Source organism: Streptomyces diastatochromogenes, assembly GCF_002242805.1.
Classification (GTDB): domain Bacteria; phylum Actinomycetota; class Actinomycetes; order Streptomycetales; family Streptomycetaceae; genus Streptomyces; species Streptomyces diastatochromogenes.
The window spans coordinates 54,020-105,580 of record NZ_MCGQ01000044.1; the positions used below are offsets into that span (position 1 = coordinate 54,020).

The following is a 51,561-nucleotide window of genomic DNA, read 5'->3' on the forward strand; positions in this document are numbered from 1 at the left end:
CGAGCCGCCGGTCCGGAACTCGCCGTCCGGGTAGCACATGGGCGCGCTGCCGTCGCAGCAGCCGCCGGACTGGTGGAACATCAGCGGACCGTGCTCGGCCCGCAGCCTGCGCACCAGTTCGGCAGCCTGCGGGGTGAGTTCGACGCGGGGGACTTCCACTTCCATGGTCACCGTCCTGGAGAGCCGGGCCGTCGGACGTGCCCCAGTCTCATGCTTCGTCAAGGGCGCGTCCAGCAGGCGTACTTCGACGGGACCGTGGTCAGGCGAGGCCGAGGACGTCGTCGGTCCGGCCCCACCCGGGGGTCGGCGGCTGCGGCCACCTCGGGAGAGGGGGCAGGGTCTCGGCCGGCCGGTCGGACATCAGGTCCGTGGCCGGAGTTCGCCCGCTGAGCCAGCCGAGCAGGAGGTGTCCGGGCCCGGCGATCGAGGGGCCCTCGGGAGCCGGGGTCCAGTGGCGGCCCAGGTCGACCGCCTCGACGCGGGAGACGGGATGTCCCTGGGCCCGCAAGGTGGTGAGGGTCTCGTCGAGCGCCCAGGACACGTACGACGCCGGCCAGTCGGCGGTGCCGTATCCCAGGCCGAGGTCGACATGGTGGTGCTCCAGCTCCCGCAGGCACCGCAGGAGGGTGTACCAGGCGGGGTGCCGCCAGCCCGCGAGTGCCGCCACCAGGACGTCCCACCGTGCCGCCGGCATCTCCCGGGCCTCCGCCACGACCAGGTCCAGGGCCCGCCGGGTCCGGTCGGCCAGCGCGTCGACGGGCAGGGCGGCGGTCCGCTCGGCCGTCTCGGCCAGGGCGGCCGCATCCTGTCGGGGCCCCGGCGCGGAGCCCGTACGCGCCAGCCGCAGCAGCCACACGTAGGCATCCGCGCTGCCCGCGATGTGGGCGAGCACCTGGCCCCGGGTCCACGGGGCGAGCGCGCCGGGCGCACGGCACTCGGCCTCGGTCAGGCCGGACAGCGTGGCCGCGAGCCGTGCGGCCGACCGCTCGACCTCGCCCCTCAGGCGGTCGACGTCGGGCGTGGGCATCGAGGGGGAGTCGGTCATGGGGGAGGGACCATCCTGGAGAGAAGTGAGCTGACAGGTGGGCAGGCGCATGGGAGAGGATGCCCCAATGCGCTACCACTCGCCCTTCCGCCAGCCCGAACCACGCCCCGTGGCCGAGGGCGAACATCCGCTCTGGGACGAGGCCCTGGCAGCGGTCAACCGGGATCTGGCGGCGACCCTGCCGGAACAGCAGCCCCTGTGCCTGTTCGCGGTGCCCTGGGAGGAGGGCGAACCGGAGCAGGTCTACGTCGCCCTCGCCAACGGCGAGTGGCACGGGAACCCCTTGTCCGCCGCCGACGACCTTGAGGCCGTTGCCGAAGCCGCCCAGGAGACGGTCACGGAGCGGCTGTGGCGGGCGTGGCCGCTGTGCTCCGAGCACGACCTGGGGATGCACGTGCGCCAGGTGTCCGGGCGCCCGTCGTGGTGGTGCGCCGGTTCCGCGGCTCCCGGCGATCCGGCACACATCCGTGCGGCCGTAGGCGAGTTGGACACCCTCGGGCGCCCGCACCGGCCGAACCGGAAGCGCCGCAAGCAGCGCCCGCAGGGTTGACCGGGGGGCGGCCACGGGCACGGCACGGCGGCCGTGCCATGATCCCCGGATGCGCGAGACCGACGAACTGGCCCGGGTGGACGATCCGGCCTGGCCGGAGCTTCAGGAGCTGATCACGGCCGGTGCCGTGCCGGTCCGCGTGCTGCCCGCCGATCCCGAGGAGGGCCGCCGGTGCCTGCTGCAGATGCAGGTCACCGCGCGCTCCACGCTCGGCGCGCTGGCGCTGAACTGCGGCGGACTCGTCCTGGACGACGGATGGGTGCGGGTGTACGGCGGCGGCTCGGCAGCGGCCGGCGGACTGCCGAGCCTGGGCCGGGTCAACCGCTTCCCGGAGGAGTTCGATCCCGCCTGGCACCCAGCGTCCGGTCTGGTCGTCGGGCACGACGTGCTCGGCGGGGTGTTCGCGCTCAACGGCCACGACCCGGCCGGAGCGGGCCGCCCCGGCGACCCCGGGCAGATGACGTACTTCGCCCCCGACACCCTGGAGTGGGAGGCCCTGGACATGGGCCACTCCACCTGGGTGTGGTGGCTGCTGTCCGGCCGTCTGGAGACGTTCTACGACGGCCTGCGCTGGCCGGGCTGGCGCGAGGAGGCCGCGGAGCCGGACCTCGCGCAGGGCATCACCGTCTACCCGTTCCTGTGGTCCAAGGAGGCGCACGACGACCTCGCGGCCACGAGCCGGCGGCCCGTGGCGATGAGCGAAGTCCTGGGCGTGGCAGCGGACTTCGCCCGGCAGATGGGCCCGGCGGATCCGGGTTTCCTCGGCGAGGTGTGAGGCACCGCCGTCCGGCGGCTCAGCCCGCCCTGCGAAGGCCCCGCATCGACTCCGCGTACACGCCCGAAGCCACCGACAGCCCCACCGGCAGGGCGAGATCGATGCCGCCGAGGGCGGCGGCCACCGGCCCGGTGTACACGGTGTCGACGCACGCGGCGACGCCCGCCGCGAGGGCCAGCGCGCCGGACCGGTTGACCCCGCCCGTGTACCAGAAGGGGCTGCCCGGGGTCTCAACGTCCTCGACTCCGTCGAGAAGTCTCAGGCGGAGAGCCCGGACCCGGTACGGCACCGGGTCGAACACATCGAGACGGTGCCCGACGACACCGTACGGCGGTTCGCGCGGCTCGGCGTGGCCGCGTCCATGCAGCCCACCCACTGCTGCGAGTACACCCGGGCCGACCACACCGACAACTGGTCGCGCCGGCTCGGCGAGGAACGTGCCGCGCGCGTTCCGCTGCGGTGATCTGTGGGCGGCCGGCGCCCGGGTCGTCCTCGGCTCCGACTGACCCATCGCGCCGTACCCGCCGCTCCAGGTCATGGCCGGCGCCCGGCACCGCCGCCCCGCCGACCTCTCCCTGCCCCCGCACGGGCCCGAACAGGCCCTCACCGGAGCGCAGGCGCTGCGTTGTAGCCGACGGCCGGGCACCGCTGGGGTCAGCGCAGGGGAGTGCGCGCCGCGTACCCGGCGGGGCCCGCCGTGGCCGCCGCCTTCACCACGTCGACGTCACGCGCCCGGACATAGGCGAGCCGGTGCCCGAGCTGGATCTCGTAGTACGCCTCCTCGCCCTGCACCACCGGAGACGGGGAGTCGTCGGAGGAAGGTTTCTCCAGGTAGGAACCGAGGACGCGGGACTGCGTCACGTACCGCTGGCCCGCACGGAGGGTGTACGGGAGCGGCGACGGCTCGGGCTGCTCGTCCACACCCTCCGGGTAGGCGTCCTCCTCCGGCAGGGCGCGGCCGAACACCTCGATCTCCCTCAGGCCCTCCTTCGGGGTCACCGTCCGGCCGCGCGCGCCGACGGCTGTCGGGTGGGCCTGAGGGTTCTTGAACCATGCCTTGTGGCCCTGGTACCAGATCGCCGTCCAATCGCCGCTGCGTTCGGCGACCGCGAAGGTCTGGCCGGCGGAGACCCGCGACCCCAGGTCGTTGACGTCCTCCGTGGAGTCCTTGCCGTCGGGGTGCCGGCCCGGGTCCTGGATCAGCGGGGCGTCCTCGGCCGGGTCGGTGTGCAGACGGACCGCGCTGGAGCCGTGCGGCGCACACTTCACCCCGCTCTTGGTGCAGCCGGTGAACCGCGGCGTGTGGGTGGAGTAGTCCGGCAGGATCATCACGACGTCGCTGTCCGGCCCGGCGGTCGCCTTCAGCGGCGCGCCGAGCAGGTCGAAGTAGTGCCGCCAGTCCCAGAAGGGCCCCGGGTCGTCGTGCATGTCCGGAATGGTGTCCTCGGTCGGGGCCGGCACGTTGTCATGGCCGAAGATGTGCTGCCGGTCGAGCGGAACCCCGTACTTCCTCGCCAGGTACTTCACCAGGCGGGCCGAGGACCGGTACATCGTCTCCGTGTACCAGGCGTCGGGCTGCCGCAGGAATCCCTCGTGCTCGATCCCGATCGAGCGGGCGTTCACGAACTGGCTGCCGGAGTGCCAGGCCGCGTCCCTGATCCTGACGTGCTGGGTGATGTGGCCGTCCCGGGAGCGGATGGAGTAGTGCCAGGAGGCCTCCTCCGGATCCTGGATCGTCTGCAGCATCGACGCCAGCGGCGCCTCGGTGTCGTGGATGACGATGTAGTCGATCCGCTGGTCCTTGGGCCGGTCGGCCAGCTGGTGGTTGCCGTACTCGTCGTCGTCGATCTGGACGTACGGCGCGCTGAGCCAGGAGCAGGACAGGTCCGGCGGGCAGTCGACCTCTTTCGGCCGCGGTGTGCCCTTGGTGACGGGGCGGCGCGGGTGGACATGGGGGTTCGCGTCGAGGGTGACGCGCTGCCCCGCGTCGGTGGTGCGGTGCGCACCCCGGCGGATCACGTCGAAGACGTCGTTGGCATAGGTGTCCGCCGAGGCACGGTCGGCGGTGCCCGGGAAGCGGGCCACGGTCTCCCACCAGTCCCCCGGGTTGGGGCTGAGCGGCTTGTCGAGCTGTCGTTGGGTCGCCGCGAGGAGGGCGGCGCCGCCGCGCACGTTGGCGGCGTCGTCCGTCCGCAGCTGCTCGGCCGGCAGCCCGGTCAGGCGTGCGGCCTGTTGCAGGTCCGCCGGCGGGTTCGCCGGACGCGCGGCGGGCGGTCCCGCCGACCCCGCGCGCGGCTGGCCCTGCGGGTGCTGCGGCGTCTGCGGCGGCTGGGGTCTGGGCGCGTCCACCAGGTGCATCGGCCCGTAGCCGCCGACGACGCTGGGGGCGCCGTGATGGGAGTCCCACCGCGACTGCAGGTACGACACGCCCATCAGGACGCTGCGGGGGACCTGGTACTCGTTCGCCGCGGCGGTGTAGTCGTCCTGCAGAAGCTGGTCGGACGGTGTGCCGTCCGAGCGGTCGATCAGCAACGGCACCAGAAGCGCCGCCGAAGCGGTCACACAGATGATCCGCCGGTGCCCGCGTACGGCACTGGAGACGCGGGGGGCGACGCGCTTTTTCATGGAGGTGCCTCCGAGGGGTTTCAGCGTGGCGGCCAGGACAGATGCGACCAGGGCGCAGTGGATCGCCCTTCAGGGCAAAGGGGGTTGCCCTTCGCGTCACCCCTCGTACGTTTCCGTGCCTCGCGCGCCGCTGCGCGCCGAGCGTCACTGGCGTGGACCAGCCGTCGGGCACAGGCCACCCGGTCGGCGGCACCCCGCCCGCCGCGGCGGCGCGTCAGTTCTCGACCGGCTCCACGTGCCAGTCGGGGTGCCCCGGCATGGGCGGGGTGTGCGCCCCGTACAGCCAAGGCGTCAGAAAGGGCGTCAGATCCTCGCCGGCGACATGGGACGCGAGCCGGACGAAGTCCGCGGTGCCGGCGGCCCGGCCCCGGTAGGTCGTCACCCAGGAGCGTTCGATCCGGTCGAAGGTGTCCTCGCCCACCTTCTCCCGCAGCGCGTAGAGCACCAGCGCCGAGCCGTCGTAGCGCATCTGCCGGAACAGGGTGGGCTCGGTGGGCTCGGCGGGCGCGCCGTCGTCGTGCCGCCACTGGTCGTGCTGTTCGTAGGCGGCGCGCATCATGTCCTCCAGGTCGATGCCGCCGTGGGTGTCGGAGTGGAGCAGCTCGTAGAAGCGGGCGTGTCCCTCGCTCAGCCACAGGTCGGACCACCGCCGGATCGCGACGCTGTCACCGGTCCACTGGTGGGCGAGTTCGTGCACGAGGTTGCGCTCGGCGCCGACCTGATCCCCCAGCAGATCGGCGCTCGGTACGACGGACAGCGACTGCGTCTCCAGGGCCACCGGAAGGTCGGTGTCCCCGACCAGCACGCCGTAGCGGCGGAAGGGATAGGGGCCGAGCCGCTGTTCGAGCCAGGCCAGGTGCTCCGGGGTGAGCGAGCGGTACTTCTCGGTGCCGGCGACCAGGCCGTCGGGGACCACGTCCCGGACGGGCAGCCCGCGCGGGCCCGTGCCGTTCACGACGGAGAACCTCCCGATGGCCAGCTGGACCAGTTGGGCCGCGAGCGGATGCTCGGAGTCGTAGGTCCACCGGATCCGTCCGTCGGGTTGCCGGACGTGCCCGACGAGCCGGCCGTTGGCCACCGCGGTCAGCCCCGGCGGTGTGGTGACGCGGAAGGTGAACGGCGCCCGCACGCTGGGGTGGTCGTCGGCCGGGAAGACCATCCTGGCTCCGTCGGGCTGGAGCGACAGCAGGGTGCCGTCGGCCGTGGGGACCCAGCCGTAGTCCTGAATCGCGTCGTCGCGGTGCCGACGCTGCGTCGGATCGGCGGTGTAGGCGACCCGGACGGTGAACGTGCCCCCGCGGGCGATCGGCTTCGCCGGGGTGACGACCAGTTCGTCGCCGTCGCGCACGGCCTTCGCCGGTGTGCCGTCGACGGTGACCGTGTGCAGCGTGTTGCCCGCGAAGTCGAGGTCGAAGCGGGACAGGGCCTGCGTGGCGGTGGCGCTGACGGTGGTGGTCGCGCCGAAGGGCGTGCGGGGTGCGCGCCAGTCGAAGTCGAGGGTGTAGCGGCGCACCGAGTAGCCGCCGTTGCCGTCGAGCGGCACGAGCGGGTCGCCGAGCCCCGGGGCACCGGGGGAGGGGGCCTCGCCAGGCGAACCGTGGGCGCCGGGGGAGGCGCCGGGGGCGGGGTGCCCGGCGCGGTCCGGCACGCGGTGCTCCCCGACGGTGAGGACGACGGTGAGGACGGCGGCGCCTGTGAGGCCCACGGCACCACCGGCCAGGGCGAGGGCCGTACGGCGGGTACGGATGCCACGTCGGGTGCCGGCAGGCGTGTTGTCCATGGCGGCACTATGTCAGTAAGAGATCATTAATGCGATATGTCCACCAATTCCGACATAAGTACCTGTCGGTTGATATAAAGATCACGTCAAGGTGTGGCCCCCCTCTGAGCGGACCGTGCGGCCGTGCCCGTTGTCCGAGATCGGGCCTTCGAAGGAGAGGCATGCGGCCGTTCAGAATCGCGGCATCGCGACAGGTGCCGGTTCCCATGCCGCGCCGCCCCGCCCACCCGGAGGGCACCCAGGCGCGCTGGTACGGACCCTTGTCGGTCTGTGTGGATCTGGCCGGCGCGGCGCTGCCCGTCGCGGCCGCGATCGTGGAGGTCCGTGAGCCCCACCCGCTGCGGCTGGCGGCCGTCGCCGCCGTGCTGTGGCCGGTGATCAGAGTGGCCGGCAGGCGCTACACGCTCGCCGCCTGGGGCGACGGGGGCGGCCTGCGGGCCGTCCTCAGGGACTGGCTGGTGCTGGTCGGCGCTCTGGCGACGCTGCGCGTGATGTGCGGACTGGGCAGCGTGCCGGCCGACGCGTTCACGGCACTGATCCCCGCGCTCGTCCTCACGGCGACCTGCCAGAAGGTGATTCACCGTCATCTGCGGGCCGCCCGCCGCAGAGGCCGCGCACTGCGCCACGTCCTGATGGTGGGTGAGGGCCCGACGGTCGACGCGGTGGTCGAGCAGCTCGCCCAGCGCACCGACCACGAATACGTGATCGTCGGATCCTGCCCGGTCGGGGAGGACGAGCCGCTCTCCGGCGTACCCGTGGACCTGCGGCTGCCCTGCGAGGCGCCCGAACCCCCCGAGCAGGACGCCCAGGCGGTGCTCGGGGCGGCCGACAGACTCTCGGCCGACATGGTCTTCGTGGTGCCGGGCCCGCACATGGCGGGCGAGCGGCTGCGCCGGCTGTCCTGGGCGCTGCACGACCGGGGGTGCCCGCTCGTCGTGCTGCCCGGCATCGTCGACGTCACCCGCCGACGGGTCCGGCTCACCTCGGCGGCCGGACTCACCCTGCTGCACATCGTGCCGCCACTGCGCCGCGGCACGCCGACGCTGCTGAAGTCCGTCGTGGACCGCGCGGGCGCGCTGCTGCTGATCGTCGGGCTCGCGCCGCTGCTGCTCGCGCTGGCCCTGGCCGTCCGGCTCGGCTCACCCGGCCCGGCCCTCTACCGCCAGATGCGGGTGGGCCGGAACAACACGCCGTTCCCCATGTGGAAGTTCCGCACGATGGTGGTCGACGCGGACCGGCTCAAGAGCGAGCTGGAGGCGGCGAACGAGAACGACGGCCATATGTTCAAGATGCGCCGCGACCCCCGGATCACGCCCCTGGGACGCCTCCTGCGCCGATACTCCCTGGACGAGCTGCCCCAGCTGTTCAACGTCCTCCTCGGCCACATGTCCCTGGTCGGCCCGCGTCCCCCGGTGCCCGAGGAGGTCGTCAAGTACAACCCGGTCGAGATGCGCCGGCTCAGCGTCAAGCCGGGCCTGACCGGGCTGTGGCAGGTGAGCGGACGGTCGGACCTGTCCTGGCACGAGACGGTCGCCCTCGACCTGCGCTACGTCGACAACTGGTCCCTGGCTGTGGACATGAACGTGCTCGCCCGCACCGTGCGAGCGGTGCTGAACGGCCAGGGCGCCTACTGATCCGCCTGATCCGCCATCCGGGCAGGCCTGCCGCCAACACGCCTGAATCACGGGCGACGTGGCTCCCGGGGCGGGAAGGATCACGACCATGGACGCCTGAGTCCTCGGGAAGGGACACTCTCATGGCGCAGACCGTCGTCGCGCGATCCCTGCGCGGCTTCACCGGTGCCGGATACGACAAGGGGCGCCCCCTGCTCGTCCAGGCCGCCTGGTTCGCCGCCCTGCACCTGCTCTTCGTCAAGTGGTGGTTCCCGGCCCGCTGGCGGCCGGTGCTGCTGCGCGCCTTCGGCGCCCGGGTCGGAGAGCGGGTGCTGATCCGGCACGGCGTGCGGGTGCACTGGCCGTGGAAGCTGGAGATCGGTGACGACGTGTGGATCGGCGAGGGTGCCTGGATCCTCAACCTGGAGCCCGTCACGATCGGCAGCGACTGCTGTGTCTCCCAGGGCGCGCTGCTGTGCACGGGCAGCCATCGCCGCCGTTCCGTCACCTTCGAGTTCGACAACGGTCCGATCCGGCTGGAGCCGGGCAGCTGGGTCGCGGCCCGTGCCGTCGTCCTGCGCGGTGTCACCGTCGGCCGGGGCGGAGTGGTGGGCGCGGGCGCCGTGGCCCACCGGGACCTCGCGGCCGGCGCGGTCCTGACGGCGAAGGGGGTCTCCGCATGAGACTGCTCCACGTGGTCACGCTCGTCAGTGACGACGGTGCCTTCGGTGGTCCGCCGAGCGTGGCCCTCGCCCAGGCGGAGGAGCTGGTCGCACGCGGACACGACGTCACGCTGATGTCGCTGTGGCGGGGCAGCGGCCGGGCACCGGACCGTATCGGCTCCGTCCGGCTGCGCTCCCGGCCCGCCCGTACGCTGCTGCCGGGGCAGGGCTTCATCGGCCTGCTCGATCCCCGTCTGGTACGAGACCTGTGGCGGGCCATGGGCGGCGCCGATGTGGTGCATGTGCACGCGGGGCGCGATCTGGTCTCCCTCGCCGCGCTCGCCGTCGCCGCCCTGCGCCGCGTCCCGTGTGTGGCGCAGACCCACGGCATGGTCGAGCCGCGCACCGCGCTCCCCGTCCGGCTGTTCGACCTGCTGTACCTGCCGCTGCTGCGCCGGACGCGCACCTGCTTCGTCCTGACCGAGCAGGAGCGCCGGCTGGTGGCGCGGGTGCTCGGGCCGGACGGCCCGCCGCTGCGGATCCTGCCCAACGGCATCCGGCCGGGCCCGCCCGAACCGGGTCCGCGGCGGCCTCGCGACCCCCATGTGCTGTTCCTGGCCCGGCTGCATCCGCGCAAGCGTCCGGAAGCCTTCGTGGAGATGGCCGCGCTGGTCCACCAGGAGCTGCCCGAGGCCCGGTTCACGCTGTACGGCCCGGACGACGGATCGCTGCCCGCCGTACGCCGGCTCATCGCCGACGGGCTGACCGACGTGGTCCACTACGGCGGGGCGCTCGATCCCGCCGACGCGCGCGAGGCCTACCGGACGGCAGCCGTCCATGTGCTGGCCAGCGTGAACGAGCCGTTCGGCATGACCGTCATCGAGGCGATGGCCGCCGGCACCCCCGTCGTCCTCACCGACACCTGCGGCATCGCCGACGAACTGGCACGCCGGGGCGCCGCCGTCGTCACCGACGGCACCCCCCAGGCCATGGCGGACGCGGTCCGCCGCCTGCTCGCCGACCCGGACCTCTGCGCCGAGCTGGCCGAAGCCGGCCGGCGCGTGGTCGAGGACGTGTACTCGATCCGCGCCGTGGTGGACCGGTTGGAGGAGAACTACCGGAGAAGCGGCGGAAGTTCGGATCAGGCCGACTCTGCTCGGCGGGGCGCGGAGCCGGCCGCTTCGCGATCGGCCGGCTGATCGCTGCTACGGACCGTGCTGCGGCGGCAGTTCGGGTCATGCCAACCTCGCTCGGCGGGCTGCGGATCCGGCTGCTTCGGTTGCGGTCGGCTGATCGTCGGCATGGGCCGTGCTGCGGCGGCGGCGGTTCGGGTCAGGCCGAGCCTGCTCGGCAGGGTGGGGAGCCGGCCGTTTCGAACTCGGCTGGCTCGTCTCTTCGGACGGCGCTGCGGCGGCGGTTCAGGTCAGGCTGAGCCTGCTCGGCAGGGGGCTGGCCGTTTCGAACTCGGCTGGCTCGTCTCTTCGGACGGTGCTGCGGCGGCGGTTCAGGTCAGGCTGACTCTGCTCGGCGGGCTGCGAAGTCGGCCGTTCCGGGTTCGGCTGGCTGATCGTCGGCACGGGCCGTGCTGCGGCGGCGGTTCGGGTAAGGCCGAGCCTGCTCGGCAGGTGGGGTGCCGGCCGCTCCGGGTTCGGCTGGCTGATCGCCGTTACGGACGGTGCTGCGGCGGCAGTTCTGAACGCGCTCGGCAACTGGCGGAGCCGGCCGTTTTCGGTTCGGTCGGCTGATCGCCACCACGGACCGCGTTGCGGCGGTAGTTCGGATCGGGCCGACCTCGCTCGGCAGGTGCGGAGCGGGCCGCTGCAGGGTCGGCCCGCTGATCGCCGCCACGGACCGCCCCGCGGATGGTCAGCGGGGCGGTCCGTGGCATTCGGCACGTGTGCTCGCACGGCCGGCTCAGTGGGCCGAGGTGGTGCTCACCCTTCGGAGGATGTCCTCGAAGCGGGAGGCGCAGCCCTGCAGGGCGAACTCGCGCTCGGCCAGTGCCCGGCTCTCCTTGCCCAGCCGTTCGGCGCGGGCTGGGTCGGCCAGGACCTGCTGGACCCAGGAGGCCGCACCGTCCAGTGCGGACTCCTCCGGCGGGAGGACCGCCGACCCCGCCTGGTGGAGCAGTTGCGCGGCGAGGTTGTCGGCGGGCATGAGGCCGAGCACCGGCCGCCCGGCACACAGATAGGACAGGGTCTTGGACGGGACCGAGAACTGCCCCGCGTCCGGCCCCAGGAGGACGACGAGGACGTCGCCCGTGCCCAGCACCTCGGGCAGCCGTTCGTAGGGCTGGAAGGGCAGCAGGGTCAGCTCGACACCGCGGGCCGCGGCCGCTTCCCTGAGGACGGGTACGGCTGGGCCGTCGTTGACGACGACGAGCCGTACCGGAGCACCCCGGTCCCGCAGCCGTTCGGCCAGCTGTACCAGCAGCACCGGGTTGTGCTTCAGCCCCAGCGTGCCGGAGTACAGCACCGTCCGCACGTCGTTCAGACCGTGCTCCGCGGACCAGGCGTTGGTGCGTGCCACCGGGACGATCTCGTCCAGCGGCGCCCAGTTGGGGATGACGGTGACCTTGCCGGCGGTGCCCCACCGTTCGTGGACCCGCACGAAGGAGTCGGCGATCACCACGATGGCCGAGGCCCGGCGCGCCGACCACTTCTCGCCCGCCCCGAAGACCTTGGCGGCGAGGCCCATCGACTTCGCGACCTGCGCGGCGGCGAAGCTCCGCAACGCGACCGCGGTCACGTCCTGATGCCACAGCACCCACGGGATGCGCAGCCTCTTCAGGACGGCCGCGGTCACGACCAGCACCGGGATCGGCAGGTTGGACAGCAGCACCACGTCGGGCTTCTCGCGCCGTACCTGCCGGGCCAGTTCGAGGCCCAGCCGGGTCTCCTGGTGGAGCCGGTGGAAGTAGGCCTCCTTCCTCAGCTTCGTGCCGTCCCCGATGGTGGCGAAGCGGAGGCCGGCGCAGTCTCCGGCGAGGTTGCCCTTGCCGGAGACGTAGGCCGTGCACGTCGAGTGGACGACGTCATGACCACGGCGTGCCAACTCCCGGCTGAGCTGGGCCTGGAACGGGTGGCCGCTGTAGTCGTGGACGAGGATCCTCATCGGCTGTCCGTCTCCTCGCGTCTCACTGGTGGGAGCGCTTGACCTGGTCGTAGACCCAGGCGTAGGTCTTCTCCAGGCCGTCGGCCAGGGAGACCGACGGCTCCCAGCCGTGGATCTCGCGGATCAGGGCGTTGTCCGAGTTGCGGCCGCGCACCCCCTGCGGGGCGTCGAGCCGGTAGCCGCGCTCGCAGCGGATGCCCGCGATCTCCTCGACGATGTTGACGAGTTGGTTGATGGTCACCAGCTCCGAGGAGCCGAGGTTGACCGGTACGTCGCTGTCCCCCTTCATGATCATCTGGGTGCCGTGCAGGCAGTCGTCGATGTACATGAAGGAACGGGTCTGCAGGCCGTCGCCCCAGATCTCGATCCGGTGGTCGCCGGAGAGGACCGCCTCGGCGATCTTCCGGCAGACCGCGGCGGGAGCCTTCTCGCGGCCGCCGTCCCATGTGCCGTGCGGGCCGTACACGTTGTGGTAGCGGGCGACGCGCGAGATGAACCCGTAGTCCTCCGCGAAGTGGCGGCACATGCGCTCCGAGAAGAGCTTCTCCCAGCCGTAGCCGTCCTCCGGCTGCGCCGGATAGGCGTCCTCCTCCCGCAGCGCGGTGACGTTCGGGTCGGTCTGCTTGCCGGCGGCGTAGACGCAGGCGGAGGACGAGTAGAAGTACCGTTCCACGCCGTGCTCCTGCGCGGCCTTCAGCATGTGTGTGCTGGTCAGTACCGACATCATGCAGGCGGCCTTGTTGTTCTCGATGAAGCCCATGCCGCCCATGTCGGCGGCGAGCATGTACACCTGCCGTGCGCCCCGGACGCCCGCGCGCGCGTTCTCCAGGAGCGACAGGTCGGCGATCACGTTCTCCGCGGCGTCGTGCACCTGGTACCACTCGCGTTGGGGCTTGATGTCGATGGAGCGGACGGTCAGCCCCTGGTTCAGCAGGGCGCCCACCAGATGACCGCCGATGAATCCCCCGCCACCGGCAACGACGACGTCGACCTGCTTGCTCATGGGCAACTCCTCTGTCCTGGATTCTGTTCCGATAAGCAATACACATTTGTCCTGATTTGCGGTAAATGGCACGCCGCCCGGAACTTTCTCGTCACCCGATGACTGGGTCCGCGAACAGCCGTGCGGAGCTGGGGATTCGCGCGCGCCTGTATGGATTCGGGAAGAATGGACGTTATAAAGCTGTTGATGAAGGTTCAGTTGAAATGCCCGAGTGGCGCAGAAGTCGGGATGCGGGACGCCGGCATCCGCAGCGTGGCTGCGGTCTCGCTCTGGACCGTGGCGCTGATCGTTCTGCTGCCGGGTCTGATCCTCCAGTCATGCGACGCGCACCTGTCGGTGGCGCTCGCTCTGCAGGCCGTCGTCGTGGCGCACACCGGGGTGACGCTCACCCGCGTGCTCACCGCGACGACCGTGCGGCTCGTCGCCCTCGGCTTCTGGGTCTTCGCCTACATCTGGCTCGGCCTGGCGCCCCTGGCCATGCTCGCCACCGACACGTACCCGTGGGCCTACCGGGCAGGTGAGGGGACCGCCCTCATGGCCGTGGCCGTCATCGAACTCGGGCTCCTGGCCCACACCGCGGGAACGGCCTTCGCCGCCCGCCGGGAGCACGCGCTCGCCGCCCGTGCGGCCGTCGCCTCACCCGGAGCGGTGGAACGGCTGCTGTCCCGCCGTGTCGCGCCCTGGCGCCTGGTCGCGCTCTGCGCGCTCGCGCTCGCCCTCGCGGTGCTGCTGATCCCCGCTCAACCAGGTGGCCTCCAGGCCTACTTCACGAGCCGTCAGGCCCTGCGGGAAGCGGGCGCCATGGACAGCGAGCAGGACGCCTTCCTGATGGCCCTGCGCAACTGGTCGCTGTCCGTGCCCGCGTTCTGGGCCCTGCTGGGCCTGCTGCACGTGCCGCGGCTGCCCGGCGGCGACCGGCTGCTGCGCGGCATCCGCCGGCTGCTGCTACCGCTGCTCCTGGCACTCAACGTCGTCGTCAACAACCCCGTCAGCAAGCCCAGGTTCTGGGCCGGCACGGTGTTGCTGACCCTGCTGTTCACCGTGCCCCGGCTGTGCCGGCCCCGCACCTTCCGCGCCATCGCGGCCACCCTCATGACGGCCGTGCTGCTCGTCTTCCCCTACAGCGACTACTTCCGCTACAGCGACCGGGAACAGATCGCCGTCGTCTCCCTCGCCGAGCAGTTCACCACCAACGGCGACTACGACGCCTACCAGCAGGTGCAGACCGGCATCGACTACGCGCGGGAAAAGGGGTTCTCGCCCCAGAACGCGCTGGGTCCCCCGCTGTTCCTGGTCCCGCGCTCGGTGTGGCCGGACAAACCCGAGGACACCGGCATCACCCTGGCCCAGTACGCGGGCTACGACTTCCTCAACCTCTCGGCGCCGCTGTGGATCGAGAGCTATCTGTGGGCCGGCCCGCCCGCGGTGGCCGTCGTGTTCTTCCTGCTCGGCGCGGCCGGACGCCGGATGGACGACGTACGGCACCGGCTCCGCGACCGGCCGGGCACCCTCGCGGCGCTGCTGGTCCCGGCCTTCGCCTTCTACCAGATGGTCTTCCTGCGCGGCAGCCTGCTCGGCATCGTGGGCCCGCTGATGCTGCTGGTGACCATCCCGCTGCTCATCACCACCCCCACGGCCCGGGCATCCCGGTCCCGCTCGGCCGCGCTGTCGACCGCACCCACCCGTCACGCATCGATCCCCGGAACAGGAGGGCACTCGTGACCGGCCCCTTCCACCTCGACGACCGGTACGACGAGCCGGACCAGCTACGCGACCAACTGCGCCGACTCCTGCGCCACCGCGCCATGATCGCGTTGGGGATCGTCCTGGGACTGCTCGCCGGAGCGGCCCTGGCGCTGGTCCGCACCCACACCTACACCTCCACCAGCGAAGTCCTCGTGCGCTCCACCACCGACCCCTTCGGCACGGTCGCCGTGGCCGCGGACAACCAGGTCAGCATGGGCACCGAGCAGCAGATCGCCGCCAGCGCCGCGGTCGCCATCCGCGCGGCGCACACCCTGGGACAGTCCCCGAGCCGGGCGGGCGCGCTCCAGGACCGGCTGCGGGTCACCAACCCGCCGAAGTCCCAGGTGCTCCGCTTCGAGTTCACGGCCGACAGCCCCAAGCGTGCGGCGCGCGGCGCCAACGCCTTCGCCGAGGCCTACCTGGCCGACCGCAAGGGCCGCAACGACGCCGCCGTGGAGCGGGCCACCCGGGGCGTGGAGCAGCAGATCGCCGCGGTGACCAAGCAGTCGGTCAAGAAGAAGAGCGACGACGGCGACTCCGCGGACTCCGCGGACTCCGTGAACTCCGCGGTCCAGAGCGAGATCGCCACCCTGCACAAGCGGGTCTCCGACATCAACTCCCGTGACACCACCGGGGGTGACATCGTGCGCAGTGGCGAGGCCCCCAGGCATCCTTCCGGGCCCGGCTGGCCGATCCTGCTCGTGCTCGGCCTCGCGAGCGGTCTCGCCCTCGGCATCCTGCTGGCCTGGCTGCGCTCCGCCCTCGACTCCCGGGTCCGCTCGGCCGACGAGGCCCGGGCCGCGCTGCGCGCTCCGGTGTTCGGCATGCTGCCCCGCCAGGACCACGACGGGGAGGCCCTGCTGACGGTCGGCCACACCGGCGGCGACCGCACCGAGGCCTACCGCGCCCTGGCCTACCGCCTGCGCCAGACCGGGCCTTCGGCCGGCGCCGGCCGCGTACTGGTCGTGGCCCCCCGGCGCCGTACCGCCACGGGGGAGGTGGCCGTGAACCTGGCCGCGGCCCTCGCGGAGTGCGGGGACGAGGTGTTGCTGGTCGACGCCGACCCGGACACGCCCGGCCTCGCGACCCGGCTGCCGCTCGTGCCGGAGGACGCCCGCACGCCCGAGGAGAAGTCCCTGCCCGAAGGGAGCCTCCCCGTCGACGCCGGTACCGCCGGGCGATTCGCCTGCTGCTCCAGCGCTGGCACCGGTGCGTACGTCCAGGCGGGCGTGTCCGGCGCGGTCCACCGGGTCCTGTCCGGCGCCGACTCCGACACCACGGTCGTCGTCACCCGGCCGCTCCTGGAGCACGCCGACGCCCTGGCGGTCGCCCAGCGCGTCGACGGCGTCCTCCTGGTCACCGACCTCGACACCACCCGGCGGGACGACCTCAGGCGGGTGCACGAGCTGATCGGCTGCTCGGGCGGCAACCTCCTCGGCACCGTCCTCGACGCCGGCCGTCCGTACGGACGCCTCCGCGCCGCCCTGCGCCGTCGCACCCAGCGGCGTCCCACGGTGGAGCCCGCCATCCCGATCGTGGAACAGTCCGCGAAGGACGACACACTCACGGTCTCCCGCGGGTGACCGCGCCCGGAGCGACCGCTCCCACCCCCGCGGGGACCTCCGCCCCGAGCGGGGTCGCCGCCGCCGCACGGGGCGGATGGTGGGGCGTGGCGGGTTCCGCGGCGAACGCCGTCTTCGCCTTCGTCCTCGTCGGCCTGATCACCCGCGCCGCCGGAGCGCGTGGGGCGGGCGCGGTCTTCACGGGCGTGGCCCTGTTCACCATCCTCAGCAACACCTGCAAGCTGGGCTCCGACACCGGGCTGGTCCGCTTCGTCTCGCGCGACCTCGCCGTCAACGGGGGCCGCTCGGTGGGTGCTCTGCTGCGGGTGGCCGTCGTACCGGCGGCCGTGGCCAGCACCGCGGCAGCCCTGCCCCTGCTGCTGTTCCCCGCCGTGGCCACCACGTTCCTGCCCCACCTGCCGCCGGCCGACGCGGTCACCCTGGTCCGGCTCTTCGCGGTGTTCCTGCCCGCCGCCACCATCGGACTCGTCCTGCTCGGCGCCACACAGGGCCACGGCACGGTCGTGCCGTTCGTCGGCGTGGAGCAGATCGGCAAACCCGTGCTGCGCGTGCTGATCGCCGTCCCGGTGGCGTACTACGCGCCCGGGATGCTGTCCCTGGCCGCGGCCTGGTTGCTGCCCGCGCTGGCCGGCACCGTGGCCGCGTGGCTGGCCCTGCGCCGGTGCCGCGCCGTCCGCGGCACGGCGCACCCGGCCGGGCGCGGGGCCGCGCCCTGGCACGCCTTCTGGAGCTTCTCGGCACCCCGCGCGGTCTCCTCGATCTTCGACATCAGCGCGGTCTGGGTCGGCGTCATCCTGCTGTCCGCACTCGCCACCAGCACCGAGGCGGGCGTCTACACCGCCATCGGCCGCGTCGTCACCGCGGGCACCCTGCTCCAACTCGCCGTCCGGCTCGCCGTGGCACCCGAGATCAGCCGGATGCTCGCCGTCGACCACGTCTCCGAGGCGCGCCATCTGCACCACATCTCGACCTGCTGGATCGTGCTCTTCTCCTGGCCGCTGTTCGTCCTCGTCGCCGGCTTCCCCCGGACCGTTCTCTCGGTCTTCGGCCCGGAGTTCGTCGCCGGGGCACCCGCTCTGGTCGTGCTGTGCGTGGCCTCGCTGATCAACGTCGCGGTAGGCAACGCCCAGACCGTGCTCCTCATGGCGGGCAAGAGTTCCTGGCATCTGGCCATCACCGCCGTGGCGTTCACGGTGCAACTGACGGTCGGCGTGCTCGCCGTTCCGAGGTGGGGCGTCCTCGGTGCCGCCGTGTCCTGGGGTGCGGCCATCGTCGTGGAGAACCTCTCGGCAGCACTGATCATCCGCCTGCGCCTCGGCTTCACGACCGTCGACCGCGGCTACACCACCGCCCTCGGCATCGCCCTGGTCGTCTCGGTGGTGTTGGCGGCCCCTCGCATGCTGATGGGTGACACTCCGTCAGGACTCGCCGTCGGAATGACCTTGGGAATGTGTGTATTTGGTACTACTTTGTGGTGGTATCGAAGGTCGCTGGGAGTGAGCGAGCTGGTCGGAGTGCTGCGCAATCGCGCCGCATGAGCCCAGGCAGGGTCGCACGGTCCGGGTTCGCGAAGTCCCGCCCCACTCCCCGCGCGCCGCCCACACCACTGCTATCCGGGGTGTCCCTTGCGCCTGAGAAAGCTCCCAACGAAGGTGGCCACCAGGGCCGTCGCCGCCACTCTCTGCTGCTCCGCCGCCCTGTTCAACGCCTCCTCCGCCGTGGCCGCCGACGTAGCGCCCCGGACGTCGTTCAGTGCCGATCCGCTGGCCACCTGGCAGACGGACGGCATCGTCTGGTCACTGGCCTACGCGAACGGTGTCGTCTACGCCGGGGGAACCTTCGACGCGGTACGGCCGCCGGGCGCCGCCCCCGGCAAGCGGGAGATCCCGCGCCACAACTTCGCCGCGTTCGACGCCGTGACCGGGGCCCTGCTGCCCTGCGCCCCGTCGTTCACCGGCGGCGAGCGAACCGTACGTGCCCTCAAGACCTCGCCCGACGGCAAGGTGCTGTACGTGGGCGGCTCCTTCAGCCATGTCGGGTCCACCGGCGTGGCCAGCGCGGTCGCCCTGAACACGGCCCACTGCTCGCTGCGCAAGGACTTCAGGCCCGCGGTGTCCGCGACCGTACGGGCCATCGACACGACGGGCGACGCGGTGTACCTCGGCGGTGATTTCAACGTCGTCGACGGCAAGGCCAGGAACCGCGTCGCCGCCCTCGCACCCACCGGCGCGCTGCTGCCCTTCACGGCGGACATCGACCGTCCGGTGCGCGCCCTGTCGGCCGTGCCGTCGCGCCACGAGCTCCTCGTCGGAGGCGACTTCGACCAGGTCAACGGTGAGAGGGCGCACGCGCTGGTGGCCCTGGACTCCCGCACCGGCGCGTCGGTGCGCAGATATCCCGACTGGCTGCCGCTGAATTCGACGGTCAGGACGATCACGAACGACGGCAACCGCTTCTACCTGGGTGCCGACGGCCATGGCCCGGGCTCCTACGACGGCCGCATCGCGGGCCGTCTCGATGACGGCACCATGGCGTGGTACGACAACTGCCAGGGCGCCACCCAAGCCGTCCTCCTCTACCGCGGTGTCCTCTACAGCGGCTCGCACGCACACAACTGCAGCCAGGCGCCCGGCGGATTCCCCGAGCGGCACGACCGGCAGCACCTGCTGGCCCAGTCGCCCGAGAACGGGAGGATCCTGCACTGGTTCCCCGACACCAACGACGGGCTGGGGGAGCCGGTGGGTCCCCGCGCCATGACGATGGCCGGGGACATCCTGTGGGTGAGCGGCGAGTTCACCAAGGTCAACGACAAACCGCAGCAGAGCCTCACCCGCTTCGCGGCCGGCCCCGACACCGGGGCGCCGAAGGTTCCCTCGCTCGCGCTCTCCGGCGCGAGCTCCGGAAAGGTCGCCGTCCACTGGCAGGCCTCGTGGGACCGGGACGACGCGTCGCTGACGTACCTGCTCTACCGGGACGGGAAACTCGTCTCACGGCAGAGCCAGTCGTCCACCTACTGGGACCGCCCATGGATGAGCTTCACCGACTCCGTGCCCGCCGGCACCCGTCACCAGTACCGGATCGAGGTGACGGACGGGAAGAACACCTCGCGGAAGTCCCCCTCCCTGAACGTGGCCGTCCCCGCGAAGGCCACCGTCAGGGGAGCGGGTGACCCGTGGACGTGACCCGCATCGGATACGCGCCCGGCGTCTGGGACCTGTTCCACATCGGGCACCTCAACATCCTGCGCGAGGCGCGTCGCCACTGCGACCGCCTCGTCGTGGGCGTCACCTCCGACGACCTGGCCAGGCGCATGAAGGGCCGGCCGCCGGTCATCCCGCTCGCCGAACGCCTGGACATCGTCCGCAGCCTGCGCCACGTCGACGAGGCCGTCGTCGAGTGGGAGGACGACAAGGTGGAGCGGTGGAAGACGATCGGCTTCCATGTCGTCTTCAAGGGCGACGACTGGCGGGGAACGCCCAAGTGGGACGCGCTCGAACGGCACTTCGCGCAGGTCGGCGTCGAAGTCGTCTACTTCCCCTACACCATGCACGTCTCCAGCACGCTGCTGCGCGGTGCCCTGGAACTGCTCTCCGCGCAGGAGCCGCCGCACATCCCCTCAGCGCAGCTCGCGAAACCACTTGACCAGGAAGGCGGCCATGAACAGGACATGGGCGAGCAGCAGGGTGCAGTACAGGAGAAGGAAGATGTGCTGACTCCCCAGGAATAGGAAGCTCAGGCAGGTCACGCCGTAGTCGACCGGGAGGAGCAGCACGGACCACAGCGCCGGGGTCGACCCCGCCGGCGCGTCGGCCGTCGCCCGCCGCTTGAGCTTCTCCGTCAGCACCCCGGCGAAGAAGATCACCACGGCCGCGAGCTGAAAGACCATCGGCGCCAGCAGGAAGACCGGGCTGGGCAGCGCGAAGAACCGGTAGAACGACACCAGCACCACGAGGTGCAGGCTGACGAGCTTGACGCAGTCCAGCACATGGTCCAGCCACTCGCCGGACGGACTCCCCGAGCGCTGACCGCGCGCGAGTTGCCCGTCCGCCGCGTCCAGGGCGAACCCCACGGTCATCGCCGCACCGACGCAGAGCGACATCACCCGGCCGGGCGGCAGCAGAGCCACGGTGGCCAGGGCCGGAAAAGTGAACAGGGCGCCGAGCGTGGTGAGCTGATTGGGCGTCGCCCCGACGCGGTAGGCCACCGCGGCCAGTACCCGGCCGGCCGGACGGTTGACGAACAGGCTGTAGACCGACGCCCCCTTCGCGGGCTTCTGTGCCGACGACAACTGCCTGAGCACTTCGGCAAACTCGGTCATTTCCCACCTTATTGAGAAAATCGCTGGAAGGAGGCAATTATGGCAGAATCGGGTGGCGGAGTGTCCCGTGTCAGCCGTCGGCATCTCCTGCGTGGCGGAGCGTCGGCGCTGGCCGCGACGGCTCTGTCCACCCGCGCGGCCGCCGCCGTCGGCTCGAAAGGCCGGGACAACTCGGCAACGGTGGTCAACGTGGCCGACCTCGGGGCGGTGGGCGACGGGCGGACCGACGCCAGCGCGGCGTTCGAGGTCGCCTACTCCTTCGCCGCCGCACGCGTTTCCCAGGGCGTCGGCCGTGTGGTGATCCAGATCCCCGCCGGCGAGTTCCTCATCACCCGTCCCAACGCGCTGCTCGACGGCGTCGCTCCGCCCCGGCCCGCGAACGGCCTGCGCTTCGCCGGAGCGGGCAAGCGGATGACGACCCTCGTCTTCCGCCCGGAGACCGGCCCGGGCTCCTATCTCTGCCGCAACGAGGACGTCTGGTCGAATCTCTCCTTCGAACGCATGGAGTTCCACTCGGCCACGCCCGGCGCCTCCTTCTTCAGCTCGTACTCGACCGGGCAGGCGCAGGACTACCGGTTCTCGGAGTGCGAGTGGACGGGGGAGTGGGAGTACGGGCTCGCCCTGGACGGCACGGACACCAACTCGGAGATGCGGTGGGAGGCGTGCCGGGTCGGCGGCAGCTATCGCCGGGCCTTTCTGTATTCCGGGCTCGCGAAGCGCTGGAAGGACCAGCCCAACGACCAGGACCAGTTCCTCAACTACTGGTTCACCGACATGAAGGTCGAATACGAATGGGGCAACTTCCTGGAGTTCCCCTACGGCGGTTCGATCAGCTGCCGGGGCGGCTCGTACATCATCACCGGCAAACGCCCGGAAAGCTCCCCGGAGTACGGCACCACGAGCACGTTCTTCCGCTTCCCGGTCAACGTGCACCACGACTCGGTGCAGCGTTTCCACGCCGAGGACATCCGCTTCGAGGTGCGCAATCCCGACGTGCGGGTCATCGACTGCGTGTGGAACGGCGGAACGGTCCACTTCAGCGACTGCGACGACACCGCCTTCGCCTACCGGGACTTCTCCGCCGAAGTCCGCCCGCACCGCTACGCGGTCGGTCCGCGGGGGCCGCTGATCCGCTACGACTCCTGCCAGTTGGTGGGCCGCCACGAGTACCGGACCACCTCCGCACAGGACACCCTTCCGGCGCTCGCCCGCTACGACATGTGCCTGCTCCGCAGCCACACGGCCGGCGACTTCGCGGTCCCCGCCGACGGCACCGACCGGCCCGGCTTCGTGCGATTCGTCGACTGCATCGACGCGGGGAACACCAGCCCCCCGCCCCAGCCGGCGTCCCCCACCGCCGCGCCCCCGTGCGTCACCCCGAACCCGTCCCCGGCGCCTTCTCCGACCTCGTCCCCGGGCCCGACGCCCACCGCGACGCCCGAGCCGAGCCCCGCGACGACTCCTCCGGCCCCGGACCTGCCGACCCCGTCCGGCAGCGACCAGGCCGGCTGCCCGGCCAAGCCGTAGATCCGGCGGGTGGCCCCGCCACCTGCCCTGACGGCGGGTCACTCGTCGGAGGGACTTTACGGCGCTTCAGCAGGATGGGGGGATCCGGGTGGCCAGAGATTCCGTGGGCGCCTAATACTCCAGAAAGGAGTCATTGCCACGCTTCGGTCCTCGCCCTTTCACCGGGTTCACCATGCTGCGGCGCAGTAATGCCACCACCCCATGGATCGCAGTCGGGCGCCTTGTTTTCCGCTGGGAATCACGCGGTCGCGCCCCACGACAGGAAAGGCATGAGGATGTCACGCTTGGCGCATTCGGCGCTGCACCGGGTCCGTCCGGGCATGGCCGCGATTTCCGCTGTCGCCGCTGTGGTGGCCGTCGGCGTGGTCCAGACGACCGCGACCGCCGCGGCACCGCCGGCCGTCCCTCGTGCGCAGGGCGGCGGATCCGGCGCGCACCGTGAGGGTGCACCGTCGGGTGTCAGCACGCTCTCGGACCGGCTGACGACCCCCTGGGGGATTTCGTTCCTGCCGGGCAGGAACGCCGCGCTGGTGACGGAACGCGACACCGCCACGGTCTGGAAGGTCGCCCTGAACGGGTCCAAGCAGAAGGTCGGCACGGTCCCGAAAGCGGTGTGGAACTACACGACGCAGGACAAGGGCGGTCTGCTGGGTGTCGCCGCGTCACCGACCTGGAACGGGACCACGGACCGGGCCGTGTTCTTCATGGAGACCACGGCCGGCGACAACCGCGTGGTCAGGATGAACTTCGACGGCACCTCGCTGAGCGGCTACACCCCGATCCTCACCGGAATCGTCAGGGACACCCAGCACAACGGCGGAAAGATCGCCTTCGGCCCCGACGGATATCTCTATGTCACCACCGGCGACGCGCAGCAGTCCGGGCTGGCCCAGGACCGGAACTCGCTCAACGGAAAGATCCTGCGGATCACCAAGACCGGTGCCGCCGCTCCCGGAAACCCGTTCGGAACCCGCGTCTACAGCTACGGCCACCGCAATCCCCAAGGCCTGGCCTGGGACCGCAACGGACGCTTGTGGGAGACCGAGATCGGCGAGTCGACCTGGGACGAACTCAACCTCATCAAGCCGGGTGGGAACTACGGCTGGCCCAAGTGCGAGGGGAGTTGCTCCGTCGCGGGCATGAAGAATCCCAAGATGGTCTGGAAGCCGGACCAGGGAGGCGTGCCCGCCCAGATCGCGGTCGTCAAGAACGTCATCTACGCCACGACCCTCAGCGGCCGCAGGCTGTGGCGGCTGCCGATCGACGCCACCGGCCAGGGCATCCAGCCGGCGACGGCGTACTACACCGGCGCCTACGGCCGGCTGCGGGCGCTCGCCAAGGTCCCGGGCGCCGACCAGCTCTGGCTGGGCACGAGCGACCGCGGCGCGGAGAAGGACCTCCTTCTCAAAGTGACCATCAAGTGACGACCCCCTGCTGAACAAGGGGGCGAACTCACCACTGCCGAAAGGAAGGCACACATCATGACCGAAGCCATCGAACACATCGAGCAGCCGGCCGGGACCACCGTCGAGGAAGCCGACCGGACCGCGTGGCAGACCCCCGGGTACACCGTCGTCGACACCGCGCTCGAGGTCACCGCCTACTCGCTCAGCGTCCGCTAGCCGCCGGCATGCTGCTGCGGGTACTCGGCACCGCGGCCGGCGGCGGCATCCCCCAGTGGAACTGCGCGTGCCCCGGGTGTTCCGGGGCACGCGCCCACTGTGTGCGGCGCCGCCGGCACGCCTCGCTCGCCGTCCGTGCCGACGAGGGCCGCTGGTACCTCGTCAACGCCACCCCCGACATCGGCGACCAGATCGAGGCCCACCCGGTCCTCCACCCCGGGCCAGGCCCGCGGCAGACGCCGGTCGCCGGAGTGGTCCTCACCGACGCCGAACTCGACCACACGCTGGGCATCTGGCGGCTGCGCGAGGCGGACGGCCTGGAGATCCTCGCCACCGCCCCGGTCCGCCAGGCACTCGAGGACCGCCTGCGCCTGGGCGAGGTGCTCACCCCCTACACCGCCCTGACCTGGCGCGAACTGGGACGCCGGGGTGCGCAGCCGCTGCGCGCCGACGCGCCGGGCCCGCTCGGCTCCGGCGTACGCATCAGCGCCGTGCCCGTCTCGGACAAGCGACCGAGATACGCCGCCGACGCCCCCGGGCACGACGCCTGGGTCGTCGCGCTGCGCCTGTACGACCCGGCCACCGGCAGGTCCGCCCTCTACGCCCCCGCCGTGGCGGCCTGGTCCGACGATCTGCACCGCGCCGCCGCCGAGGCCGACTGCGTCATCGTCGACGGCACCTTCTGGGACGACGAGGAGCCCCGCCGCACCGGCATCTCCGCCCGCACCGCCACGGGCATGGGCCATCTGCCCATCGACGGACCGGGCGGCACCGCCGACATCCTCGCCACCCTGTCCGCCCGCTGTCTCTACACGCACCTCAACAACACGAACCCCCTCGTCGACCCTGCGGCGCCGCAGCACAAGCAGCTCGCCCGGCTGGGCATCGAGGTGGCCGACGACGGAATGGTGATCGAGCTGTGACCACGACACTTGCCCCGCTGACGGAACCCTGGAGCCCCGCCGAGTTCGAGGCCCGCCTGCGCGCGGTGGGTGAGGGGCGCTACCACGACCGCCATACCTTCAACATCCGCATGCACCAAGGCGACCTCACCCAGGCCGAGGTGCGCCGCTGGATCACCAACCGCTTCCACTACCAGCGCCACATTCCCGTCAAGGACGCGCTGATCACCGCCAAGCTGGACTCGCCGCGGCTGCGGCGCATGTGGCTGCGGCGGATCGAGGACCACGACGGTCGCAGCGAGGGCGAGGGTGGCATCGAGCGCTGGCTGCGGCTCGGCGAGGCGGCCGGCCTGGACCGCCGGACCCTGCTGTCGGGCGAGGCCGTGCTGCCCGGCGTCCGGCTGGCGGTGGAGGGCTACGTCAACTTCTGCCGCCTGCGCTCGCCCCTGGAGGCCGTCGCCGCCTCGCTCACCGAGCTGAGCGCCCCCGATCTGATGCGCACGCGGATCGAGGCGTTCGAGCGCCACTATCGCTGGATCGCGCCGGAGGGACTCGCCTACTTCCGCACGCGCGTCGACCAGGGCCGGCGGGACAGCGGCGAGGCGCTCGAACTCGTCCGCCAGTGGGCCCGGACCCGCACGGACCAGGAGAAGGCGGTGGCCGCGCTCTCCTTCAAGTGCGACGTGCTGTGGTCCCTGCTCGACGCCGTGCAGCACGCCGATGGGCAGGGTCAGGACGGCTCACGGGAGTCGATGTGATCCCGGAGCCCGAGAACCCCTGGTGCCCCGCCCTCGCCCCCTCGCTGATGCTGCGGCACGACACCGTGCGCGACAGGGACCTGCTGGTCCTGCCGGAGCGCGTGGTCGTCCTGGAGGGGCATGCGGGCACGGTCGTCGGCCTGTGCGACGGCAGCCGTACGGTGCCCGGGATCGTCGGCGAGCTGGCCGAGCGCTTCCCCGACGCCCCGGTGGCCACCGTCGTACCCGATTTCCTCGACCGCCTGCGACAGGAAGGCTGGCTCAAGTGACCGGCTCCACCGACCCCGCACCCCCCTGGGCCCTGCTCGCCGAACTCACCCACGCCTGCCCGCTCCACTGCCCGTACTGCTCCAACCCGCTGGAACTCGCCCGCCGTGCGAGCGAGCTGAGCGGCGGGGAGTGGGCGGACGTGCTGCGCCAGGCCGCCGAGCTGGGCGTCGTACACACCCACCTCTCCGGCGGCGAGCCGCTGCTGCGCCCCGACCTGGAGCAGATCGTCGCCGCCGCCGAGGCCGCCGGGATCTACACCCAACTGGTCACCAGCGGGACCGGCCTGGACGAGGCCCGGCTGGCCGCGCTCACCACGGCCGGGCTGCGCAGCGTCCAGCTCTCCGTCCAGCACGCGGACCCGCGGGCCAACGACCGGATCGCCGGACGCCGGTCCTCCTTCGCCGCGAAGGAACGCGCCGCGGCCCTGGTCCGCCGGGCCGGGCTCCCGCTCGGCCTCAACGTCGTGCTGCACCGCGACAACCTCGACGCCGTCGACGCCCTCATCGACCTCGGCGTGGACTGGGGCGTGGACCGCATCGAGCTGGCCAACACCCAGTTCTACGGCTGGGGTCTGCTCAACCGCACCGCGCTGCTGCCCACCCGCGACCAGCTCGCCCGCGCCCGGGAGACCGTCGAACGCCGGCGGGAGCAGCTGGCCGGCCGCATCGACCTGGTGTGGGTCGTCCCGGACTACTTCGACGGCGTCGCCAAGCCCTGCATGGGCGGTTGGGGAGCGGTCTCGCTCACCGTCGCTCCGGACGGCACCGTCCTGCCCTGCCCGGCCGCCGCCTCCCTGCCCGACCTTCAGCCGCCCAACGTCCGTGACCACCCGCTCGCCTGGATCTGGGAGCGGTCCCCGGCCTTCAACCGCTTCCGCGGCACCGAGTGGATGACCGGCCCCTGCCACGGCTGTCCCCGCCAGGAGGAGGACTTCGGCGGCTGCCGTTGCCAGGCGTTCGCGCTCACCGGCGACGCCGCCCGCACCGACCCCGCGTGCGCGCTGTCACCGGACCACCACCTCGTCCGCGAACTGGCCGACGGCGGCCGACCCGAGGCACCGCCGTACGTCTACCGCCGGCCCGGGGCCGTACCCGCCGGTGGTGGGTTCCCAGGACCGAACTCAGGCGAAAACCTGCCGACTTGCTCCCAGTAGGGGAGGTAGGGGGCGTAAATCGCCCGGATGGGGGAAGAGGGTCATACGGCCTACCGCGGGGAGCGGTGGGCCGTGCCCGGGATGCCGGGTCCGGGTACTGGGGGAGGGACCAGGCATGGGCGGGCAACCCCTGTTTCTCCAACCGCGGCTGGAAGCGCGGCTGCGCTCGTTGGCGGAGTCCGGCGAGCTGCTGCACACGCTCACGGACGCACTCGGGTCACCACTGCACGTGGTCGTTCCCGAGCAGATCGCCGCGAATCTGGAGCGGTTCCGGTCGGTGTACCGCAGGCATCACCTCTCCGGCCAGGTCTTCTTCGCCCACAAGGCCAACCGGTCCAGCGCCCTGCTGAGGCGGCTGGCCGCCACGGACGCGGGCGTGGACGTCGCCTCCCTGGGAGAACTGCAGCACGCGCTCGGCGCCGGGTTCACCCCCGACCGCATCACCGCCACCGGACCGAAGAACAGGGAGTTCCTCTGGCTGGCCGCGCGTACGTCGGTCACCGTCGGCGTCGACAGCCGTGACGAGCTGGAGCAACTCGCCGCTCTCGTACGCAAGCACGCCCTGCCCCGAGCCCGTGTCCTGCTGCGGTTGTCGGGGTTCGAGACCGCCGGCGTGCGGGTGCTGAGCCGGCGCAGCCGATTCGGCTCCCCCGTAAGGGAGTTGGTGCCGTTGCTGGAGGCGGTCGAGCGGCACCGTGACGTCCTCGATGCGGTGGGTGTGGCGTACCACCTGGACACCACCAGCCTCGACGAGAAGGCGACGGCGCTCGAAGGCTGCCTGCGCGTGCTGGAGGAGTGCCGGGAGCGGGGACTACGGCCGTCGGCCGTGGACATCGGCGGCGGATTCGGCGTCGGCTACCTCGCCGACCGCGAGCAGTGGGAGCGGTACACGACCGAACTCACCGCCGCCGTCCTCGGCACCCGACCGCCCCTGACCTGGGGCGGGCACGGCTACGGGCTGCGCAGCGAGGCCGGCACCCTGCGCGGCGCGCTCGGGCTCTACCCCGCACACCGGCCGGTCGCCGGGGCGCGGTACCTCGACGAACTCCTCGCGCACCCGGCCGCGTCCTTCGACGGCCGACCGCTGGCCGACCTGCTTCTGGAGCACCTCTACGACCTGCACACCGAACCCGGGCGGGCGCTGCTGGACCAGTGCGGGCTGACGCTCGCACGGGTGCTGGAGGTCCGCACCCAGGAGGACCGCGACGAGCTTCTGGTACGGCTGGAGGCGAAGGCCGACGACATCGCCCTGGAGGCGCACGGGGTGCTGATGGACCCGGTCGTCGTCCCACGAGACCTGTCCCACGCCGATACGGGACCGGTCGCGGTCCACCTCTCCGGCAGCCTCTGCCTGGAGTCGGACCTGATCACGCGCCGTACGGTCTTCCTGCCGCGCCGCCCCGAACCGGGCGACCTGATGGCCTTCGCGAACACCGCCGGCTACTGCATGGACTTCCACGCCACCCGCGCCCAGCACCAGCCCGCCGCCCGCAAGGTCGCCGCCTGGCAGGACGGCGGCTCCTGGCGCTGGTGCCTGGACGATCAGTACTGGCCGACCACCTCCGTGGGGGGAGCACAGTGAGGTACGACAGCATCACCGAGGCCATCGGCAACACTCCGCTCGTGCGCATCGACCCGGCCGTCCACGGTCTGGCCCACATCGACCTGTACGCCAAGCTGGAACTGCTCAACCCGTTCGGATCGGTCAAGGACCGGGCCGCCTGGAACATGGCCGGCCCCCATCTGGCGGACGCGGCCGAGCGCGGCCGGCAGGTCGTGGAGCTGTCCAGCGGCAACACCGCCAAGGCCCTGGCCGTCCTCGCGGGGATGCACGGCCTGACCTTCAGGAGCGTCACCAACCGGATGCGCATCCCGGAGATCAAGGACCTCCTGCTGCTGCTCGGCGCCGAGATCGAGGAGCTGCCCGGCCAGAGCGAATGCCTGGACCCGACCGCCACCGACGACCCGCTCACCCTCTTCCACCGGACGCTGTCCGAACCCGGCGCCGCCTTCCTCCACACCGACCAGTACTTCAACCCGCGCAACACCGAGGCCCACCTCACCGGCACCGGCCCGGAGATCGTCAAGGACCTGGACGGGCGGGCCCCGGACTGGTTCATCGCCTGTGTGGGCACGGCCGGTTCCTCCACCGGGGTCGCCCGCGTGCTGCGCGAACACGACCCCGCCGTACGGGTCGTCGGCCTGGTCGCGGACAAGTCCGACTTCATCCCGGGCATCCGCACCATCGACGAGGCGCGCGAGGTCGGGCTGTTCGACCCCGGCACCTACGACACGATCGAGGCGGTGAGCGCCGACGACGCGATCGAGGGCATGCTGACCCTGAACCGCCGGTGCGGCATCATGGCCGGCCCCACCGGCGGAGCCGCCTACTTCGGTGCCCTGCGCCGGCTGCGCGCCGCCGACAGCGAACTGACGGAACGGCAGTCGGCCGTCTTCATCGTCTGCGACCGCGTCGAGAGCTACCTGAGCTACGTCCGCCGGCGGCGCCCGGACCTGTTCGGCCGCCCCCGTCGCAGGAACTCACCGGCCGATCTGTCCGACACCGAGGTACGCGCGGCTCCGGCCGTCGGCGTCGCCGACGCCCAGGCGTGGATCGCCACCGGCCTGCCGCTCGTGGTCGACCTGCGCAGCCCCTCCGCCTACGCCGCCCTGCACATCGACGGCTCGGTCAACATCGTCGACGAGCTGTTCGAGGAACTGGTCCACGGCGGCCTGCCCTTCAGCCGCAACCGCCCGGTGCTGCTCGCCTGCCCGGTCGGCGAGAAGTCCGCCCGCTACGCCGCGCTGCTCACCCGCATGGGGCACCCGGACGTCCGCAGCCTGACCGGTGGCATCATCGCCTGGCGCGACGCGGGCGCACCCCTGGTACGGGACCGAGCGGCATGACGGCACCCGGGATACCGACTCAAGTGCCCCCTCCGATCGAGGAGTTGAGCGCGCTGCGCGCCCAGTTCCCCATCATCACCGGGCACCCGGAGCTGGCCTACCTGGACAGCGCGGCCACCGCCCAGAAGCCGCAGGCCGTACTCGACGCGGTGCAGACCTACCTCACCACGACCAACGCCAACGCCGGACGCGGCACCTACACCTGGGCCAACAGGACCACGGACCTGGTCGAGCAGACCCGGGACCGCGTCAAACGGTTCCTCGACGACCCGGACCCGCAGCGGTCGGCCGTCCACTTCACCAGCGGCACCACCGAGGGGCTGCGCACCATCGCCCGCGACTGGCTTCCCGAACTCCTCGCCGACGGCGACGAGATCGTGGTCCCGGTCGCCGACCACCAGGCCAACATCTCGCCCTGGCTGGAGGTCCAGCAGCAGCTGGCCGGCCAGGGCGTGCGGGTCCGCGTCCTGCCGATGCCGTACCAGCGGGCCTCCGGCGACTACGACCACACGGCGCTGGCGTCCCTCGCCGGGCCGCGCACCAGATTCGTCGCCGCGACTCATGTCCACCACGTCTACGGCGGGGACATGAACATCCACCGCATCCGCGACGCAGTCGGCCCGGACGCCGTCATCTGTCTGGACGCCGCCCAGAGCGTCGGGCATCTGCCGGTGTCCGTGGCCGCGCTGGACGTCGACTTCGTCGTCTTCTCCGGTCACAAGGCCATGGCCCTACCCGGCTCGGGGGCCGTCTGGGCACGTCAGACGCGCGGACCGGCGTTCGCCCCCGGCGGCTGGTCGGGTACGCCCAACACCGTCGGCATCGCTTCCCTGGCGGCGGCGCTGGACTGGCTGGAGGCCGCGGGGCCCGACCGGATCGAACGGTGGACCGTCGCCCTGGCGGCCCGGCTCACCGAGGGGCTGCGCCACCTGGACGCCTACGAGATCCTCGGCTGCCAGACGAGCATCGCCGCCGCCTCACCCGTACAGCGGCGCCAGGGCATCGTCACCTTCCGGCACCGCGACATCGACTCCGGCGACCTGGGGTTCATCCTCTTCAGCCACGGCTTCATGGTCCGCTCCGACAGCCACTGCCAGGGCAGCGCGGGGGAGAAGACCCACTCGGTCCGGGTGAGCCTGCACGTCTACAACACGGAGGAGGAGATCGACAGGCTGCTGTCGGTTCTTGCCACCCTCGGGTGATATCGGCAGCCGAACAGGGAATGGAAACCGTTGTCACCTATACCCTCTGCGAAAAGGATCAGAGGCGAGACGGCAAGGTGGCACGACCGTATGGGGCTGAGTCTGGCAACGGCCGAGCGATGGGTGCGGCGGTGGGAGCGTCAGCAGGAGCGGTACGCCGTCGACCGTGAGGAACGCTTCACGGTGATTGCCGACCTGGTCGAGCACAGCGCCGCGAGCGCCGCCCACCGGCCCCTGATCGTCGACCTCGGCTGCGGCCCCGGATCACTGGCGGCCCGCCTGGCCCGGCGGCTGCCGGACGCGGACATCGTGGCGGTGGACCGGGACCCGCTCCTGCTGGAGCTGGCCCGCACCCACCACGCGGACGCGGCCCGCTACGTCGACACGGTCATCGGCGCACCCGGCTGGACCGAGGCCCTCACCCTCGACCGCCCGCTCGACGCGGCCGTGTCGACGACGGCCCTGCACTACCTGAACCCGGACGCCCTGCGCCGCACGTACGGCCAACTGGCCTCGCTGCTCCGTCCCGGAGGCATCCTCGTCAACGGCGACCACCTGCCACCGGACGACACCGAACTCGCCGAGATCGCCGGACACATCGGCCGCCGCCGGGCGGAACGACGGCGGGCCTTCGCCCACGAGGACTGGTCCTCCTGGTGGGCGGCGATCGCCGAGGACCCCGAGATGACCGACCTCTTCGCCGAACACCGGACCCGCCGCTCCCCGACGGGAACGGACAACGCCGCCCGCCTCTCCCTGCCCACGCACCTGCGACTCCTGCGGGAGGCGGGCTTCCGCCATGCCGGTGCTGTCTGGCAGTACGGCGACAGTTGTGTGGTCGTGGCGATCCGGTGATGAGGTGAGGGCGGCCCGGTTCCGCTTGACTTCGAGTGCGCTCCAATTCGTAGCGTTTCGGGCATGAGCACTGCACAGCACAAGATCGGGTCGGGTTTCGGTGCCGAGAGCACTGCCGACGACGTCCTTCAGGGGATCGACCTCACCGGAAAGCTCGCGATCGTCACCGGTGGCTACTCGGGGCTCGGGCTGGAGACCACCCGGGCGCTGACCAAGGCGGGTGCCGAGGTCGTCGTGCCGGCGCGGCGTCCGGACACCGCGCGGGAGGCGCTCGCGGGGCTGCACGGGGTCGAGGTGGACGAGCTGGACCTGGGCGACCTGGAGAGCGTACGGGCGTTCGCCGAGCGGTTCCTCGCCTCCGGACGCACCGTCGATCTCATGATCAACAACGCCGGGATCATGGCCTGCCCGGAGACCCGGGTCGGACCCGGCTGGGAGGCGCAGTTCGCCACCAACCACCTCGGCCACTACGCCCTGGTCAACCGCCTCTGGCCGGCGATCGAGCCCGGCGGCGCCCGGGTGGTCTCCGTCTCCTCCCGCGGCCACCACTTCTCCGGCATCCGCTGGGACGACGTCCACTGGCGGCACGGCTACGACAAGTGGGAGGCCTACGGCCAGGCCAAGACCGCGAACGTCCTGTTCGCCGTCCACCTCGACAAGCTCGGCAAGGAGCACGGGGTACGCGCCTTCTCGCTCCACCCGGGCGGCATCATCACCCCACTCCAGCGGCACCTGCCCAAGGAGGAGATGGTGGAGCGCGGCTGGATCGACGAGCAGGGCAACGTGCTCAACCCCGAGGGCTTCAAGTCCCCGCAGCAGGGCGCGGCCACCCAGGTGTGGGCGGCCACCTCGCCCCAGCTGGAGGGCCTGGGCGGTGTCTACCTCGACGACTGCGAGATCGCCGAGCCGGCCCCCGAGGGCGACGAGCGCCTCGGCGTGAAGGCCTGGGCGACGGACCCGGAACAGGCGGCCCGCCTGTGGGCGCTGTCGGCGGAGCTGACGGGCGTCGACGCGTTCGCGGAGTAGACCGGACGGGGACGGCGGCCCGGACGGCCGGGCTGACCAGCCCGGCCGTCCGGCAGCGAGGTCGCCGAGGACCGCTTCGGGGTCGTCACCGGACCGGTCAGGAATGGAGAAGCGCCGGTCGGCCGGGCGCGGCTAGCGTGGCCGCCACGGGCACCGTCCGAGTTAGGAAAATCGGACGTTACGCTCGAAGCCGCCCCGACCGAGGAGAGACGAGAAGCATGGCCAAGAGGACGGACACGCAGGCGGCCGCGCCGCATGCTGCCGACAGCCACGAACTGATCCGTGTGCACGGCGCGCGTGAGAACAACCTCAAGGACATCACCGTCGAGATCCCCAAGCGCCGGCTGACGGTGTTCACCGGCGTCTCCGGCTCGGGCAAGAGCTCCCTGGTGTTCGACACGATCGCCGCCGAGTCCCAGCGGCTGATCAACGAGACCTACAGCACCTTCGTACAGGGCTTCATGCCCACGCTGGCCCGCCCCGACGTCGACGTGCTGGAAGGACTGACGACCGCGATCATCGTCGACCAGCAGCGGATGGGCTCCGACCCCCGCTCCACGGTCGGCACCGCCACCGACGCCAACGCGATGCTGCGCATCCTCTTCAGCCGGCTCGGCCGGCCGCACATCGGTTCGTCCCGGGCGTACTCCTTCAACATCCCCTCGATCAGCGGCGCGGGTGCGGTCACGGTCGAGCGCGGCGGCAAGACCGTCAAGGAGCGGCGCAGTTTCAGCATCACCGGCGGCATGTGCCCGCGCTGCGAGGGCCGGGGCACGGTCACCGACATCGACCTGACCCAGCTGTACGACGACGGCAAGTCGCTGAACGAGGGTGCGCTCACCATCCCCGGCTACAGCATGGACGGCTGGTACGGCCGTATCTTCAAGGGCTGCGGCTTCTTCGACCCGGACAAACCGATCCGCAGGTTCACCAAGAAGGAGCTGCACGACCTCCTCCACAAGGAGCCGACCAAGATCAAGGTCGAGGGCGTCAACCTGACGTACGAGGGGCTGATCCCGAAGATCCAGAAGTCGATGCTGTCCAAGGACGTCGACGCGCTGCAGCCGCACATCCGGGCGTTCGTCGAGCGGGCGATGACGTTCACCGTCTGCCCCGACTGCGACGGCACCCGGCTCAGCGAGGCGGCCCGGTCCTCGAAGATCGAGGGGATCAGCATCGCCGACGCCTGCGCGATGCAGATCAGCGACCTGGCCGCATGGGTCCGCGGTCTCGACGAACCGTCGGTCAAGCCGCTGCTGACGGCGCTGGGGGAGACCCTCGACTCGTTCGTGGGGATCGGCCTCGGCTACCTCTCGCTGGACCGGCCGTCGGGCACGCTGTCGGGCGGCGAGGCACAGCGCGTCAAGATGATCCGCCACCTGGGATCCTCGCTCACCGACGTCACGTACGTCTTCGACGAGCCCACGACCGGCCTGCACCCCCATGACATCCAGCGGATGAACGACCTGCTGCTGAGCCTGCGGGACAAGGGCAACACGGTGCTCGTCGTGGAGCACAAGCCCGAGGTGATCGCGATCGCCGACCACGTCGTCGACCTCGGCCCCGGCGCGGGTCAGGCGGGCGGCACCGTCTGCTTCGAGGGCACCGTCGAGGGGCTGCGGGCCGGCGGCACCCTCACCGGCCGCCACTTCGACGACCGAGCCGCCGTCAAGGGCGCGGTGCGCAGGCCCACCGGCATGCTGGAGATCCGCGGCGCGCGGACGAACAACCTGCAGGGCGTCGACGTCGACATCCCGCTCGGGGTGCTGACCGTCGTCACCGGTGTCGCCGGCTCCGGCAAGAGTTCGCTCGTGCACGGGTCGATCCCCGCCGGCGAAGGTGTGGTCTCGGTCGACCAGGGCGCGATCCGCGGCTCGCGCCGCAGCAACCCGGCGACGTACACCGGACTGCTCGACCCGATCCGCAAGGCGTTCGCCAAGGCCAACGGCGTCAAGCCGGCGCTGTTCAGCCCCAACTCCGAGGGCGCCTGCCCCACCTGCAAGGGCGCCGGCGTCATCTACACCGACCTGGCGATCATGGCCGGCATCGCCACCACCTGCGAGGAGTGCGAGGGCAGGCGGTTCGACGCCTCGGTGCTCGACCACCACCTCGGCGGCCGCGACATCAGCCAGGTACTGGCGATGTCGGTGACCGAGGCCGAGGAGTTCTTCGCGGCCGGCGAGGCCCGCACCCCGGCCGCGCACCGCGTCCTCGGCAGGCTCGCCGACGTCGGCCTCGGCTACCTCACCCTCGGCCAGCCGCTGACGACCCTCTCCGGCGGCGAGCGGCAACGCCTCAAGCTGGCCACCCACATGGCGGAGAAGGGCGGCGTCTACGTCCTCGACGAGCCGACCACCGGCCTCCATCTCGCCGACGTCGAGCAACTCCTCGGCCTGCTCGACCGGCTCGTCGACTCCGGCAAGTCGGTCATCGTCATCGAGCACCACCAGGCCGTCATGGCGCACGCCGACTGGATCGTCGACCTCGGCCCCGGCGCCGGCCACGACGGCGGCCGGATCGTCTTCGAGGGCACCCCGGCCGACCTGGTCGCCGCCCGCTCCACCCTCACCGGCGAACACCTCGCGGCCTACGTCGGCGCCTGACCGAAACGCGCCCCGGCGCCCTGGCGTTGGTCCTGTGCGCGGCGTACAAAAGTGTCTTGTGCGCCGCGCACAACCGCCGCACGCAACGTCGTGACACGCGCCCATGGGCCTGGTTCGCGGCCCGTTCCTATGGTCCTCCTGTTGGTCCCTCCCCCCTCAGCGGTGAGGGGAGCGAGCCGAAGGAGCCGTCGTGCATTTTTCCGAGCTGCCGGATGTCCGGGCCGAGCGTTTCCCGGACGGCCCCTGTATCGCCGACGACACGTCGGCCCTGAACAACTCCCAGTTCCTCTCGCGCGTCGACGGGACGGCGCGCGTGCTGCGGGACCAGGGTGTCGGGCAGGGGGACGTGGTGGCGATCGTGCTGCCCAACGGCGTCGACTTCGTCGTGACGCTGTTCGCCGCCTGGCGGCTGGGCGCCGCGGTGACCCCGGTCAATCCGATGCTGACGGCGGTCGAGGCCGACTACCAGATCAGGGACTCCGGCGCCCGTGCCGTCGTCACGGACGCGCTGTCCCCGCAGGAGGTCAGCGGCGACCGGCTCCTCACCCCGGTCGTGAACGCGGACGACGTGGCGCTGCTCATCTACACCAGCGGCAGCACCGGCAGGCCCAAGGGCGTGATCCTCGACCACGCCAACGTCATGGCGATGGTGGCCATGATGACCGAGGCCTGCGGCACCTCGGCGGCCGACCACAGCCTGCTGGTCCTGCCCCTGTTCCACGTCAACGGCATCGTGGTGAGCGTCCTGACCCCGCTGCACGCCGGCGGCCGCGTCACCGTGGCCGGCCGCTTCCGGCCCGAGACCTTCTTCGACACCGTCGAACGCGCGCGCCCGACCTTCTTCTCGGGCGTCCCGGCGATCTTCATGATGCTCACGGAACTGCCCGAGGACGTCCGCCCCGACTGTTCCTCGCTGCGGTTCGCCGTCTGCGGGGCGGCACCCATGCCCGCCCGGCTGATCGAGCGGTTCGAGGCCCGCTACGGCGTCCCGGTCGTCGAGGGCTACGGCCTGTCGGAGACCAGCTGTGCCGCCACGGTCAACCCCGTCGACGGCCGCCGCAAGCCCGGCACCGTCGGCCTGCCGCTGCCCGGCCAGGAGGTGGCCGTCGTACGGCCGGACGGGAGCCCGGCGGCACCCGGGGAGGCGGGCGAGGTCGTCGTCAGCGGCCCGAACGTCATGCGCGGCTACCTGGGCCGCCCCGAGGACACGGCCCGCACCCTGGTGGACGGCCGGCTGCACACGGGCGACGTGGGCCGCTTCGACGAGGACGGCTACCTGGTGCTCGTCGACCGCATCAAGGACATGATCATCCGGGGCGGCGAGAACATCTACCCCAAGGAGATCGAGTCCGTCCTGGGAACCCACCCCGCCGTCCTGGAGTCCGCGGTGGTCGGCGCCCCCGACCCACGGCTCGGTGAAGTGCCGGTCGCCTACGTCGTGTTGCGCCGGGGCGCGGCGGCCACCGGCGAGCAACTCATCGACCACTGCCGCACGGCGCTGGCCAGGTACAAGCTCCCGGTCGAGATCGTCGAACTCGACGCGCTGCCCCGCAATCCGGTGGGGAAGACCGACAAGCCCGCCCTGCGCGTCCGGCTCGCCGGCGCCGTCGCGGCCCGCTGAAGGAGGGGACGAGCATGGGATTCCGTACGCCCCGCCTCCTGGACGTCGACTTCGCCGAGTGGCGCTCGCGTCCCTATCTGCAGCGCATCAAGCCCCAGGCGCAGCACTGGGTCGAACACGGCTTCGGCACCCCGGGGGCCGTCTACCTGCTCTACATCGTGAAGATCGCGCTGTACGCCGGCGGCGGTCTGCTCACCGTCGCGGCCACCACGGACGTCGGCGGACTCGGCGACCTCGCCTCCTGGTGGGCCGAACCCCTCGTCTACCAGAAGCTCGCGGTCTGGACGCTGCTGTGGGAGGTGCTCGGCCTCGGCTGCGGATCGGGGCCGCTCAGCTCCCACTTCGCACCGCCGGTCGGCGCCTTCCTGCACTGGCTGCGACCGGGCACCGTACGGCTGCCCCCGTGGCCCGGGCGCGTGCCCCTCACCTCCGGCACCCGGCGCGGCGCTTTCGACGTCCTGCTGTACGCCGCCGTCCTGGGCGGTGCCGGGTGGCTGCTCTGCTCCTCCGCCGACCCGGACCGGCTGCTGCCGCACGCCCCGCTCGCCGCCCTGGTCACGGCACTGGCGCTGCTGGGCCTGCGGGACAAGACCGTCTTCCTGGCCGCCCGCGGCGAGCACTACGGGCTGACCCTGCTGGTGTTCCTCTTCCCCGTCACCGACATGACCGTCGGCCTGAAGCTCGTCATGGTCGCCCTGTGGTGGGGCGCCGCGACCTCCAAGCTCAACCGGCACTTCCCCTTCGTCGTCGCGGTGATGATCAGCAACAGCCCCCTCCAGCGCTGGAACCGCCTCAAGCACCGGCTCTACCGCGACTACCCGGAAGACCTGCGCCCCTCCGCACTGGCCGGGCTCGCCGCGCACAGCGGCACGGTCATCGAGTACGCCGTCCCCCTGGTGCTGCTCCTGTCGCACGGCGGCACCACCACGACCGTCGCGCTGACCGTCATGGTCGTCTTCCACCTGCACATCATGTCGACCGTCCCGATGGGCGTCCCGCTGGAGTGGAACGTCTTCTTCGTCTACTCGGCGCTGGTCCTCTTCGGCCACGAGGCGGCCGTCGGCCTGACGGACCTGGACTCGCCGGTACTCGGCGCGTTGCTGCTGCTGAGCCTGGTCGCCGTCCCCGTCCTCGGGCACGTCCGCCCCGACCTGGTGTCCTTCCTGCCGTCCATGCGCTACTACGCCGGCAACTGGCCCACCACCCTCTGGTGCTTCAGGCCGGGCACCGAGGACCGGCTGGACTCCGCCATCACCAAGGCCTCCGCCCCGCCCTTCGACCAGCTCGCCCGCCTCTACGACCGCGACACCGCCGAACTCATGCTGCACAAGGCGCTGGCCTGGAGGTCCCTGCACAGCCACGGACGCGCCCTCAACGGCCTGCTGCCCCGCGCCCTCGACGACGTGGACGCCTACGATGTCCGCGACGGAGAGACCGTGGCCGGCACCGTCCTCGGATGGAACTTCGGTGACGGCCATCTGCACAACGAGCAGCTGCTCCGCGCGGTCCAGGAGCGCTGCCACTACGAACCCGGCGAGCTGCGTGTGATCGTTCTCGAGTCCCAGCCGATGCAGCGGCAGTGCCAGCACTACCGCATCGTGGACGCGGCCACCGGGCCGATCGAGGAAGGCTGTGTGACCGTCGCCGACATGGTGGCCCGCCAGCCCTGGCTGGACGCGGACGAGCCGGCCATCCCCGTCCGGCACCACTGCACCTCGGCGGTCCCGATCCGGGCGGCGGCCCATGACTGAGGCGATCGTGGTGGGGGCCGGCCCGAACGGGCTGGCCGCCGCCGTCACCCTCGCCCAGCACGGGCTGCGGGTCACCGTCCTGGAGGCCGCCGACGAGATCGGCGGCGGCACCCGCAGCGGCGAGGCCATCGTGCCCGGACTGCTGCAGGACCACTGCTCCGCGGTGCACCCGATGGCGGTCGGGTCGCCGTTCCTGCGCGAGCTGGACCTGGGCAGGTACGGCCTCCGGTGGCGGCTGCCGGACGTCGACTGCGCCCATCCGCTCGACGGCGGAACAGCCGGTGTCCTGTACCGCTCCGTCAGCGACACCGCCGCCGGGCTGGGCCGCGACGGTGCGCGGTGGCGACGGCTGTTCGGCGGACCCGCCGCCGCGTTCGACACGCTGGCGGAGGACGTCATGGGTCCGCTGCTCCGGGTTCCGCGGCACCCGGTCCGGCTCGCCCGGTTCGGGATCCCGGCCCTGCTCCCCGCCACGGCACTGGCACGCGCGTTCGCCACGGAGGAGGCCCGGGCCCTGTTCGGCGGAGTGGCGGCCCACGCCTTCCAGCCGCTGCACCACCCGCTCAGCTCCAGCATCGGCCTCGGGATCCTCACCGCCGGACACCGGCACGGCTGGGCGGTCGCGGAGGGCGGCTCCCGGGCCATCAGCGACGCCCTCGCGGCCCTGCTCGCCGATCTCGGCGGCAAGATCGAGACGGGGGTACGGGTCAGGTCGGCCGCGGACCTTCCGCCCGCTGACGTGACCCTGTTCGACCTCGCGCCCGGGGCGGTGGCCGACATCCTCGGCGACCGGCTGCCGCCGCGCGTCGCCCGCGCCTACCGGCGGTTCCGGCACGGGCCGGGCGCCTTCAAGGTGGACTTCGCGGTCGAGGGCGGTGTGCCCTGGTCCGCCCGGCCGGCGCGCCGCGCGGGCACGGTCCACCTCGGCGGCACGTTCGCCGAAGTCGCCCACACGGAACGGGAGATCAGCGCCGGACGGATGCCCGAGCGGCCGTTCGTCCTGGTCGGCCAGCAGTACCTGGCCGACCCGCAGCGCTCCGTCGGCGACGTGCACCCGGTCTGGACCTACGCGCATGTGCCGCACGGCTACGACGGCGACGCCACCGAGGCGATCATCGCCCAGATCGAGCGGTTCGCCCCCGGGTTCCGGGACCGCGTGATCGGCATGACCACACGCCCCACCTCCGCCTTCCCCGCCCACAACCCGAACTACGTCGGCGGTGACATCCTCACCGGGGCCAAGAACATCCCCCAGCTCCTGTTCGGCCCCCGCCTCGGCCTCGACCCCTACACCACCGGGCTCCCCGGCCACTACCTCTGCTCGGCGGCGACCCCGCCGGGCCCCGGGGCGCACGGGATGTGCGGCCACCACGCCGCCCGCGCCGCGCTGGCAGCGCTGTGACCGACGACCCCGTCGTGCTCGTCGGCCGCGCGCTCGCCCGCAAACGCGACGACTTCATCAGCCGACTCGTCAGCACGACCGAGGCCGAGATCGCCGCCCTCGAACACGACGAGACCCTGCGGGGCCTGCTCGATGCCAGCATCACCGAGAACGTCGTCACCTTCCTGCACGTGCTCACCCACGGACTCGACCCCGCCACGGTGGACGCACCGGCCTCCGCCCTGAGCTACGCCCGCAGGCTCGCCCAGCGCGACGTGTCCCTCTCCGCACCGCTGCGCGCCTACCGCATCGGCCAGGGCCAGGGGCTCGACCTCGTCACGACCGAGGCGTTCACGCTCCACCTGCCCGACCCGGCCACGACCGTCGTCCGGCTGGTCACCCTCGTCAACACGTTCATGGACCGGGTCTGCGACCAGGTCGGCCGAGCCTACGAGGAGGAGCGCGAACGCTGGCTCAGCAGCCGGGGCGCGCTGCGGCAGTACTGGGTCGGCCAGGTCCTGGACAACCCGGCGGTGGACGCCCGGCAGGCGGAGCGCGCCCTCGACCACCGCCTGACCGGACACCACCTCGCCGTCGAGGTCTGGCTCGACCCGCGCGAGCGTCCCACCGACCCGGCGATCGTCTTCGACCGCGTGGTCCCGCTCCTGCACACCGAACTCGAAGCCCGGGGTGCCGCGTTGGTCGTACCCGTGGACGAGGCCGGGATCCGCGTGTGGCTGCCGGTGCGGCCCGGCGCGACCACCGACCCGTACCGCGTGTCGGCGGCGCTCGCCGACGCCGGGCTGCCGGCCCGCGTCGCCCTGGGCCCGGTCCGAGAAGGCCTGGACGGCTTCCGCCGTACCGCGCGCAGCGCCGCCCGCACCAAGGCCCTGGCCATCGAGGCGGGCCCCGCCGCGCCACGAGCGGTCGCCTTCACCGACGTCGCCCCCGTCGCCCTCCTCGTCGACGACGCCCGCGAACTGGCGGACTTCGTCTCCGACGCCCTCGGCGACCTCGCTCTGGACGACCCCCGCCACGCGATGCTCCGCGAGACCCTGCGCGTCTTCCTCGCCGCCAACCGCAGCTACGCCACGACCGCCGAGCGCCTGACGGTCCATCGCAACACCGTCCACTACCGGATCCAGAAGGCCGTGGAAGCGCTCGGTACCTCCCTGGACGACAACCCGTTCCGCCTCGGCTTCGCCCTCGACATCTGCCACTGGTACGGCAGACGGGTGCTGCGTCGCGCCGCCTAGGTGCGGCGCTCAGCCGTCGCCGCGGGCACCCCGGTGCAGCACGAGGGTGCTGAGCGGGCCGATTCGGGGGCGTTGCCCCGCGCCGATCGTCCTTCCGCCGGCGAGGTCGCGGGCCGGGCCGAAGTCGGGGCGGGCGGGCAGGGTGAAGGTCCGGTCGGTGCTGGTGTTCATGGCGATCAGGTAGTCGCCGTACCGGCACAGGTAGAACGGCGCACGGCCCACGAGCATGGTCTCGACGCCGTCGAAGTGGACGCCGAGGGCGGGGTCCGGGACGTCGGCCGGGACGGGGGCGAGGTGGTAGACGTCGCCGGCCTGTGACTGGTGCAGGGGGTCGCCGGGCGGCGGGAAGCCGCCGGGCGGGATGTGACCGGCCCCGGGGTCGTTGATGGCGTAGTCCCACAGGACCCAGTCGCGGGCGGTGAAGGTGTCGCCGGTGGTGCCGGCCGAGCGCTGACGGACCGTCGCGGAGCGCTGGTCGGTGGGGGTGAGGTGATGGACGCGGGCGTAGTCGTTGACGCCCTGGCGGGCCCGCCAGTAGAGGGAGACGAAGAGGAGTTCCCGGCCGTTCTTGAGGGCGAGGCAGCCGTTCTCCTCGTCGGCGAAGACGAAGTCGGGCTCGTCCCAGGCGGTGGGGATGCGGGCGGGGCGGCCGGGGAAGGCCTGGTAGGCGTCCCAGTCACGGGAGACCAGGCGCAGTGCGGCGAGCCCGACCCGGGTCCAGGTGTGGTGGATGAGCAGGTCCAGCTGCTTGTAGAACTGCCCGTCGGCCACCATCTCCTGGGTCCAGCCGACGATGTCGGGGTCCTTGAACACCGCGGCCGACAGCACGGGGTGGGAGTCCCAGGCGGTCCGGGAGGCGTAGGCGATCTCGCCGGGGTACACCTCGTTGCGCCAGCCGACGACGGTCTCGATGCGGGAGACACGGGCGCCCGTCTCGTCGACGTCGACCACCCGGAACCGGCCCCGCGCCTTGGTGATCCTGACCATCTGCGCACGGAGTTCGGGCGCGTCATGGGCCGTGCCGGTCGGGCTCACGGCCACGTCGAACGTGAGCGTGCCACCCCAATAGGCCGCCGGATCACCGGGGTTGAGGACACGGGCGCTCTGCCCGAGGCCTCCGGTGACGGTGTCGGAGAGCGTGGCCGCGAGCTGGTGTGCCGACTCCGATCCGGCGTCGCCGAAGACAACGATGTCGAGCGGCTCGCGGACGGTCTTCCGCGAGGAGTCCGCGTCGGGGGCGGGGACCGCCGTGGCGGCGGGTGTGTGCAGCAGGCCGAGGCCTGCCGCTGCGGCGCCGGTCGTCCCGGCGTACTTGAGGACGTCACGTCGTCCGGGTGTGTTGGGCACGGCTGGTCCTTTACTCCGCAAGTACGTCGAAGAGGTAGTAACCGTTTGCTGAGGATCTGGACCGTAGGGCCCTCATGGCCGCATCCACAAGGGGCGTGCTGCGGATAATTTCGTCGGAGGCGCCGGAGTTCTGCGGCGTGATCGCCCATTGACCGGCGTCATCCCGGCTTCTAGCTTGGAATACGTTTACTGAAGCTCTTCCTCCGGAGGCTCCCCTGAACACCCCGTATTCCGGACCGGTCCGCCCCTCCCCGGGCGCCGTCTCCACCCTGCGTCCCGTAGCCGTGGCCCGTATCGAGGGGGGTTTCTGGGCCGAGCGCCGCCGGGTCAACGCTGAGGTGTCCCTCGCCGAGGGGCCGGCCCGGCTGGAGGAGGCCGGGAACCTCGCCAACTTCCGCGCCGCCGCGTCCCCGCACGCCGAGGGCGGGACCGCGCCGCCGGGCTTCGCCGGTGACTTCCAGTTCCAGGACTCCGACGTCTACAAGTGGCTGGAGGCCGCCTGCTGGCAGCTGGCGGACACGCCCGACGCGGATCTCGCCGCCGAGGTGGAGGCCGTGGTCGAACTGATCGCCTCCGCCCAGCGCGAGGACGGCTACCTGCAGACGTACTACCAGCTGGGCGCCGGCGAACCGTGGACCGAACCGGCCTGGGGACACGAGCTGTACTGCGCGGGGCACCTGATGCAGGCCGCGGTGGCCCACCACCGGGCCACGGGCGGAGAGCGGCTGCTCGGCGTGGCCCGCCGGCTCGCCGACCACATCGACTCCGTCTTCGGCCCCGGCAAGCAGGTGGACGCGGTCTGCGGCCATCCCGAGGTGGAGACCGCGCTCGTCGAACTCCACCGGACGACCGGGGAGAAGCGCTACCTCGACCTCGCCCGCTACTTCCTGGACCGGCGCGGCCACGGCAGTCTGTCCCCGGGCGCCGACCGGGGCCACGACCGCGACCCGGGACCGGAGTACTGGCAGGACCACACGCCGATCCGCGAGGCCGACGAGGTCACCGGCCACGCCGTACGCCAGCTCTACCTGCTCGCCGGAGCCGCCGACCTGGCGGCCGAGACCGGCGACACCCGGTTGCGCGCGGCGCTTGCGCGGCTGTGGCGGGACATGGTGACGACCAAGACCTACCTCACCGGCGGCGTGGGCTCCCGGCACGACTGGGAGTCCTTCGGCGACGCCCACGAACTGCCGGCCGACCGTGCCTACGCGGAGACGTGCGCCGCCATCGCCTCGGTCCACTTCTCCTGGCGCATGGCCCTGCTCACCGGCGAGGCCCGCTACTCCGACCTGATCGAGCGCACCCTGTTCAACGGCTTCCTCGCCGGCGCCGGCCTGGACGGGCGGACCTGGCTGTACGTCAACCCGCTGCACCGCCACGCCCGTTCGCACGAGCGCCCCGGCGACCAGAGTGCCCACCGCACCCCCTGGTTCCGCTGCGCGTGCTGCCCGCCCAACGTGATGCGGCTGCTCGCGAGCCTGCCGCACTACGTCGCCGCCACCGACGCCGACGGGCTGTGGCTGCACCAGTACGCCACGGGCGTCTACGGCGATGCCGGCTTCACCGTGCGCGTGGCGACCGAGTACCCGTGGGACGGCACGGTCACGGTCACCGTCGAGGACGCCCCGGCCGGGCCGAGGACCCTCGCGCTGCGTGTGCCGGCGTGGTGCGCGGACCACACGCTGACCGTGAACGGCGGCTCTGCCGAGGGGCGTACGGAGTCCGGCTGGCTGCGGGTCACGCGGGAGTTCGTGCCGGGCGACACCGTCCGGCTGGTCCTGGCGACGCCGCCCCGGCTCACCGGAGCCCACCCGCGCGTCGACGCCGTGCGCGGCTGCGTCGCCGTCGAGCGCGGGCCGCTGGTGTACTGCTTCGAGCAGACCGACCAGCCCGGCGGCCTCGACCCGGACGGCGTCGCCCTGGTGCCGGGCGCACCACTGACCGTACGGAGCCGACCCGAACTGCTCGGCGGTGTCAGCACCGTGAGCGTTTTGGGGTGCCCGCTCCCTGAGGGGGCCTCGGCCGACTGGCCCTACCTGCCGTACGGGGCGGGGGCTCAGGAAGCCGCGGAGAGGGTCGAGCTGACTGCGGTGCCGTACTTCGCGTGGGCCAACCGCGATGTGGGCGCGATGCGGGTCTGGTTGCCGCTGGCCGGACACGAGTAGCGCCGGTCAGCTCAAGGGCGTCGGTCCGAAGGCCAGCAGTACCGCCGAGCGCTGGGCCGGGAGGGTCACCCGCAGGGTGCGCTCCCGGCCGTTCCACGCGCACCGGGGCTCCGGTCCCGCCGTGAACAGGGCGCGCGGATCGTCGTGTTCGGAGACCCAGGGCAACAGGACGGTCAGGGTGTCCGGGGCGCCGTCGCGGCGCCACAGCGCCAGCAGTGTCGAACCGCCGTCCGTGGTGAGGGCGAGGGCGATCCAGCCGTCGCGCCAGCCGGGCAGACCCAGCGGCCATCTCGGACGGGTGCCCGGCAGGAGGTGCCGGTAGGACTTGTACGTCTCCAGGGCCCGGCGCACCACGGCCGCCTGCTCCGCGCTCAGCAGATCCGGGCGTCCGCTGAGGTGGACGCGGCCGAGGAGGGCCGAGACGAGCACCGTGCCGAGTTCCGCTCCGTCGTGCTCCGGCAGGGGGTAGGACCAGATCGCGCCCTGCTCGGGCGTGACCGCGGTGGGTGCGGCGGCGGCGATGGCGGGCAGCAGCCGGAAGTCCTGCTGGTCGGTGACGGAGTGGATCGGCAACCGGGACAGGATCGCGTGGTCCGTACGGCTGCCGCCCGCGGCACAGCTCTCCAGGACCAGGCCGGGGTGCCGGTCGAGTACGCCGTCCAGCCAGGCGAGACAGGCACGGTTGTGACCCAGCAGCCCGTCGCCGGGGCTGTCGCCGCCGGCCGTTCCAGCGCCGATGTCGATGTTGTGATCGAGCTTCAGATAGCCCACGCCGTAGTCGCCGACCAGACGGTCCACCACGGCGTCGAGGTGCGCGCGAGCGGCAGGATGGCGCAGATCGAGCTGGTGGCGGCCCCACTCCACGAGCCGCACGCCGTCGCGGCGGAAGAACGCCTCGTCCGGCAGCGCGGCCGCGACCGGGCTGCGGACCCCGACCGCCTCCGGCTCCAGCCACAGCCCTGGCACCAGACCTGCCGCGCGGATACGGTCCATGACCTCGCCGAGACCGCCGGGGAACCGCGCGGTGGACTCCTCCCACGCGCCGACCGCGTCCCACCAGCCCGGTACGCCGCCGGGCCCGGTGGTGCCCGGCGGCTCGGGGTCGTACCAGCCGGCGTCGATGCAGAACACCTCGGCGCCGGCCGCCGCGGCCGCGTCGACCAGGGGCAGCAGGGCCTTGGTCGTGGGTTCGCCCATCAGGCAGTTCATGAAGTCGTTGAAGACGACCGGCAGGCCCTGGTGGTCGGGGTGCGGGCGGCGGACGGCACGGCGGTGGCGGGTCAGCGCCGCGAGCGCGGCCTCGAAGCCGCCCGACGGGACCAGGGCGACGGCGACCGGCACCGTACGGAAGGACTCGCCGGGTGCGAGACGGCGGCGCCACTGGTGCTCGCGGTCGGTCGGGCCGGACAGCGCGAGGTACACGTCGTCGAAGCGGTCGCCGAGTTCGGCGTGCCAGGAGCCGTTGTGCTCGATCTGCCACATCAGGGCGCGGCCGGTGGACGGTTCCTCCAGGCAGCCCATCGGGAGGTGTTCGGAGGAGGACCAGGAGCCAGTGCTGGTGAGGGCGATCCGGTTCTTCGAGCCCGTCTGGCCGTACGCGACCATGCCGACGTCGTACAGGCCGTGCTCCCCGAGCGTGGCCCGCGACCAGCGGAACTCGCCGCTCCAGGGGTTGGCCGCGGTCCACAGGGACAACGCGTCCTCCCAGCGGCCGCCCTCGGGAAGGTGGCGCGCGAGGTTGGAGAGCACGAAGGAGGAGACGTACTCCAGGGCCACGGGACGGTCGCCGGTGTTCTCGACGCGCGCCTCGGTCCACAGCACCGGGACGCCCTCGCGCAGGGTGCAGACAGAGGTGACGCGCAGGCCGGTGGCCTCGTCGGCCATCAGGATCCGCAGAGTTCGCGTCTGCCGGTCGTCGTCGGCCTCCTCGTGGTGGCCGGTGTGACGCAGGGCGAGCGAGGCGGCGCCGTCCACGTGGCGCTTGCCCGAGGTGCCGAGCCGCCCGCTCCCGGCCGTCTGGATCTCGACCAGGGGCAGGGCTCCCCGCGCCAGGCGGCGGCAGGCGTCAGGATCGCGGGCCGGGTCGGGCAGGGTGGCGGCTTCCCCCGCCGCCAGCAACAGCACCGGTCCCGCGGTGTCGTACGAGATCAGCAGGGACAGCTCTGCGGTGCCCCAGCGGATGAAGGAGACGGACACGATGACGGACTCCGTGACATGAGGGTTGAGTCAGGCCTGGTAAACGATTACTACCGCCAGGCACACTAGTAATCGCCTCTCGGGGTCCGCAAGGATGCGCGATGCAGTAACGTCATGGCGTGACGGTGAATGGAAATGGCTCTCCTGCGAGTTCCGGGCCCAAGGCCGGCAAGCGTCGACGGGGCGCATCGGCTGGTGGGGATCGCCCGAGCACGATCCGCGATGTCGCGGCGCAGGCGGGCGTCTCGGTAGCAACCGTTTCCCGGACCCTGGCCGGCAACTACCCTGTCTCCGCCGCCACCCGGGAACGGGTCATGGCCGCGGTGGACTCGCTGCACTACGTGGTGAACGTCCATGCCAAAGCGCTCTCCGGGCGGGTCGCCGGCCCCATCGCCCTCGTGCTCAGGGACATCACCGGACCCTCACTGGCCCATGTCGCGGCCGGAGTCGAGCAGGAGGCGGCCGTACGGGGCCGGCTGAGCCTGGTCTGCGCCACCCACGGGGACCCGGAGCGCGAGGACGACCTGGTGCAGCTGATGCGCGAACAGCACGCGGCCGCCGTCGTGCTCGTCGGCGGGGCGGTGCAGGACGAGGCCTACTTCCGGCGCATGGCCGAGTACGCGCGCGCCCTGGACGCCGCCGGATCCCGGCTGGTGCTGGTGGGCCGCCCGGCCCTGCCCGAGGCTCTCCCGGTGACCGTCGTGGACTACGACAACCGCGGGGGCGCCTTCCAGGCCGCCGACCACCTGCTGGTCCAGGGCCACCGCCGCATCCTCTTCCTGGGTGGCGATCCCGGGCTGAGCACCGGGGAGCAACGGCGGGAGGGCTATCTGCACGCCCTGCGCGCGCACGGTGTGCCGTACGCGGAGGAGCTGGACATCCCCGGTCCGTACACCCGGGTCTCGGGGTACCAGCGCACGCGGGACGCGCTGAAGGCCGGCCTGGACTTCACCGGCGTCCTCGCGGGCACCGACATGGTGGCGCTCGGGGTCCTGGCCGCGCTCCGCGACGCGGACCTGGACGTCCCCGGGGACGTGTCCCTGGTGGGCTTCGACGACGTCCCCTTCGCCGCCGACCTCAGCCCGTCCCTCACATCGGTCCGGGTTCCGTACGAGGATCTGGGCCGTACGGCGGTACGCCTGGCGCTGGAGCGCGACGAACGCATCAACGGCGACGACCACGTGGTCCTGAGCACCCAGCTCGTGATCCGCCAGTCGGTACGCAAGGTGGGGTGACCCGGCGAGGTCCGCGCGCCCTGTCTCACCGTTCCACGAAGCGCGGCAGCTGCTCCGGAGTGGGGCGCAGCAGGCCGTCGCGCAGGGCGAGGGCCGTGGCCTCGGCGCGGGAGGCGGCGCCCGTCTTGCGGAGCAGGTGTTCGACATGGCTGTGCACGGTCCGGGGCGACAGGAACAGGGCCTGTGCGATGGCCTGGTTGGTTTGCCCCGTGGCCGCCCTGGTGAGCACCTCCAGCTCCCGCGGGCTGAGCCCGTACGGCAGTTCGGTCAGGGTCTCGTGCACCAGCACCGCGTCCGCCGGGACACCGAGGCCGGGCCGGTGCCGGTGCAGGGCGACGCGGTACCAGGCGCCCCCGGCCCGCCAGAGCAGCCGCAGCCGCTGCCCGCCGGTGTCGGCGAACGCGCGCACCAGCGGACGGAAGTCCTCGTCCCGCACCACCTGCGGGCGGACCCGCCCGGGCAGGTCGAGCACGCCCTCGGAGGTCACCAGGCCCACCGCGTCCTCCTCCGGCGGGCCGTGCGGATCGGCGGCGCCGGCGACCGGGTCGGCGAGTGCCCCGAGGGCCGGGGTGACGCACGCGAGCAGCTGACGCGCCTCGGTGTCGTAGGCGTCCGGGCTCGCGGTGGACAGGTGCACCAGGCCGACGAGCCGGCCGTGGTGCCGCAGGGCGCCGGTCACCCCGTCACGGAATCCGGCCGGGCGCACCCGCTCGGCGTAGAACCAGCCGTTGCGGAAGCCCGGTCCGGTGCCCTCGGCCCGCTCCGGGTCCTCGGAGATGGAGGGCGGCAGCTCCTGGCGTACGACGTTCGCGTACCACGGCGTGGTGACGAACTCCGCGGCCAGGGCCTCCGAGGCGTCGGCGGCGTAGCCGATGCCGGCGACCTGGACGTGGGTCCCCTTCAACGGGTCGATGGTGAGCAGCGTCGCCGCGTCGAGCGGGAGTGCGAGGGCGAGTTCGCGCAGGGCCTCGGCGCACGCGGAGGCGGTGTCGCGCTCGCGGGTGAGCAGGCCGATGCGGGCGGCCGCCGCGACCTGGCGATGGGTGAGCATACGAGCCTCCGGGGCCCGGGACCACAGGGATCGTTTGAGCCCCAACGATAGGGGGCGGGCTGGTGCCGGGCAATGCGTTCACCGGGCGGTAACCGGATCGACTCCGCTCGGCGACACCGCCGCCTCGGTCGGTATTTGTACGGATGGTGGCACCGGGCCGCCGGGGTCTTTCCTGTTCGGCACAGCCGGACGCCCGCCGCGACCGGCACCGTCCCCGGGAGAGCCCGTCATGATCACATCCCGCTCCGCCGCCGTACCCGCGGCCTCGCGCAGACAGTTCCTCGCCCTGACCGGAGCCGCCGTCGCCACCACCGCCCTCGGCGTCGCCGGCTGTTCGGCGCCGGAGACCACGTCGGCCACGGCCAGGCCTTCGAGCCGCAGCCTGACGAAGATCGGTCTCGACTACCCGTTCACCCAGCTTCCGCTCTATTCGACGCTGGTCAAGCTCTCCACCGTCCAGGCCGAGCGGCACGGCATCTCCCTGCTGACCACGAGCGACGCGGCCAACGCCGACACACAGGCGAGCAACCTCCACACCTGGGTCGCCCGCAAGGTCCCGGCGATCGTGTCGTTCCCGATGGTCTTCGAGGCCGCCGAGCCGATCGCCAGGCAGGCGCTGGACGCCGGGCTGATCTGGGTGACGTACGGCGGATCGCTGGAGCATCAGAGCGCCGACATCCAGTTCAGCTTCCGCAAGGGCGGCAGCCTGCTCGGCGAGGCGGCGGCGAAGTGGGCCGAGGAGCACCTCGGCGGCAAGGGCAAGATCGCCTTCCTCACCGACAGCACCATCGAACTGGGCCGTGAGCGCACCCAGGGGATGGTCGACGCCTTCACCAAGCTGGCGCCCGGCGTGGACGTCGTCGCCCAGGAGCAGGCCATCGACCCCGACACCGGGCTGGCCAGGACGAACGCCGTCCTGGCCAAGCACCCGGACCTCAATCTCGTCCTGGGAGTCACCGACGCGGCCGCGTACGGCGGCTTCAAGGCGCTCCAGCAGGCGGGCCGGGCCAAGGACGACGCCAGGACCTTCGTCGGCGGTCAGGACGGAGCGGCGCCCTCCCTCCTCGCCGTGAAGCAGGGCACCTTCTACCGTGCCTCGGCCGCCCTCGCACCGAAGGACATCGCCGCCGCCATCGTCGACGTGCCGCGAGCGGTGGCGGCGGGGAAGGCCGACCCCGGCGTCCAGGTGCCCATCGCCCTCGTGCAGCCCGACGACACCGCGGCGATCGACGACCTGCTCGCCCAGAACGCGTAGGCGCCGCCATGACCGTCACGAACCTCAGGGTCAGCGGACTGACCAAGTCCTTCGGCGGAGTACGGGCCCTCGACGGCGTGGACCTCGCCGTCCCCGCGGGACAGGTGCACGCCCTGCTCGGTCACAACGGCGCCGGCAAGTCCACCCTCATCAGGTGCCTGGGCGGAGCCTTCCCGCCGGACGCGGGCACCATCGAGGTCAGCGGCAGGACCTACGCCCGCCTCAGCCCGCGCGAGTCCATCGCGGCCGGTGTGGCCATCATCTACCAGACGCTGAGCGTGGTCGACGCGCTCACGGTGACCGAGAACATCTTCCTCGGCCAGGAGTGGACCCGGCACGGCCGCATCGACCGGCGCGCCCAGGAGGAGGTCGCGGACGGGCTGCTGCGGCGCGTGGCCGCCCGCTGCTCCCCGCGTGACCGGGTGAGTGAACTCCCCATGGGCCAGCGGCAGTTGGTGGAGATCGCCAAGGCGCTCAGCCGCAGCGCCTCGGTCCTGGTCCTGGACGAGCCGACCGCTGCCCTGTCCCGGGCGGAGAGCGACGCACTGGCCGAGCGGGTCGAGGACTTCCGCACCCAGGGCCTGGCCATCGTCTACGTCACCCATCTCCTGTCGGAGGTCGAGCGGCTCGCGGACGCGGTCACCGTGCTGCGCGACGGCCGGGT

General features: G+C 72.1%; 41 protein-coding genes and 1 pseudogene (1 of these 42 running past the window's edge). 32 read left to right on the forward strand and 10 right to left on the reverse strand.

All coding sequences use genetic code 11. The annotated features are described in order from the left end of the window. Both BEK98_RS38815 and BEK98_RS38820 read right to left on the reverse strand, forming a co-directional pair. Window positions 1-165 carry the start of a DUF779 domain-containing protein gene (locus tag BEK98_RS38815; RefSeq protein WP_094221470.1) on the reverse strand. The gene continues 195 nt to the left of window position 1, outside the view, so 165 of the gene's 360 nt are visible here — the first part of the coding sequence; its start codon is at window positions 163-165; its stop codon lies beyond the left edge, outside the window. A 94-nt stretch (window positions 166-259) separates the two neighbouring features. Then, window positions 260-1,045, reverse strand: coding sequence for a maleylpyruvate isomerase family mycothiol-dependent enzyme (locus tag BEK98_RS38820; protein ID WP_094221471.1), 786 nt, complete (start codon window positions 1,043-1,045; stop codon window positions 260-262). Window positions 1,046-1,112: 67 nt separating this feature from the next. On the opposite strand from BEK98_RS38820, the gene BEK98_RS38825 reads away from it, so the two are divergent. The 3 genes and pseudogenes from BEK98_RS38825 to BEK98_RS38840 all read left to right on the forward strand — a co-directional run. Continuing rightward, window positions 1,113-1,595, forward strand: a complete 483-nt coding sequence (locus BEK98_RS38825) for a hypothetical protein (protein WP_094221472.1) — start codon at window positions 1,113-1,115, stop codon at window positions 1,593-1,595. 49 nt (window positions 1,596-1,644) lie between these two features. Continuing rightward, complete coding sequence (locus tag BEK98_RS38830; protein ID WP_094221473.1) at window positions 1,645-2,370, forward strand: DUF2625 domain-containing protein; 726 nt, start codon at window positions 1,645-1,647, stop codon at window positions 2,368-2,370. A 91-nt stretch (window positions 2,371-2,461) separates the two neighbouring features. Then, window positions 2,462-2,996 (forward strand): annotated as a pseudogene (locus BEK98_RS38840) (amidohydrolase family protein); the annotation flags it as partial. A 28-nt stretch (window positions 2,997-3,024) separates the two neighbouring features. Here BEK98_RS38840 and BEK98_RS38845 read toward each other — a convergent pair. Next, complete coding sequence (locus tag BEK98_RS38845; RefSeq protein ID WP_094221474.1) at window positions 3,025-4,995, reverse strand: N-acetylmuramoyl-L-alanine amidase; 1,971 nt, start codon at window positions 4,993-4,995, stop codon at window positions 3,025-3,027. Window positions 4,996-5,209: 214 nt separating this feature from the next. After that, window positions 5,210-6,775, reverse strand: a complete 1,566-nt coding sequence (locus tag BEK98_RS38850; RefSeq protein WP_244202165.1) for a M1 family metallopeptidase — start codon at window positions 6,773-6,775, stop codon at window positions 5,210-5,212. Between the two features lie 206 nt (window positions 6,776-6,981). Here BEK98_RS38850 and BEK98_RS38855 point away from each other — a divergent pair, with 206 nt between their 5' ends. The 3 genes from BEK98_RS38855 (at window position 6,982) to BEK98_RS38865 (ending at window position 10,249) form a co-directional block, all read left to right on the forward strand. Beyond that, a complete protein-coding gene (locus tag BEK98_RS38855; protein WP_244202166.1) occupies window positions 6,982-8,409 on the forward strand; it encodes a sugar transferase in 1,428 nt (475 codons plus the stop codon). Between the two features lie 122 nt (window positions 8,410-8,531). Then, window positions 8,532-9,071, forward strand: coding sequence for an LbetaH domain-containing protein (locus tag BEK98_RS38860; RefSeq protein WP_094221475.1), 540 nt, complete (start codon window positions 8,532-8,534; stop codon window positions 9,069-9,071). Continuing rightward, window positions 9,068-10,249: a glycosyltransferase family 4 protein gene (locus tag BEK98_RS38865; RefSeq protein WP_094221476.1), complete on the forward strand. Its 1,182-nt coding sequence runs from the start codon at window positions 9,068-9,070 to the stop codon at window positions 10,247-10,249. Before BEK98_RS38860 ends, BEK98_RS38865 begins: the two co-directional genes overlap by 4 nt. 715 nt (window positions 10,250-10,964) lie before the next feature. Here the strand turns inward: BEK98_RS38865 and BEK98_RS38870 are convergent. Continuing rightward, window positions 10,965-12,164, reverse strand: a complete 1,200-nt coding sequence (locus tag BEK98_RS38870) for a glycosyltransferase family 4 protein (RefSeq protein WP_094221477.1) — start codon at window positions 12,162-12,164, stop codon at window positions 10,965-10,967. 22 nt (window positions 12,165-12,186) lie between these two features. Next, window positions 12,187-13,167 (reverse strand): NAD-dependent epimerase/dehydratase family protein, encoded by a 981-nt coding sequence (locus BEK98_RS38875; RefSeq protein WP_094221478.1) that lies wholly within the window; start codon window positions 13,165-13,167, stop codon window positions 12,187-12,189. Between the two features lie 228 nt (window positions 13,168-13,395). Between BEK98_RS38875 and BEK98_RS38880 the strand changes: the two genes are divergently transcribed. From BEK98_RS38880 to BEK98_RS38900, 5 genes are all read left to right on the forward strand, one after another. Further along, on the forward strand, window positions 13,396-14,889 hold the full coding sequence (locus tag BEK98_RS38880; RefSeq protein ID WP_244202167.1) for a hypothetical protein: 1,494 nt from the start codon (window positions 13,396-13,398) through the stop codon (window positions 14,887-14,889). Beyond that, window positions 14,886-16,496 (forward strand): hypothetical protein, encoded by a 1,611-nt coding sequence (locus BEK98_RS38885; RefSeq protein WP_094221479.1) that lies wholly within the window; start codon window positions 14,886-14,888, stop codon window positions 16,494-16,496. The genes BEK98_RS38880 and BEK98_RS38885 overlap by 4 nt, the downstream gene beginning before the upstream one ends. Further along, entirely contained in the window at window positions 16,493-18,034 is a 1,542-nt protein-coding gene (locus tag BEK98_RS38890) for a lipopolysaccharide biosynthesis protein (RefSeq protein ID WP_094221480.1), read from the forward strand. Before BEK98_RS38885 ends, BEK98_RS38890 begins: the two co-directional genes overlap by 4 nt. 114 nt (window positions 18,035-18,148) lie before the next feature. After that, window positions 18,149-19,678 (forward strand): fibronectin type III domain-containing protein, encoded by a 1,530-nt coding sequence (locus BEK98_RS38895; protein ID WP_244202168.1) that lies wholly within the window; start codon window positions 18,149-18,151, stop codon window positions 19,676-19,678. Continuing rightward, window positions 19,669-20,223, forward strand: a complete 555-nt coding sequence (locus tag BEK98_RS38900; RefSeq protein ID WP_341869033.1) for an FAD synthase family protein — start codon at window positions 19,669-19,671, stop codon at window positions 20,221-20,223. Before BEK98_RS38895 ends, BEK98_RS38900 begins: the two co-directional genes overlap by 10 nt. On the opposite strand, the gene BEK98_RS38905 is transcribed toward BEK98_RS38900, so the two are convergent. Beyond that, window positions 20,113-20,814, reverse strand: a complete 702-nt coding sequence (locus BEK98_RS38905; RefSeq protein ID WP_094221482.1) for a CDP-alcohol phosphatidyltransferase family protein — start codon at window positions 20,812-20,814, stop codon at window positions 20,113-20,115. The two genes, BEK98_RS38900 and BEK98_RS38905, sit on opposite strands and share 111 nt — an antisense overlap. 39 nt (window positions 20,815-20,853) lie before the next feature. On the opposite strand from BEK98_RS38905, the gene BEK98_RS38910 reads away from it, so the two are divergent. The 17 genes from BEK98_RS38910 (at window position 20,854) to BEK98_RS38990 (ending at window position 41,648) form a co-directional block, all read left to right on the forward strand. Further along, entirely contained in the window at window positions 20,854-22,341 is a 1,488-nt protein-coding gene (locus BEK98_RS38910; protein WP_244202169.1) for a glycosyl hydrolase family 28-related protein, read from the forward strand. Window positions 22,342-22,661: 320 nt separating this feature from the next. After that, entirely contained in the window at window positions 22,662-23,765 is a 1,104-nt protein-coding gene (locus tag BEK98_RS38915) for a PQQ-dependent sugar dehydrogenase (protein WP_094221513.1), read from the forward strand. A gap of 57 nt (window positions 23,766-23,822) precedes the next feature. Then, window positions 23,823-23,963, forward strand: coding sequence for a pyrroloquinoline quinone precursor peptide PqqA (pqqA, locus tag BEK98_RS38920; RefSeq protein ID WP_094221484.1), 141 nt, complete (start codon window positions 23,823-23,825; stop codon window positions 23,961-23,963). 8 nt (window positions 23,964-23,971) lie between these two features. Beyond that, window positions 23,972-24,886, forward strand: a complete 915-nt coding sequence (gene pqqB, locus BEK98_RS38925) for a pyrroloquinoline quinone biosynthesis protein PqqB (RefSeq protein WP_094221485.1) — start codon at window positions 23,972-23,974, stop codon at window positions 24,884-24,886. Continuing rightward, window positions 24,883-25,623, forward strand: a complete 741-nt coding sequence (pqqC, locus tag BEK98_RS38930) for a pyrroloquinoline-quinone synthase PqqC (RefSeq protein WP_094221486.1) — start codon at window positions 24,883-24,885, stop codon at window positions 25,621-25,623. Before pqqB ends, pqqC begins: the two co-directional genes overlap by 4 nt. After that, window positions 25,620-25,892, forward strand: a complete 273-nt coding sequence (gene pqqD, locus BEK98_RS38935) for a pyrroloquinoline quinone biosynthesis peptide chaperone PqqD (protein ID WP_244202170.1) — start codon at window positions 25,620-25,622, stop codon at window positions 25,890-25,892. The genes pqqC and pqqD overlap by 4 nt, the downstream gene beginning before the upstream one ends. Next, window positions 25,889-27,046, forward strand: coding sequence for a pyrroloquinoline quinone biosynthesis protein PqqE (pqqE, locus tag BEK98_RS38940; protein ID WP_244202171.1), 1,158 nt, complete (start codon window positions 25,889-25,891; stop codon window positions 27,044-27,046). The genes pqqD and pqqE overlap by 4 nt, the downstream gene beginning before the upstream one ends. Window positions 27,047-27,161: 115 nt before the next feature. Beyond that, window positions 27,162-28,628: a Y4yA family PLP-dependent enzyme gene (locus BEK98_RS38945; RefSeq protein WP_094221488.1), complete on the forward strand. Its 1,467-nt coding sequence runs from the start codon at window positions 27,162-27,164 to the stop codon at window positions 28,626-28,628. After that, a complete protein-coding gene (locus BEK98_RS38950; RefSeq protein ID WP_094221489.1) occupies window positions 28,625-29,953 on the forward strand; it encodes a pyridoxal-phosphate dependent enzyme in 1,329 nt (442 codons plus the stop codon). Before BEK98_RS38945 ends, BEK98_RS38950 begins: the two co-directional genes overlap by 4 nt. Further along, complete coding sequence (locus BEK98_RS38955) at window positions 29,950-31,155, forward strand: aminotransferase class V-fold PLP-dependent enzyme (protein WP_094221490.1); 1,206 nt, start codon at window positions 29,950-29,952, stop codon at window positions 31,153-31,155. Before BEK98_RS38950 ends, BEK98_RS38955 begins: the two co-directional genes overlap by 4 nt. A gap of 90 nt (window positions 31,156-31,245) precedes the next feature. Beyond that, window positions 31,246-32,010, forward strand: a complete 765-nt coding sequence (locus tag BEK98_RS38960) for a class I SAM-dependent methyltransferase (protein WP_094221491.1) — start codon at window positions 31,246-31,248, stop codon at window positions 32,008-32,010. Between the two features lie 63 nt (window positions 32,011-32,073). After that, window positions 32,074-33,036 carry an SDR family NAD(P)-dependent oxidoreductase gene (locus BEK98_RS38965; RefSeq protein WP_094221492.1) on the forward strand — a complete coding sequence of 321 codons (963 nt, stop codon included), beginning with the start codon at window positions 32,074-32,076 and terminating at the stop codon, window positions 33,034-33,036. A 218-nt stretch (window positions 33,037-33,254) separates the two neighbouring features. Next, window positions 33,255-35,639 (forward strand): ATP-binding cassette domain-containing protein, encoded by a 2,385-nt coding sequence (locus BEK98_RS38970; RefSeq protein ID WP_094221493.1) that lies wholly within the window; start codon window positions 33,255-33,257, stop codon window positions 35,637-35,639. A gap of 190 nt (window positions 35,640-35,829) precedes the next feature. Further along, complete coding sequence (locus tag BEK98_RS38975) at window positions 35,830-37,260, forward strand: class I adenylate-forming enzyme family protein (protein ID WP_094221494.1); 1,431 nt, start codon at window positions 35,830-35,832, stop codon at window positions 37,258-37,260. A gap of 14 nt (window positions 37,261-37,274) precedes the next feature. After that, entirely contained in the window at window positions 37,275-39,011 is a 1,737-nt protein-coding gene (locus BEK98_RS38980; RefSeq protein ID WP_094221495.1) for a DUF3556 domain-containing protein, read from the forward strand. Then, complete coding sequence (locus tag BEK98_RS38985) at window positions 39,004-40,413, forward strand: phytoene desaturase family protein (protein WP_094221496.1); 1,410 nt, start codon at window positions 39,004-39,006, stop codon at window positions 40,411-40,413. The genes BEK98_RS38980 and BEK98_RS38985 overlap by 8 nt, the downstream gene beginning before the upstream one ends. Next, window positions 40,410-41,648: a PucR family transcriptional regulator gene (locus tag BEK98_RS38990; RefSeq protein WP_094221497.1), complete on the forward strand. Its 1,239-nt coding sequence runs from the start codon at window positions 40,410-40,412 to the stop codon at window positions 41,646-41,648. Before BEK98_RS38985 ends, BEK98_RS38990 begins: the two co-directional genes overlap by 4 nt. 9 nt (window positions 41,649-41,657) lie before the next feature. Here the strand turns inward: BEK98_RS38990 and BEK98_RS38995 are convergent, their stop codons facing one another. Continuing rightward, entirely contained in the window at window positions 41,658-42,995 is a 1,338-nt protein-coding gene (locus tag BEK98_RS38995) for a twin-arginine translocation signal domain-containing protein (protein ID WP_167444358.1), read from the reverse strand. A 215-nt stretch (window positions 42,996-43,210) separates the two neighbouring features. Here BEK98_RS38995 and BEK98_RS39000 point away from each other — a divergent pair, with 215 nt between their 5' ends. Next, window positions 43,211-45,160, forward strand: coding sequence for a glycoside hydrolase family 127 protein (locus BEK98_RS39000; protein WP_094221498.1), 1,950 nt, complete (start codon window positions 43,211-43,213; stop codon window positions 45,158-45,160). Window positions 45,161-45,166: 6 nt separating this feature from the next. Here the strand turns inward: BEK98_RS39000 and BEK98_RS39005 are convergent, their stop codons facing one another. Continuing rightward, window positions 45,167-47,356: a glycoside hydrolase family 36 protein gene (locus BEK98_RS39005; RefSeq protein WP_094221499.1), complete on the reverse strand. Its 2,190-nt coding sequence runs from the start codon at window positions 47,354-47,356 to the stop codon at window positions 45,167-45,169. Window positions 47,357-47,475: 119 nt separating this feature from the next. On the opposite strand from BEK98_RS39005, the gene BEK98_RS39010 reads away from it, so the two are divergent. Further along, window positions 47,476-48,591: a LacI family DNA-binding transcriptional regulator gene (locus BEK98_RS39010; protein ID WP_167444359.1), complete on the forward strand. Its 1,116-nt coding sequence runs from the start codon at window positions 47,476-47,478 to the stop codon at window positions 48,589-48,591. Between the two features lie 25 nt (window positions 48,592-48,616). Here the strand turns inward: BEK98_RS39010 and BEK98_RS39015 are convergent, their stop codons facing one another. Then, window positions 48,617-49,642, reverse strand: a complete 1,026-nt coding sequence (locus tag BEK98_RS39015; protein WP_094221500.1) for a helix-turn-helix transcriptional regulator — start codon at window positions 49,640-49,642, stop codon at window positions 48,617-48,619. Window positions 49,643-49,871: 229 nt separating this feature from the next. Between BEK98_RS39015 and BEK98_RS39020 the strand changes: the two genes are divergently transcribed. Both BEK98_RS39020 and BEK98_RS39025 read left to right on the forward strand, forming a co-directional pair. Beyond that, window positions 49,872-50,897: a sugar ABC transporter substrate-binding protein gene (locus tag BEK98_RS39020; RefSeq protein WP_094221501.1), complete on the forward strand. Its 1,026-nt coding sequence runs from the start codon at window positions 49,872-49,874 to the stop codon at window positions 50,895-50,897. Between the two features lie 8 nt (window positions 50,898-50,905). Continuing rightward, a partial coding sequence (locus tag BEK98_RS39025; protein WP_143684219.1) for an ATP-binding cassette domain-containing protein occupies window positions 50,906-51,561 on the forward strand: 656 nt, incomplete at its 3' end.

What these genes read in the sequence shown, in the direction of transcription:
- BEK98_RS38875 (WP_094221478.1), bottom strand. Translation starts at nt 13,167, where the DNA reads ATGAGCAAGCAGGTCGACGTCGTCGTTGCCGGTGGCGGGGGATTCATC.
- BEK98_RS38955 (WP_094221490.1), top strand. Translation starts at nt 29,950, where the DNA reads ATGACGGCACCCGGGATACCGACTCAAGTGCCCCCTCCGATCGAGGAG.
- BEK98_RS38870 (WP_094221477.1), bottom strand. Translation starts at nt 12,164, where the DNA reads ATGAGGATCCTCGTCCACGACTACAGCGGCCACCCGTTCCAGGCCCAG.
- BEK98_RS38865 (WP_094221476.1), top strand. Translation starts at nt 9,068, where the DNA reads ATGAGACTGCTCCACGTGGTCACGCTCGTCAGTGACGACGGTGCCTTC.
- BEK98_RS38985 (WP_094221496.1), top strand. Translation starts at nt 39,004, where the DNA reads ATGACTGAGGCGATCGTGGTGGGGGCCGGCCCGAACGGGCTGGCCGCC.
- pqqA (WP_094221484.1), top strand. Translation starts at nt 23,823, where the DNA reads ATGACCGAAGCCATCGAACACATCGAGCAGCCGGCCGGGACCACCGTC.
- BEK98_RS38845 (WP_094221474.1), bottom strand. Translation starts at nt 4,995, where the DNA reads ATGAAAAAGCGCGTCGCCCCCCGCGTCTCCAGTGCCGTACGCGGGCAC.
- BEK98_RS38960 (WP_094221491.1), top strand. Translation starts at nt 31,246, where the DNA reads ATGGGGCTGAGTCTGGCAACGGCCGAGCGATGGGTGCGGCGGTGGGAG.
- BEK98_RS38880 (WP_244202167.1), top strand. Translation starts at nt 13,396, where the DNA reads ATGCGGGACGCCGGCATCCGCAGCGTGGCTGCGGTCTCGCTCTGGACC.
- BEK98_RS38945 (WP_094221488.1), top strand. Translation starts at nt 27,162, where the DNA reads ATGGGCGGGCAACCCCTGTTTCTCCAACCGCGGCTGGAAGCGCGGCTG.
- BEK98_RS38830 (WP_094221473.1), top strand. Translation starts at nt 1,645, where the DNA reads ATGCGCGAGACCGACGAACTGGCCCGGGTGGACGATCCGGCCTGGCCG.
- BEK98_RS38905 (WP_094221482.1), bottom strand. Translation starts at nt 20,814, where the DNA reads ATGACCGAGTTTGCCGAAGTGCTCAGGCAGTTGTCGTCGGCACAGAAG.
- BEK98_RS38850 (WP_244202165.1), bottom strand. Translation starts at nt 6,775, where the DNA reads ATGGACAACACGCCTGCCGGCACCCGACGTGGCATCCGTACCCGCCGT.
- BEK98_RS38825 (WP_094221472.1), top strand. Translation starts at nt 1,113, where the DNA reads ATGCGCTACCACTCGCCCTTCCGCCAGCCCGAACCACGCCCCGTGGCC.
- BEK98_RS38860 (WP_094221475.1), top strand. Translation starts at nt 8,532, where the DNA reads ATGGCGCAGACCGTCGTCGCGCGATCCCTGCGCGGCTTCACCGGTGCC.
- BEK98_RS38970 (WP_094221493.1), top strand. Translation starts at nt 33,255, where the DNA reads ATGGCCAAGAGGACGGACACGCAGGCGGCCGCGCCGCATGCTGCCGAC.
- BEK98_RS39020 (WP_094221501.1), top strand. Translation starts at nt 49,872, where the DNA reads ATGATCACATCCCGCTCCGCCGCCGTACCCGCGGCCTCGCGCAGACAG.
- BEK98_RS39015 (WP_094221500.1), bottom strand. Translation starts at nt 49,642, where the DNA reads ATGCTCACCCATCGCCAGGTCGCGGCGGCCGCCCGCATCGGCCTGCTC.
- BEK98_RS38980 (WP_094221495.1), top strand. Translation starts at nt 37,275, where the DNA reads ATGGGATTCCGTACGCCCCGCCTCCTGGACGTCGACTTCGCCGAGTGG.
- BEK98_RS38855 (WP_244202166.1), top strand. Translation starts at nt 6,982, where the DNA reads ATGCCGCGCCGCCCCGCCCACCCGGAGGGCACCCAGGCGCGCTGGTAC.
- BEK98_RS38820 (WP_094221471.1), bottom strand. Translation starts at nt 1,045, where the DNA reads ATGACCGACTCCCCCTCGATGCCCACGCCCGACGTCGACCGCCTGAGG.
- BEK98_RS38965 (WP_094221492.1), top strand. Translation starts at nt 32,074, where the DNA reads ATGAGCACTGCACAGCACAAGATCGGGTCGGGTTTCGGTGCCGAGAGC.
- pqqB (WP_094221485.1), top strand. Translation starts at nt 23,972, where the DNA reads ATGCTGCTGCGGGTACTCGGCACCGCGGCCGGCGGCGGCATCCCCCAG.
- BEK98_RS38915 (WP_094221513.1), top strand. Translation starts at nt 22,662, where the DNA reads ATGGCCGCGATTTCCGCTGTCGCCGCTGTGGTGGCCGTCGGCGTGGTC.
- BEK98_RS38910 (WP_244202169.1), top strand. Translation starts at nt 20,854, where the DNA reads ATGGCAGAATCGGGTGGCGGAGTGTCCCGTGTCAGCCGTCGGCATCTC.